The sequence below is a fragment of the Pseudomonas sp. GW821-FHT01C01 genome (assembly GCF_059422645.1).
On the sequence record NZ_JBWKXF010000038.1, the window covers coordinates 1 to 55,906 of the forward strand.

Here is a 55,906-nt window from a genome sequence, read left to right on the forward strand (position 1 = left end):
CTGGCGATGGCCACCGGTGGCGGTGATCGGACCTTCGCACGCATGGAGTCGGCCCGGAAAGTCTCGATGGAAACCTACCAGGTTGCCCAGAAACAGAAGGCTGAAGCCGCTGTCGCTGTAAGCAAAGCCAAGGCGACCGATCACATCAACGGCTGATCGCTGTAGCGCATTACCCGGCCGACAGAAGTGTGCGGCCTCAAGCCTCAAATGCAGCACCCAAGGTGCTGCTAGCGCCGGTTTGACCGAGATCCGGCTTACACAAAATCCAGTGTGTTGAATCCCATAGTCGTAAGCAGCCTTTCGCGAAGGGCTGCTTCACGCTCCGATGAAGTCAGTCAACCTAAATTCAAGGCCTCCAGCGGTGCATGTACGTGACTGCAATCAGTTGGGAGTGTATGCATCGTGCCCCGCAACTAAACATCACTCCACGTTCAGCGCATCGATGATAGGGCAAGCGGCTCCGCCGCCTGTATCGCATTGCCGCACCAGTCCGCCCAGCACCTGTTGCATTGCGGCAAGGTCGGCCATCTTTTGCTCGATCAGGGCCAGTTTACGCACGGCCAATGCCCGAGTCTCACTACAAGCGCAGGCCGAATCCAGTGTCAGCAGTGCGCCCACCTCATCCAGCGTGAATCCCAGTGCCTGTGCCCTCTTGATGAAGCGCAGCCGTTTGACTTGCTCCGGTAGATAGCGCCGATAACCGCTGAGCGGCTTTGGCGGCTCATCCAGCAAGCCGCGTCGCTGGTAATAGCGAATAGTCTCGATGTTCACCCCGGCAGCTTCCGCCAACTTGCCGATACTCAGCCCTGTCGCCATCACACACCCCTTGATTCTGTACCTGGGTACGGAGTGTAGAGTGACTCTAGGTTAGATCGTTTCAATGGTGAAGACGATGATTCAACAGATCGGCAAGGGCTCGCTGATCACAGGCGCATTGGCCGCTATGGTTGACCAGGGCGACGACGAATGCGGGTTTTCCCTCCACCGTGCACAAGTGAGGCAACCATGAGCGCCGTCATCCTCGAGTCCGTGTTGACCTGCCCACATTGCGGTTTCACCAAGCAGGAAGCCATGCCCACAGACGCCTGCCAGTTCTTCTACGAGTGTGGCAGTTGCAAAACTCTGCTACGCCCGAACCCCGGTGACTGCTGTGTGTTCTGTTCGTTTGGAACGGTGAAGTGCCCGCCGATCCAGGAGCAGCGCGGATGCTGTGGCATCCGGACGAATGCCCCCCCACATATGGGGAATCCCATTTTTTGGGGGGGAGACTCAGGGTCAGCTTTCGTCCGCAGCAAGTAGCCTGGAACGCAGGGCTAAAGGCCTAAGACTTGCGGCCAAGCGACTTTCACTCAAATGGCTTGATTATTGCGTTGCTGCTCATACGAGCTCCCAATTTACCAGGCAGCAATGTAAAAACAGCGGTTATGGGAGGTGTGTCATGTGGAATCAGCCTCTGATGCTTGTGGTGATCTACCTTACTATCACCCTCAGTATCGGCTGGTTATGTTCCATTGCCGTCCTGTATTGGCTTTGATCCAATGGAAAAAAGTGAATCAACCTCATGTGGGATTGACCGGCTCATGGAAGTGAATGCGCAGCTCGAATGAAGCTTAAGCAGGCTTGAAACAGTACGCAGCCAGTTTGTTACCGTCCAGATCCCGAGCATAGGCGGCATAAGCATCAGGTGCCCAGCCCCGTGGCCCGGGGGCGCCTTCGTCGGTGCCGCCACAGGCCAGAGCTGCCGCGTGGAAGGCGTCGATTGCGGCACGATTCGGTGCTTCAAAGCTGACAGTGACACCGTTGCCGACGCTGGCAGGAGCGCCGTTTGCCGGTTTCAGCACGAAGAAGGACGGGGCATTCTCACCCCAGATCGAGCCGTTTTCTTCCAGATCAGCGATGCGTTTCTGCCCGAGTGCGCCGAGCACATTGTCGTAAAAGCTGCGAGCCTTTTGCAGATCGTTGGTACCGACGGTGACATGAGTGAAGATGCTCATTTGATGCTCTCTCTATAAAAACAAGATGGGTGGGCATTGCAGTTTGCCTGTGCGCGAGACGTCTAATGCTCAACGCCAGGACGATTCAATCAGCGATCGAAATGGATGACGGTGCGAATGCTCTTGCCTTCATGCATCAACTCGAAAGCCTTGTTAATGTCTTCGAGCCCCATGGTGTGGGTGATGAAGGTGTTGAGCGGGATTTCGCCGGTCTGGGCCCTCTCGACATAAGTGGGTAATTCGCTGCGGCCTTTTACACCGCCGAAAGCGGAGCCGCGCCAGACGCGACCGGTCACCAGCTGGAACGGTCGGGTACTGATTTCCTGGCCGGCACCGGCGACTCCGATAATCACCGACTCGCCCCACCCCTTGTGACAGCACTCCAGGGCTGCGCGCATGAGATGGACGTTGCCAATGCATTCGAAGGAGTAATCCACGCCGCCCTGCGTCATCTCGACGATGACGTCCTGGATCGGTGTGTCGTAGTCCTTGGGGTTGATGAAGTCGGTAGCGCCCAATTGCCTGGCAATCTCGAACTTGGCCGGGTTGATATCGATCGCGATGATTCGACCGGCCTTGGCCATGGTGGCGCCGATTATGGCGGCCAGGCCGATACCGCCCAGACCGAAGATCGCCACGCTGGCGCCCTCCTCGACTTTGGCGGTGTTGAGCACCGCGCCAATGCCGGTCGTTACACCGCAACCGAGCAGGCAAACCTGCTCCAGCGGGGCCTCTTTCGGAATTTTGGCCAGCGAGATTTCCGGCAGCACCGTGTACTCGGAAAAGGTCGAGGTGCCCATGTAATGGAACAGGGGCTGGCCGTTGTAGGAGAAGCGGCTGGTGCCGTCTGGCATCAGGCCTTTGCCCTGAGTCGCACGAATTTTCTGGCAGAGGTTGGTCTTCCCGGATTTGCAGAACTTGCAGTCGCCACATTCCGGGGTGTAGAGCGGGATCACATGATCGCCCACCACCAGTGAAGTGACCCCCTCGCCAACCGCTTCGACGATGCCACCGCCTTCGTGGCCAAGAATGACGGGGAAGATTCCTTCGGGATCGGCACCGGACAAGGTAAACGCATCGGTGTGGCAGACACCTGTCGCAACGATGCGTACCAGCACCTCGCCGGCTTGCGGCGGTGCTACATCGATTTCAACAATTTGCAGAGGCTGGTTCGCCGCGAAGGCAACGGCCGCTCGTGATTTGATCATGTTCATGATTCCCGGACGCAAAGAGGCGCCGTTTCTGTGTAGAAGCAGTCAGGAGTTTGTGTTCAGCGGGGCGTTACAGAGGGTGGGCGTCCGTGCCCTGGAGGCCGATTAGAGCGATGCCTCGATCTTTTTTGCTGCGCCTTCATCGACCCAGGTATGCCAGACTTCCGGGTGTTCCTTGAGGAACATCCTGGCCAGCTTCGGCGATTCGATGCGTTCCCGGGTCATTCTCGCCAGGTTCTGATTCAGCAGACCGATGGGAATGTTGACCTTTTCAAGTACCGCGACCAGTTCGGGAGCCTGTTCATGAAAAGCCTTGGAGAGTCCAACCATGGTGACGACGTCCTTGTTGGCCCCGGTCTTTTCCTCCAGTCTTATCGCATCGATCTGCCCCATCAGCGGCGTCGGTGACCAGTAGTAGAACAGTACCGGCTCACCGCGTTTATAGCTGGACAGAACAGCCGCATCCAAGGCGGCACCGGTCCCGGGACGGAAGTTTGTGAAGGTGTCTTCCAGACCGTATTCCTTCAACATCTCGGTATTGTCCTGCTCACAGATCCAACCCGCAGGGCAGTTGTAGAAGCGACCTTTGGATGGCTCCTCCGAATCTCGAAAAATGCCCGGGTATTTGCTCAGGTCGGCGACTGTTTTGAGCTCAGGCGCTTGCGCGGGTCTATTGCGTTTTGCGTCCCCCTCCACGACATAGCGCGGCACATACCAGCCCTGGGTCGCCCCAATGATCGGAGCGCCAACCCCAACGACCTTTCCGGCTGCCGCAGCCTTTTTCCAGACTTCGCTGCGTTCCATCCATTCTTCGCCAAACACCTGGATGTCGTTGCCGGCCAGTGCGGTCTCAAGAATGATGGTGTTACCCACCAATTGATCCGTTGCACAGCCATAACCCTCCTTGAGCACGATCATCATGATGTCGGTAAGGAGCATCCCGCTCTCCCAGTTCAGACCGGCAAACTTCACCGGCTTGCCCGATTCACACCATCCTGACGCCTGGCTTGAAGCACTACCGACAAGCAAGCCAAGGGTGAGCAACGAGGCCAGCAATCTCTTCCTGTTTTTCATGATCAGACGCTCCGAATCATTATTATTGGGGGCAGCGAACTGTTGTGTGCGACACAGGAACAAACGAGCCCATCAGATTCAGCATGGACAGGTACGCGCGCAAACATTTGAAGCGAAGGCGTGAATCAATTGCTTTTGTTGTTATCGGCGACAGTTAAACCAATGGATCGACGCAAGTACGCCCGTAGAACAAATGACGGGCATAGGCACTGAATTCAACGTCAGGCTGGTCCACGTACGCGAACACCGCATTGAGCCTCAGCCGGTCCCCTTCCACCGGCGTCACCCGGTGCAATGAATAGCGGCCGCGGAACAATGTCAGGGTTCCGGGCACTTGAGGCAAAACCTCTATCTGCTGTGTTTTCGGGTCATCGAGGAATTGACTGACCGCGTCATAGCAATCGTCGTTTTCATTGCGCAGCATGCGCACGTACTCGAAATCCCCACCGGCGCTCGCAGCCTGGAGTGACAGCGTGACGCTGAAATCGGAACGATCGAAATGCCATCCCAATTGCTGTCCTGCGGTGAAGCCCTGCAAGTTAAGGGCGGCTAACGGATCGGCATGGCGATAGAGCGCGTCCAGAGCCAATACATCTTTGATGAAAGCAAGGACTTCGTCCGATTCATAGATCTGCCTGATCAAATGCCCGGCCGGAATATCGGCATAAGCAACGGTGTCTTTTGCCGTGTTCATCAACCGTCGTAGCGGATGTTCCGGATCAACGCTTTCATCTTGAGGTTTGAAGTAAACCGTGTGGTTTTCCCGAAAATGGAACATGCGCGAGTGCAGGGCAAGCGTCTGGTCAGCCATCGCGACAACCGATTGGTTGCGAACAAAACCCGGGAAGATTGCAACGCCTTCTTCTCCCAGCAACGACTGACTTTGAGCAACCAGTGCGAGGTAAGCGGAACTGGTGCGATCCGTAATGGGGTAACGCTCTAGGTCGATGATATCGCCCAGGGTTAGTGCAGGTGTGAAAAGCAGGGTAGTCATTTTTGTTGGTCTCCAGTGGCTCTGCTGGATTCAGATTGCATCGGCACCAAAAACAAGTCACGCTCATAATTTTACGCAAATTTGTGAATTATTTTCAGGTCGCTCGCCATGAGACTCACGCTGGATCACCTTGTGATGTTGCAAACCCTGTCGGAGGTCGACTCGGTAACGGCCGTTGCAGAGCGTTTATGGCTGACGCCCTCGGCAGTCAGTCACCGCCTGCGCGAAGCCGAGCGGCGACTGGGTGTGAGCCTGACCGAAAGATCTGGGGGAAAGCTCAGACTCAGCCCTGCTGGCGCACGCCTGGAACGAGCAGCCAAAGACATCATCGCAATACTCAATGAAGCCGAGTCTGAGGCCAGGTCCATGGCCGGTGGCGTCACAGCGTTTGTACGCATGGGTGTCACCTCTTACGGCCCGTTTCGCTGGATTCCAAAATTCATCAAGCATTACTCAAGTCTCCGGCCAGACATCGAAATCACATTGGTGACCGTGCCCCGAAATGACGTTTACGCGAGCCTGATGCAAGGAAGACTGGATGTATCCATTATCGATGACGGCATGGTGCCAAGCGGTGTCGCCAGGTTGCCGCTTTTTCGGGACGACTTGATTGCGATCATGGCAACCGATCATCCCCTTGCGGGAAGGAAAAATATCTATGCGGAAGACTTCAAGACTTACAACCTGGTGACGTATTCGACCGATCGCGCCAGTGGCTGGGAATATGACCGTTTCTTCGCCCCCGCCAGCCTATTGCCGCGACGCATGATCACAGTGGAGTTGATCGAAGCCATCGTCGAACTGGTCCGTTCAGGATACGGAATCAGCATATTGCAACGGGATTTGGTGACCCCCAGCCTTGAGCGTGGGGAGCTTGCGTGGGCAGCCCTGAATGACGGCCTGGACATCGCCTGGAACGCAATCATTCGCCCCTCGGAGCGGGAAGATAGTGAGGTCAATAAAATGGTTACAGAGCTTGATAGCTGGATTAAGAATGCAGGAAAACCTCAACACAGCTAATCGCTGGTTAGCGCGTGAAAATGGTTTTTTGGGTCGATTACAGCCCTTCGCGACAGGACGTAATCGGCTCTGGATTCAACCGGTCGATGCAACACACCAGATCCTGTGCAGGCCGGAGGAGTGTTGCAGATGAAGCAGAGGCTTCGGATCTATTACGCCAACTTCCAGCCTGCTTTGCTCCTTGGGATCTAAGGCAGATAAAGCCTTGCATGAGCGGTGAGCTTATCTAGAAACCGGCTTACCGTACTCTTTTGCTCTACCCCTTGACGGGTTATGCAATGAAAGGCGGAACGATAAGCCAACCGTTGCGGCATGATCGATCGAAGCCTGCCTCGCTCGACCCAGTTCGCGGCGTAGTGGGTAGGCAGGTAACCGATGTAGGTGTCGGAAAAGACCAGCAGCGCAATGGCCTCCATCGAAAACGCGCTGACCGCACTGGCGAACCTGAGCTCGCACGGTCGTTTGTTTTCGGCGACATAGCCTCTGTCGACGTAGTCCGCTGCGCCTAACTCTTCATACGTCAGGTCCTGATCAAGGCGCTGGAAAAACGGATGTCCGCTGCCGCAATACAGGTGCTGTTCCTCTTCGAACAGCGCCTGATAATGAAGCCCCGACAATCGGTGGTGGAAGGCACCGACGGCGACCTGGATGCGTTCTTCAAGGACCGCCTGTTCAAGTTCGTCGGGACGCATGACTTGCAAATCGATATGGACACCGGGTTGCGCAGCACGTAACTGGGCAATGGCCGCCGGTACAGGGCTGTGCTCAAGGGTGATCAGGCTGTCGACCGTGCCGATGCGCAACAACTCCCGATGGCGCCCGCTGAGCACCGCCGTGCGCTGGCGGAAGTGCCCGATGTTGGCGAACAGCTCCTGGGCTGCCGCGTAGGTTTCTTCTCCTTCTTCGGTCAACTGGAAACCGCTTTTTCCGCGTTTGCACAACGAGTAGCCGAGCCTGACTTCAAGGTCTCGAACGAGCACGCTGAGGCGCGACAGACTTGTGTTCAACGGGACCTGTGCAGCCGTAAAACCACCGGCGTCCACGATCGCACAGAAGATCCGCAGCATGCGCAGATCCACATCCGTCAAATTCACCAGCATGCCGCCCTCTCCTCGTTTGTTTGCTTGCGACCGCAGTCAGCCGTTCATTACACCGCCGCCATTGACGCCCAGAATCTGCCCGGTCATGAAACTGGCCTGCTCCGAGGCCAGGAAGATCACCGCGGCGGCAATTTCTTGCGCCGTTCCCAGGCGCAGCATCGGGTATCGCAGCGCTTCTTCGCGAATATAAGCCTCGCCCAGGCGTTCGACCATCGGCGTCAACGTGCCGCCGGGGGCAACCCCGTTTACCCGTATACCATGGGCCGCCAACTCTCGCGCCAACGACTTGGTCAGCGCAATGATTCCACCTTTTGCAGCCGAGTAATGGCAGAGATTGGCGCACCCGAGCTGCCCAAGGTCAGAGGCAATATTGACGATGGCGCCGCTGCCCTGGCGTGTCATCAGGGCCGCCGCCGGCTTGCAGAAAAGGAACGCCCCATAGAGATGAACACGGATCATCCGATCCCAGGCCTCGACACTGAGTTCGCTCAGCGGCGCCTCCTGCAAGAACCCCGCGTTGTTGACCAGCACATCCAGGCGTCGCAGCCCGGCAAATGCACGTTCAGCTGTTGCGGGGTCCGAGACATCACCCAGCGCAAGACGCACCTCCACGCCTCGCGCCTGCAGCTCATCGGCCAAGGCCAGCAGCGCCGGGCTTTCCTGCAAATCATTGAGAACGGCAAGACTGCCTTGCTCGCCAAGAGCAAGCGCGACCGCACGGCCGATGCCTTGGGCAGCACCGGTTACCAGATAGGTTTTCATGAATCACCCCGGCCTTCAGGCCATTAGTAAGGATGCTGTTCCAGCCACTGCGCATACATGGCAATGCCTTCATGCAGGTCGAACCGGGGGCGGTAGCCCAGTTGGTCGCCCGCCGCCGAAATGTCGAAGCGCGCATTTTCATCCAGCACGTTCAACGTACCGGGGCCGATGCTGAGTTGGGCATTGGGGTAGAACTTGCGAACCTGGGCCGCGACTGCCCGGTAGCTGTCCTGCTCGCCGGCCGTCACATTGAACACCCGTTGTTGCAACCGCTCTTCCTGAACAGTGGCCGCCAGTACACAAGCGTGGGCGACATCCACGACATGCACGTACTGAAAGCGGTAATCGCCGCCCTCCTCCTCATGCCACGGCTCGTTATCGATCGCGCTTCTGAGCATGCTCTTGAGGTAGCACTGCATGAACTGGCCAGGACCATAGATCCAACCCGGCCGCAAAGACACCACGCTGACCTGGTACAGGTCGCTGTAAACCTGACCGAGCTTTTCGGTGAACACTTTGGTACAGCCATACGGCGTGGTCGGTTCAAGGGGCGCGCGCTCATCGACCACATCCATTTCCCGGTTGGGACCGTAGGCGCATTCGGAACTGAGGTTGACCACCCGAGAAATACCGCTGAGCCGGGCGCACTCAAACACATGGGTGGTGCCCAGTGCATTGGTCAACACCGTTTGCAGGGGAATACGCCGAGAGTCCACCGGATGCGAGATCGCCGCGGTATGAACGATCGCGTTGACCGGACGGCTGCGGCAGCTCTCCAGCAAACTCGCCAGGTCAGCCAGATCACCTTGTACGTAACGATACGCAGCGTGTTCGATGGCGCACACCAGACTGCGGTCGTAGCCCACCACTTCGTTACCCTGAGCCAGTAACTGACGCACCACTTCCTGGCCAAGAAATCCGTTGGCCCCGGTTACCAGTATGTTCATGATCCGTCCTCAGTAAGGATGCAACGGCAGTGTCAAATCGCCCGCCTGCCAGCGTGAGTAGACATCGTCAGGCGTGCAGATCCAGACATCGTCATAGTGTTGAATCTGTTGGATCAGCCGCTCCAGCATCGCAATGCGTGACGCGCGGCCGATCAATTGCGGGTGCATGGTCAGGATGAAATGGCTGCCGTAGTGACGCATTCCTTCCAGTTCCGCCGACCAGAGTCGAAAGACCTTTTCCGGGTCTTCGATCACACTGCCCACCGCAGGCTCTGCCGAATAGGCGAACTGCTCCCAGTCGTCCAGCAACCAACTGACGGGCAGCTCCAGCAGGCTCTTTTCGGTGCTACCGACGCGGTACGGTCGGTCATCGCCCATCAAGCTGCTATCGCTGTGAAAGCCCAGGGCAATGAGTGAGTCAACGACGTCCGGTGTCAGCTCCCACAACGGTGCGCGGTAATGGTTGACCGGCCGATCGATGGTGGCTTCGAGCAGCGCCTTGGAGTCTTTGAGAATCTGCAGATTCTGCTCGGGCGTCTGTTCATCGGTACGCTCATGGAAGTAACCGTGGCAACCAATCCCGTGGCCGGCAGCGGCAATGCTGCGGACCACCTCGGGGTCGATCTCGACTACCCGAGCGGGAATATAGAACTGCGCCCGTACACCGTAGCGGGCCAGCAACTCCAACAGCCGCGGCACCCCGACACGACGTCCGTAGGCGCCCATCGACAGCAGTGAGAGCCGGCGCCCGTCGAGGCTGGAGGGTTCCCAGGCGCTTTCTGCATCTAGGTCAAAACTCAAGGTCACGGCAAAGCGTTTGTTTTCAGGCCAGGCAGTCATCCATTCGATTCCTTCTACGAGCGACGCTTGATTGAGTCGGCGAGAATGCACAGCAACTCAAACATCATGGTCGCGCCCACCAGCGCCGTGGCCCCGCCCACATCAAAGGGTGGCGACACTTCCACCACATCGGCACCGACCAGGTTCAGGCCCTGCAGGCCCCGTATAAGTTGCTGCGCCTGCAGCGTGGTGATGCCACCGATCTCGGGGGTGCCGGTGCCCGGGGCAAACGCCGGGTCCAGGACATCGACATCGAAGGTGACGTAGGTCGGTTCGTCGCCCACGATACGTCGCGCCTCGGCAATCGTCGCGGCAACGCCGATGTCGGCGAACTCCTCCATATGGATCACCCGGATACCGCAGTCCTTGGCGAAGTCTTCGTCTTCTGCCGAATAGATCGAACCGCGAATACCAATCTGTACTGTGCGCTTGGGGTCCAGCAGCCCCTCCTCGATCGCACGGCGAAAAGGTGTGCCATGGGTGTAGAGGTTGTCGCCGAAGTAACGGTCATTGGTGTCGGAGTGGGCATCGAAATGGACCATGCCGATAGGCCGGTCCCGGGCGATGGCGCGGAAAATCGGCAACGTCACCAGATGGTCGCCACCGACGGACAACGGCACCGTGCCGACCTCATGGACCTGCCGATAGAACGCTTCAATTCGCTTGAGGGAATCGAGCAGATCAATTGGGTTGACCGGCGCGTCACCCAGGTCGCCGACCCGCACCAGATCATAGGGTGCGATATGACTGACGTGGTGAACCTTGCGCATCATGCTCGACTGGTTGCGCACCTCCCGTGGACCATGCCGGGCGCCCGCGCGGTTGGTGGTGCCGCCATCCCAGGGGATACCCAGCAAGGCGATCTGGACGTCTGCAGGATCGGTGAATATCGGCAGGCGCATAAAGCTCGGCATGCCTGCAAAACGGGGGATGACGGCGGCGTCCAGAGGTTGCGGAAAGTCATTGGCCATCAAGATTACTCCTGGGTATCAGCAGATGAATTGACGATAAAAAAGGGATGTTCAGGACGTATCACGCCTTCGCCGACATCACACCGGCACCTCTGCGGCGGCGTTTACCCGAGAGCACGATCAGCGCGCCACTCACCAGGGACAGCGCGCCCAAATACCAGGCGGTATAGAGGTCGTCCGGGGAGACCGGGTTGGCGCCCGCGGTGTAACCGATGTAGGCGAGTACAAAGAGCGCCAGCAATGCGGGGATCGACAGCAGTGTTGCGGTGCGTGCCTTGTGTTGTTTCCAGGTCATGACCATGAAGGCTGCCAGCGCCGAGATGTAGGACATCACCAGGGTGATAGTGACCACGTCGTAATACCAAACGATCTTGTCCAGCGGTTTCCACCAGAGCAAGGCAATGCCGGCGAGCGACACCAGCCCCAGGGTGAACCACGGTGCCTTGAAACGGTTGACAGCGCTAAACGCACCCGGCAGATGCCCCTCCTCGCTCATCCGATACAGCGTGCGCGCCGATGAATTGGAAGAAATCTGCAAGCCGGCGCACGCCGAAGTAATCACTACGAACAGCGCCAGCCAGGCCATGGCCGGTGGCAGGTAGACATTGGCGACAGCGGCGATCGGCCCGCCGTTGCCGTTTTCAACAATGGCAGCCAACTGCTCCACCGGAACCGCGTATTGCCAGCCGATGGCCGCCAGGCTGTAAATCACGAAGGCCGAGGTCAGCACGATCAACAGTGAACGCTGCACGGTGCGAACCGGTACGCGTGCCTCTTCGATGTAGTTAATGGCCGAATCGAAGTTCGCCAGCATCCACACACCAAACAGCACGCCCGGGCCAATCGCCGCCAGACCACCGGCGCCTTGCAGCGAATACATCGAGGCAAACGACAGGTTCTCGACCTGGGGATGGATCAACCCCATGAAACCGAGCCCGGCGACCACGGCGATTTCGAAAACCAGAAAGGTACTGGCGAGCTTCGCTGTCACACCGACACCACGTACCGACACCGCAAAGAAGGTCACGATCAACAACGTACCGATGATCTTCGCGTTGAGTTCGCCAGCGAGAGAAGGAATCAGCGCCTGAATGTACTCGGAGCCAATCAACGCACACATCGGCGTGACGGCGATGCAGGCAACGGCATAGGTCCAGCCCAGGACGCAGCCAATATCCGGATGCAGGAAACGCGAACAAAAGGTAAAGATGCCCCCTGCCGATGGTGCCTGACGTGTCAGCGAAACCATGCACACGGCCAGCACCAACATGGGAAAGAAAAACGCAATCAGGATCGCCAGCGGTGCCTGGTGACCAGAGATCGAATAGAGGATCGACATCGAAGAAGCGGCCACCCAGGCCGGCGCGTTGAACCCCAACGCGGAAAAACTGACGTCCTTGGTGTTGAGCTTTCCTTTGTTGAGCGCAGTGTCGAGCTCGCTGATTGCACCGTGACGGTCGTAACCGAAAAGTTCGTAGAGTTTCATGATTGTTCCCAGGCTCGTTTTTTATTGGCAGGTAGCGAAAACGCTTCTTGTAGGACAGAGCTCTTGAGCAACACCCGATCATTGCCGGGTGTTATCGCCCACTCAAGATAGGGGGATGGCTGCGAGGCACCAATTACCAAAGACGAAAGCTGACTTGCACAAAACCGCACGGATGCCGGACGCCGGCAGGATTTATGGACAAAAAAAAGCCGAAGACCTTAAAAGGCTTCGGCTATTTTTATCGGTCTATTGTGATTTCAAGGGTTCGAAGGTACTCGGGCACTACTCGCCACTCCGTCCAGCGGAGCTTGATTGACCTGCAGTTGCCCCTTTGGCGCGCGCAATGTCCACAGCAGGCAAACACCCACCAACCCCGCTGCCGACAGCGACAACATTCCAGCCCGTGGATCGGTGAACCAGACCTCCATATTGGCCTTGAGCATTGGTGCGACAAAGCCGCCGATGTTGCCCATGGAGCCAATCAGGGCAATACCACCGGCCGCGGCAACCCCGCCGAGGTAGCCGGTCGGCAGTGTCCAGAACAGCGGTTGAACGGTCACGAAACCGGCGGCTGCGAAACAGAAAGCCAGCAGTACCGGTGCAAAACTGTTGAGCAAGGCTGAGGCCGCAATGCCCAGCGCAGCCATGCCCAGCATGCACATGGCCATCTTGAGATGAGCCCCATGCCGGTCGGCATAACGCGTCACAAAGTACATGGCGATGGCAGCGCACAGCCATGGTAATGAAATGAACATGCCCACCTCCAAGCCGACCTTGGTCCCCAGCAGCTCCGCGATGCGCGTCGGCAAGTAGAAGATGACCCCGTACACACTGACCTGAACGCTGAAGTAGATCAGGATGAACTTCAACACCCGCTTGTTGCGCATCAGACCCAGCAGGTTGGTCGGGCCATGGGCCAGCTTGAGCTTGTCTTCAACCTCGATCTCCTGGCTCAGGGCCGCTTTCTCTTCGCGGGTGAGCCAAGGGGCGTCCTGTGGTTTGCTCTTGAGGTAGAACAGCGCAATGATCCCCACGACGACCGCCGCCAGGCCTTCCACCAGGAACATCCACTGCCAGTTGGTCAGGTTGAATATCCCATGCATTTCCAACAACCAGCCCGACAACGGGCTGCCTAACATCAAGGCCATTGGCAGGCCAAAATAGTAGATACCGATGGCCTGGCCGCGACGCTGGGCCGGGAACCAGTAGGTCAGGTACAGGATGACACCCGGTGAAAAGCCCGCTTCGGCCACGCCGAGCAAAAAGCGCAGCACGTAAAACGTTGTTTCATCCCGGGTGAACATCATGGCGGCGGACACCAGCCCCCAGGTGATCATGATCCGGCTGAGCCAGACTCTCGCACCGACGCGGTGCAACATCAGATTACTCGGCACTTCGAAGATGGCATAACCGATAAAGAAAATACCCGCACCCAGGGCGAAGGCCGCATTGCTCAAGCCGATATCGGTCTGCAGTGCCGCCTTGGCGAAACCGACGTTGGAGCGATCGATCATTGCCAGGGCAAACATTAAAGCGAGGAACGGCAACAGCTTCCATCGACACTTGGCAATGGCGCTCTCGATGGCTGCCGCATGATCCGGTCTTGTCGTGTTTTTGGTCATCATTTGTGTGCCTTATTATTATTGTCCAGCGACCACTGTTTTTATCCGCCAGGAACCTCTGGCAGGCAAATCAGTGGAGTGATTTACCTGCCACCAGACCGCGAGCGGCCAGGTTGCCCATCAATGCACGCAGGCCAAACGTCCAGGGTGTGGCTTCATTGCTGTAGGTGACGCGATTGTGAAGCGTGCCCAACAACGGGCTCCCGATGCTAACGCTATCGCCCGGCTTGTGAGTGAAGCCACTGCCCGGCTCTTCACGGTCTTGTGTCGGGGCGAACAGCGTGCCTAGGAACAGCATGAAGCCGTCCGGGTACTGGTGATCGCTGCCCACAGTCTGCGCGACCAACTCAAGCGGGTCGCGACTGATCTGCTCCATCGAACTGCTGCCGCGCATGATAAAACCGTCTTCACCCTCAACGACCAGGTCGACCACGCAGCGGCGCACATCATCCAGAGAAAAGCCTTCGTCGAACAGGCGAATAAACGGGCCGATCGCACATGACGCATTGTTGTCCTTGGCTTTGCTCAACAGCAAAGCGCTGCGGCCTTCGAAGTCGCGCAGATTGACGTCGTTGCCCAAGGTTACGCCTTGTATCCGGCCACGGCTGTTTACCGCCAGGACTATTTCCGGCTCAGGGTTGTTCCATTTCGATTTGGGATGAATACCCACCTCATTACCACTGCCGACGGAAGCGAGAACGGGGGCCTTGGTGAATATCTCGGCATCAGGGCCGATGCCGACTTCCAGGTATTGTGACCAAAGCCCCTGCTCGATCAACAAGGCCTTTAGCCGGGCGGCTTCGGTTGAACCCGGTTTGATCGAACTCAGGTTGTCGCCAATAGCCGCTTTGACGAGGCTGCGTACACTTTCGGCCTTGACTGCATCACCACCCGCCTGCTCTTCAATCACGCGTTCAATCATGCTGGCAGCGAATGTCACACCGGCAGCCTTGATCACCTGCAGGTCAGCCGGCGGCAACAGAAACGCCTTGGCGGGATCGGACCCGGGGCCCGTATTGGCCAACAATGCCTCAAGACTCCCGATGTATTCACCGCGGGTGCTGCGAACAGCCTCAAGCGGTGAAGCGCTTTCCAGTAGATCACTCAATGTCGGGAACACCTGCGACAAATCAAACACACCGTCGGCGCGCAGCACTACTGGCGAGGGGCCGGCGGCCTCCCCCGGCACCCAGGCACGACCGATCAGAGTGCCTTCCAGCCCATCGATCGGCAGGGTGTTTTTACAGGTCAATTTCAGATGCGGCATATATAGGTCCAGGTCAATTCGATGACGACCCGGCAAAACTAGTGGACTTGTCTGATAAATCCCAATGACATATTTTCAGTGTTTGATATCGTTTCGTTATCAACCAGATCGAGCCCCTTTATGGAAAACGACGAGATTTCATTCGCCAGCGTGAGCAAATGGCTGAAGATCAAGCATTTGATATTGGTCGACACTTTGGCCAAGACCCGCAACATGCACACCACTGCCGAACTGATGAATCTGACACAGCCAGCCATCAGCAAGATGTTGCGCGACGTCGAGCTGTTACTCGGTTTTGCGTTGTTCGAACGGCAAACCCGCAGCATGGCCCTGACCGAACTTGGCGAGTTCGTGGTCCGTTATGCCCGGATGACGCTCGACGACACGCAGTCATTCGTCGATCAACTCAATAAATTGCGCAAAGGTGGACATGGTCATTTGAAGGTCGGCGCGATTTTCGCCGCGACCTCGATCGTGCTGCCCGAGGCGATCACCCGGATCAAATTGGACCGCCCCATGCTGTCCATCGAAGTGATCGAGCAAACCAGCAATCAACTGCTGGAAATGCTTGAACACAAAAAGCTCGATTTGATCATTGCCCGCTTCACGGATGAGCGTTATCAGCAACCGTTCGACTTCCGTGCACTCGGACCTGAACCCTTTTGTCTGGTGGTCAACAGTCGCCATCCCCTCGCGCAGTTCGACGAAGTGGCTACCGAGCAACTGAGCGACTGGCCCTGGGTGATGTACCCCTTCAATGCCCCCATACGGCGCCGGATGGAAAGCGCCTTCACCGAATTCAACATGCGCACGCCCACCAACACCGTCGAAACCATCTCGATGCCCACCTTCCTGCAACTCCTGCAATCAGGACCGATGCTCGCGATGTTGCCCGAATCCATGGTGCAGTCGCAGGTTCAAAGTGGCTTGCTTAAAGTGCTCAACACGCCGTTCAAGGTCGAACCTCAGGACTACGGCATCATCACGCGCAAGGACGAACCACTGACCGAAGCGGCCCGCGAATTCGCCGACACCTTGCTGGAATTCGCCAGGCTGCGACGGGAAACTGCCGATCACTGAGGAGTTTTTTTGTCATTAACGGCAAATAAGATGAGAAAAAGTTATCGATCAATCCAAAGGTCTCATTAGGCAGCAGCATCCGGGGGCTCTTATAGTGCAGCAACAAAGGTATGGCGCGGCCTGTTGGCCAGCGACCTCCCACGCTTGATAGCCAGAGAGTTTCCGATGGAATTGATCATGAAAACCGGTGCAGCCGCCGTCCTGCGCCTCAATCCTCTGGACGATGTATTGATCGCCCGTCGGCCGTTGATACCGGGTGAAGTCCTTGAACAGGAAGGCGTGACCGTACGCCAGCCTGTACCCGCCGGTCACAAGATCGCCGCACGTCGCATTGATGCAGGCCAGGCCCTGCGTCGCTATGGGCAGATCATCGGTTTTTCCACCGAGATTATCGAGACTGGTGACCACGTGCATGTGCACAACCTGACCATGGGCGATTTTGCCCGTGATTATGCGTTCAGCCTCGATGTGAAACCCGACAAGCCGTTGAACAGCGAGCCTGTGTTCATGGGGATCGTACGCCCGGACGGTCGCGTGGCTACCCGAAACTACATTGGTATCCTGACCTCTGTGAATTGCTCGGCCACCGTCGCCCGCGCCATAGCCGACCACTTCCGACGGGACATTAACCCTGGCGCATTGCTGGCATACCCCAACGTCGATGGCGTGGTCGCCCTGACCCACTCCGCCGGTTGCGCCGTAGACCCCACCGGCGAAGGCCTGGCGTTGCTGCGCCGTACATTGGCGGGCTACGCGACCCACGCCAACTTCGCCGCTGTGCTGGTGATCGGGCTGGGCTGCGAAACCAACCAGATCGAAGGGCTGCTCAGCACCCAGGGTCTGAGCCGCAGCGATACGCTGCGCACTTTCAGCATCCAGGACAGCGGCGGTACATCCAAAGCAGTCGCCAGCGGCATCGCTCAGGTCAAGGCGTTGCTTGAGGAAGCTAACCAGGTCAAACGTGAACCCGTCAGTGCCAGGCACCTGATCATTGGCCTGCAATGCGGTGGCTCGGATGGTTATTCCGGCATCACCGCCAACCCCGCGCTGGGTAATGCAGTGGACCGACTGGTCGCCTGTGGCGGCACGGCAATCCTTTCTGAAACGCCGGAAATCTATGGCGCCGAACACTTGCTGACCCGCCGGGCAGTCAACCGCGCAGTGGGCGAAAAACTCATTGCACGGATTCAATGGTGGGAGGCGTATTGCGAGCGCATGGGTGCAGAACTGAACAACAACCCTTCGGCCGGCAACAAGGTTGGAGGTTTGACCACCATCCTGGAGAAGTCACTGGGTGCTGTCGCTAAAGCAGGGTCGAGCAACCTGGTCGATGTTTATGAATATGCCCAGACAGTCAGCGCCAAAGGCCTGGTGTTCATGGATACCCCCGGCTATGACCCGGTATCGGCCACAGGCCAGGTCGCCGGTGGCGCCAATCTGATTGCCTTCACCACCGGACGTGGCTCGGCCTACGGTTGCGCCCCTTCCCCATCGATCAAACTGGCAACCAATACCGCGTTGTGGAACCGCCAACGCGAAGACATGGACATCAACTGCGGCGAGATCGCTGAAGACACCATGACCATCGAAGAATGCGGTGAAGCCATCTTCAAACTCATGCTGCGCATCGCTTCGGGTGAACGCAGCATGAGCGAGCAGCACGGTTACGGGCAGAACGAATTCGTGCCCTGGCAGATCGGCGCCGTTACCTGAATCCCTGCCCTCCTCCCCTCTAGCCTTGAAATCCCCGCAAGGGGGATTCGAACATCCTTTTCTGGAGCCAGAAATGTCCACGATTATCGGCCACAACTACATCGGCGGTCAGCGCAGCGCTGCTGGCACTGTCATCGTCAACAGCGTTGATGCCAACACCGGCGATAACCTGCCATACAGTTTCCACCAGGCCACCCTTGAAGAAGTCGACGCCGCTGCCAATTTCGCGGCTGCCGCTTACCCGGTGTATCGCAGCCTGAGCGCCGAACGTCGCGCGCAGTTTCTCGATGCCATTGCCGATGAGCTGGATGCATTGGGCGATGATTTTGTGGCACTGGTCAGCCGCGAAACCGCGCTGCCCGCCGCACGTATTCAAGGCGAGCGCGGTCGCACCAGCGGCCAGATGCGCCTGTTCGCCAAGGTCCTGCGTCGCGGGGATTTCTACGGTGCGCGGATCGATCGGGCGTTACCTGATCGTTTACCGTTGCCGCGTCCGGACCTGCGCCAGTACCGCATCGGCCTTGGCCCGGTTGCGGTATTTGGTGCGAGCAACTTTCCGTTGGCCTTTTCCACGGCGGGGGGCGACACCGCATCGGCATTGGCCGCCGGTTGCCCGGTGGTGTTCAAGGCCCACAGTGGTCACATGGCCACTGCCGAGCTGGTCGCGGACGCGATCATCCGCGCTGCGGAAAAAACGGCGATGCCAGCCGGTGTATTCAACATGATCTACGGCGGCGGGGTCGGCGAAGCGCTGGTCAAGCATCCGGCGATTCAGGCGGTGGGATTCACCGGCTCGCTCAAGGGCGGTCGTGCGTTATGCGACATGGCTGCTGCGCGTCCACAACCCATCCCGGTGTTCGCCGAGATGTCGAGCATCAACCCGGTGATCGTGCTGCCGCAGGCGTTGCAAGCGCGGTCAGAGTCGGTCGCCCGTGACCTGACCGCTTCAGTGGTTCAGGGCTGCGGCCAGTTCTGCACCAACCCAGGTTTGGTGATCGGTATTCGCTCGCCGCAGTTCAGTGCGTTCATGCAGCAGGTCGCGGTTTTCATCGGCGATCAGCCGGCGCAAACCATGCTCAATGCCGGGACCTTGAGCAGCTATGGTAACGGCTTGCAGAAGCTCCTCGCGCATCCCGGCATCGAGCACCTGGCTGGCACTGCGCAACAGGGCAATCAGGCCCAGCCGCAACTGTTCAAGGCCGATGTCAGCTTGTTGATCAATGGCGATGAAGTGCTGCAGGAAGAAGTGTTCGGACCGACCACAGTGTTCGTCGAGGTCGCAGATCAGGCGCAACTCCGTGCTGCGTTGAACGGCCTGCACGGGCAACTGACGGCGACCATCATTGGCGAGCCGGAGGACTTCGAACAGTTCGGCGAACTCTCGCCGCTGCTGGAGCAAAAGGTCGGACGGATCCTGCTCAACGGCTATCCGACCGGCGTCGAAGTCTGCGATTCGATGGTGCATGGCGGGCCGTATCCGGCGACGTCAGATGCGCGCGGTACATCGGTGGGCACGCTGGCTATCGATCGGTTCTTGCGCCCGGTATGCTTCCAGAACTTCCCGGATACATTGCTACCCGATGCCTTGAAAGATGCCAACCCTCTCGGAATCTCACGCCTGGTTAATGGGCAATCCGTCCGCGATAGCCTGTAAGGTTCCCGGTTCATTCACGAAGAGCCTGTCATGGGCTCTTCACTCAGATGCACATCGTCGCTCAACGCTGGATGCTGGAAACCACGCCTACACTGACTCTCATATCGATTAAGCGAACATGGAGTGCAAGGCATGTGGCCAATAGCTACCGTGATACTTTTGCTCGCTTACGCTCCGCTGATGGTGGTTTTCTTTCGCCTGAATGCTCGAAACAACCGTCGCCGCAGAGAAGAACTTTACGAAGCCTTTGAAGCCACAATGCAACAGCATGGGGTCAGATCCTTCGAGATCTTTAAAGAAAGCATTTGGATTGGAAACAACTTCCGACAATCGGAGCTGTATCGGATATTGCTGGATGATTGCGGCCACTACTTTCTTTATTTCCACGCCAGTGGTACGCAGCCAATTTTCACGCCGCTGACCGAGGAGCGAGCGCTGCAAGCGGCACAGGGTGAGGCAGGAATTCAGGCATAGACACATCACTGCCTGACCGAGCGCAATACTCGGCACGTCTCGAACTATCTGATTGTGAGCCGGCACGGCAAACGTATGACCGCGATAATGCTGAGAAAACACTGGGACGTGGCCAACGAGAAAGCAAGATTCGGGGGGGCTTCAGTGCACTGGCGTGCAGCATTCTGCGAAAGGCAATTAGAGCGCTGCTACTTAGTAGTGTTTATAGGCGAACCAAGCGCCCGCCAGGGCTGCTAACCAAATCAGAACGATGAGCACCGCCGCCACGTTACTCACTGGGCGCTTCACATGGTTTTCCTCCCACTTGCCAGCCTTTAGCCGACATTCCTCAAGCACAAGAGGTGGCATCAAGCGGATGGCGAGCAGAATGCCCAGAGGCAGAATGATTACGTCGTCCAGATAGCCTATTACGGGAATGAAATCAGGAATGAGATCGATTGGACTCAGTGCGTAAGCCACCACAAAAACTGAAATCCACTTGGGCAGCCATGGGGTTTGTGGATGCTGATAACAAAACCAGAGCACCATGGTTTGACGCTTGAGATTTTTAGCCCAGCACCGCAGGTGTTCGAGAATGCCTTTCATTCGGTGCCCTTGCTTATGCATCGCCTTGACCGTTACGTCCTCACTGGCAATAAGTCTGAGCTCCGCCACTGTCCTGTTCGACGAGCCCCTAAGGTGCCGGTGCCGAACTCCAGTTCACCAAAACGCAGTATCTGATCAGTGGCTGATGCGCCAGTTCGTCTGAACGGCTACATGTCCCGATCCGCCGCTTTCACCTTAGGGCCCAGAGTCTGACCATGATGGGTGACACGTTGTAGCCGCTCCACGTTAAGCCGCTGGCACTCACTCTCGGCTTCTGCCCGGGCCTGATAGGTAGTTTTCAGCCGCAGCTTCTCCTGATTGTCGTAGAGGTTGAAGCCTATAGGCGCCGTCTGGCAGTAGAAGCGTGATCCGCTACGCATGGGTCCCGTTTCAGTTGGGATTGCAGGCACGACAACAAATCTCGAAATCATCTTCACACCCTCTCCATACACCTCCTAACGTTTAGCGGCTATAGGCCACTACAGCAAGCGACCACCGAGACTTTCCGATGAAACGCGCGAGCGCCCCACCACCGATAACGCGAGTCATTCGAGAAGGTAAATCAGTCGTGGCTCAATTGAAGCCTCAAATACTTCAAGCAGAGCCAGCGTCACCGGCAGCTTGAAACGCCGCCGTCCCGCACTACCGGGATTGAGATAAAGCTGTTTGCCGCGCCATTCAATGCAAGGCTTATGGGAGTGGCCGGTGATGACCAGCTGTATATCTGCATCAAGCTCTTCCGGGACATCGGCAATGTCATGCGCCAACAGTATCTGCCATCCGTTGAGGTTAAAACGCAGAAGCTCGGGAAGCTTCTCTGCCCAACGTGCCTCCCGGTCATTGTTGCCACGTACGACGTGCAGAGGCGCGATAGATGCCAGTCGATCAAGAATCTCCTGGCTACCGATGTCACCTGCGTGAATGATCTGCTCGCATCCCTCCAGGGCAGCAAGGGCTTCGGGGCGGAGCAATCCATGGGTATCGGAAATCACACCAACTTTCATGCTTTCTCCAGAACTGTGTCGAAGCGGCCAAGGCTATTGTGCGCCGTCGGTGCTGTGCGTTGAAAAGGTCATGACTACGGTTTCGATTCATGGGTCATCCGGCAACAGTGTTTATCCCGCGGGCCGATATTTGCGCCCCTGACAAACGCCTAACATCGGCTCTACCAAAGTGAGTAAACCCACTGAGCCGCAACTCACTCACGAGGTAAAAAACGCTTGCCGGACAACATTTGAACCACAAGGTGAACATCATGAAACTGCTAAAAATCGCGCTCCTCGTAGCGCTTGGCGCCGCCGGCGCCCAGGCATTTGCAGACGATAGCCCTAAAATCCCGAGCAGAGCTGACGGAACTCGCACGCCAGGCGATCAGAGTGATCTGCGGTGAGTGAACGACTTGAAGATATTCTTGCCGGGCAGTTGGCCGTGATCTTTTGCGGGATCAATCCCGGAATGACTGCCGCCGCCCAGGGGCACCATTTTGCGGGGCGCGGCAATCGCTTCTGGCGCACACTCCATCTCGCCGGGTTTACTCCCGAGCAAGTGCAACCGGAAAACGATCGGACGATCTTGCGCTACCAATGTGGATTAACCGCAGTGGTCGAACGGCCAACGGCCAGTGCGGATCAGTTGTCCTTGCACGAATTCACCGCCGCCGCCGCGGACTTCGAACAGAAAATCGCACGCCATGCGCCGCGCTTCGTGGCCTTTCTGGGCAAGGCTGCGTATTGCGCGCTGTCCGGTCAGCGCGACATTGCCTGGGGCCTGCAAGCGAAAACCTTCGGCAATGCCTCGGTCTGGGTCCTGCCTAACCCCAGCGGAAGAAATCGTGCGTTCAGCCTTGAGCAACTGGTCACGGCCTACCGTGAATTGCGTCTGGCAGTCGACGAGAATCGACAGGGGTAATCACGTCGGAGGAATCGTCGCGAGCACACCAATCAGGATGGTCAACAGCAGAAAACCGCCGAGAAAAATCGTCATCTTGGCCATGCGGCCTCCCACACTATGAATTGGCGGTACAGGGGCGCCGAGCGTTGCCGTACCGGAGATTTATTGTGGGCTGGCGGCTGCATCCGTTACAGAGGCAGATTGCGCTGAAAAATACGGATCAGATCCGCTTTCAGGCTGTACTTTTGGGCGCTTTCCAGAGAAGAGCTTGCGGGCGATGTCCACAAACGGCGTGACGATCAACCCCCACAGCGACAGGTAACGCTCGTGATCCTGCTCACCGGTGCCGAAGCGAATGGACTCGGGTCTGGACTGTGTGACGTATAGCGTGCCGAACATCCAGTCCCACAGTGACAGATTGATGCCGAAATTCTTGTTGAAGTGTCGCGTTGCATCGCTGTGATGAATCTGGTGTTGCGCCGGACTGCTCAGCACCCGCTCAAGCACCGGGCCGAAAGAGAACCACACATGGCTGTGACGCAGGTTGGCCGCCAGGGCATTGAAGATGAACACCATGTAGGTCACGCCAAACAAGGTATAGCGGCTGATCTCCCCACCGCAGGCATACCAGAAGACCCCGGCAAACGCGCCGACGCAGACGGTATCCGTCAGTTTCTCGACTACCTCTTCCAGAAAATGCACACGGCTGGCCGTCGCCGGCACCAGCACGGGCGCCGAATGATGGACTTTGTGGAAGGCCCACAGATACCGCGAGTGAAAGGCGCGATGGCCCCAGTAATGGCTGAAATCCTTGACCAGGAAGACACCGAGCCCATAGAGCAGGGTCAGCGCCAGGTGCTCCTCCACTTGCGTGCGCGCCCCCCACAGGTGGGTGAAAAACGCGATGTAGTCCGCTGAACGAAAGACATACGGATCGACCAGGCCGACGATGGGCAGCACCAGGGCAACCTTGAGAATGGCGAGTACGAAGTAATAGCGGTAGTCGAGCAACGCCGAGCGGTGCAGGTAAACCCGGCGACCGCCAATGAACTGTACGAAGGAGCGCGCGTCGGTCAAACCGCGGGATTTGCGGTACAGGAACAGGCAATAAGCGACGCTGTAAGACATGCAGAGAAAGGATAGACCGAGTCTGCCGTTGAAGTCGAAAATGCCCAGGAACTGCCGGGTGACCGGCTCGATCACCCACTGGGATAAATAAAGATGGATAGCGGCAAGAACATCCATACCAGGCTGCCCGACGTAAATGGAAGGGCAATAGTAAATGAGAATGAGTCTTTAGTGTGTTGAATTATGCCCAGTTGTTATCCACCCAGCGCAATGATTGCAAGGATCAGCACGGCCCCCACGACGGCCATGATCACCCCACCCTGCCATTGCGTGGCACCAGCGTACTTGGCGAGCATCCAGCCGGCGATGAACAGCACCACGAGTCCGACCAGGTTGGACAGCCGGATGGCGAGTGCGGTCTGATCGAGCAGTATGAACGGCACCACCAGCGGAAATGTCGAGCACACGACCAACAGGAAAACACCGAGTGCACCCTTGAAGTCGTTCCAGCCGAGGCCGGCCCTGGTTGGCAAAGGGGGCTGCTCGAGCAGCCGGCGGCGCAACAATTCCAGGCCCTCGCTGCCGGCCGCCACCGCGAATTGCAACGGCAACACTTGCGCAATGAGCGCCTGACCGGCCGCGGCGTCCGTGCCATTGCGCAGAGCGAGGTACAGCTTGATCCTGCGTGTGCGTTCGACCAGTGCGCGCAGCAGGTACATGACCGCGTCGGCCAGTCCCCAGGCGAGATTGCAACCGAGTGCGGCAATCATCATCGTGCGTTCGGCGGCCTGGTCTGCCGTGGCCACACTGATGGTGCCGGTGAACGTCATGGCCATCAGCAGGCCGAAGATCACCTCGGTAATGCGCTCGACAGGGTCAAGTACAGGCACCCTTTCGAATTGACCATTGCCTGGCATGATTTCACCTCGTCGGGGTCTGCCTGCACGATACCGGTCGACGCTTTGGCCAAGCACCGGTCGCTCAGGCTGGATATCCGTGTTCCCGTCAAGTGTAGATTGAACGGCTACACTCATGCGCACACGTCACCTGTTTCAAGAGGAGTGATTCATGCTTGATTACTTCGCGCTGGGCATACTGATATTTGTCGGGCTCGTCTTGTTCTACGGGATCATCCTGCTCCACGACATCCCCTATGAAATTGCCGTCCACCGCAACCACCCTCACCAGGATGCGATTCACGCCACCGGCTGGGTCAGCCTGTTCACCTTGCACGCACTCTGGCCGTTCCTGTGGATCTGGGCGATGGCCTATCGGGAGGACCGGGGCTGGGGTTTCAGTGACGGACATTCAGCAAAAAGTCATGTGGTTCACCTCGAACAACAGGTCGCCGAACTGCAAGGCCGGATCGAGCGCCTCGAGGCAGCAACCGGCACGGCACAGAGCCGGCTGCCAACGGACAATCTCGGCGAGGGCCTCTGAGCCATGGATCTTTTACTCATTCTGACGTATGCGGCTCTCTGCGTAGCCATCTTCAAGATCTTCCGCATCCCCCTGAACAAATGGACCGTGCCTACGGCGGTGCTGGGCGGGATCGTGATTATTGGCGCGCTGATTTTCACAATGAACTACAACCACCCCTACTCCGAGGTGGCGCGCTCCTATTTCGTATCGGTTCCGGTAATACCCGTGGTCAGCGGCCAGGTGATCGACGTGCCGGTGCAGGCCAACCAGCCCCTGGAAAAAGGCGATGTACTGTTTCGCATAGACCCCGCACCCTTCGAGTACCGGGTGAAATCCCTCAAGGCACAACTGATTGCTGCCCAGGCCGATCGTGTGCGGATCACCGAGTTGATCAAGCGTAATTTCAGCACCCAACGGGAACTGGATATGGTGGTCGCCCGGACCGATGACCTGAAGGCACAACTGGACAATGCGCAGTACGAACTCGACAACACCACGGTCCGCGCACCGAGCAAAGGCTTCGTCACCCACGTTTCGTTGCGTCCGGGCATGATGGCGACCAAGTTGCCGCTGCGCCCTTCGATGGTCTTCATTCCCGCCGAAGGGCATTACTTCGCCGCATGGATGCGGCAGAACAGCCTGTTGCGCCTGACTGAGGGCGACGAGGCCGAAGTCGCTTTCGACGGCATTCCCGGGAAGGTGTTCGAAGGCAAGGTCAAAACCGTCGTTTCGGTCATCGCCGAAGGCCAGGTTCAACCGTCGGGCACACTGATCGGTTTCACCGGTTCACCACCGGCCGGCCGGGTTCCGGTGATCATTGAGATCACCGATCCCGACTATGCCCAGTACACCGACCAAATGCCCGGCGGGGCCTACGGCCAGGCGGCGCTGTACAGCCAGCATTTTCATCACATCGCGATGATGCGCAAAATCCTGCTGCGCATGGCTGCGTGGATGAACTACATCTTTCCATTCCACTAACCCGGCAGCGCTGGCAACTGGCTCAATCCTTGAATTGGGTCAGTTGCTGGTTCAGCGAACCGGCCTGATCGCGCAGTTGCAGCGACTGATTTCCCCGGTTGAACGGCTGGTGCGCTCCGGACCGGCAGAGAACAACCCACGCTGTGTAAAAAACGCGTGCGCTGTTTCGAAGTGCGCGTTGCTACGTGAAATCTGCCAGCGCTTGGTTAACCAGCAGACTGGAAATATGCGTAGGAACGCGCTTTTCGTTCCAGTCCTGACTGTCAAACCTGCTCCAAAACGTTTGCACACAGCCTGGACCCAAAGCAGCCCGTCAGTAGTCCTGGAGGTTCTTTCCTTTGACCTGTTCATCTGCCCACCCCGGCTGCCGCTCGAATTCCTCGAACAACTCGAAAATGGTCGACTTGACCTTCTGCACGGCATTGCTCTCTACAACCGTGTCATGCCAGCACAGCGAAAGATCCCGCTTGAACAGCCGATGATCGATCCTGGCCAGCTTGAGCCTGTGTTGCACAAGCTCAACATGGGCCGCAGCCCACGGCAGGATCGTGACACCGAGCTGCGCCTTGACGGCTGAGAACAACAGGTCGGTGGAATTGGCTTCGAATTCAACCTCGCATTTCAGGCCGGCCTCCTGCAATGCAAACTCGACCCGACTGCGTATGGTGTTCGGAGCACAGGGCAGCACCAGCGGCATCTTCGCCAATGCCTCAATCGACACTGGCTCATCCGATAATGAAAATTCCGGCCACGCCACCAAGTACAGCGTTTCGGTTAACAGCCGCCGGAAAGCCATGCCTTTGGTTTCGACCGCATCGACATTCACCGCCAGTGCCACTCGCCCTACCGTGATCAGCCGTCCGAGTTCGGCGCTCGGAGAATCGATCAATTCCAACTTGATGCCCGGATAACGGCTGCGAATCGTGCGCGCGAGCGGAATTGCCAGCATGCGCGCCGTACTCGACGGCATGCCGACCGAGACTTTGCCTTGCGGGAATTCGGCGTCCTGGCGCAGCAGTTCGTGGGTGCCGTCGGCCTGGCGCAGCAGTTCGATGGCATGCCGATAAAGCGTTTGCCCAGCCGCCGTGGGAATGACGCCATGCACGCTGCGCTCGAGCAGTTGCATGCCCATGTCCTGTTCCAGGTTGCGCATCTGCTGGCTGATGGCTGGCTGCGCGATATGCAGTGTTTCACTGGCGCGGGTGATGTTCCCGCACTCGACCACCTTGATGAAATACCGCAACTGGCGCAGGTCCATGTGTACCCTCCCAAGTCATAGGATTTTCCGATGAGTGTAGAGGAATATCATATTTGAAGGATATGAGATACGGCGCCTAGACTCGTCTCACAACACGAAGCGCTCACGGTCGTCAAAGGCGAGTAGCGCTTCAAAGGCCTTGGCGCAATGGCCCGTATTCAACCCTTCAATGGAGAGTCCTATGCAAGCTTTGCAAGGCGTGAAAATCGTCGACCTGAGTCGCGCACTGTCGGGGCCATTCTGCACCATGGTGCTGGCAGACCTCGGTGCCGATGTGATCAAGATCGAGCCCGGCCCGACTGGCGATATGAGCCGCACCTGGGGCCCCTTCGACCGGGGCGTGAGCACCTACTATTTATCGTGTAACCGCAACAAGCGCGGCATGTGCATTGACTTGCGCAATCCCGAAGGGCTGACCACCATCCAGCAGCTGATCGATGACGCCGACGTCGTCATCGAGAACTTCAAGCCTGGCACGCTGGAAAGCATGGGCCTCGGTTATGAGGTACTCAGCGCCCGCAATCCACGACTGGTAATGGGCAGCATTAACGCCTTTGGCGCCGACGGGCCGATGAGCAGTTGGCCAGGCTTCGACCAGATCGCCCAAGGCTACTCGGGGCTGATGAGCCTGACCGGTTTCGTCGATGGCGACCCGACACGCACCGGCACCGCCATCGGTGATTTGACTTCGGGCATGTGGTTGGTGACAGCGGTGCTGGCCGCGCTGCTCGAGCGCGAGCGCACCGGGCGCGGCCAACATGTCAGCACGTCGCTGCTGGCCAGTCTGGTCGGGTTGCTGAGTGTGCACGGCCAACGCTACCTCAGCCTGGGGGATGTGCCGCGCCGCACCGGCAACGCCCATTCGGTGATTGCACCTTACGGCGTGTTCCAGACAAAGGATGGCCCGCTCAATCTGGCGCCGATCACCTCGGCCATGTGGGGGCGTTTGTGCGCACTGCTCGATTTGCCCGAGCTGCCGGACGATCCACGCTTCGCCACCAATGAAGCGAGGGTCGAACGTCGTGATGAATTGAGAGAGATTCTGGAAAGTCGTTTGAAAACCCGCAGCAAACGCGAGTGGACCTCGCTGTTCGTCGACGCAGGATTACCCGCCGGCCCGATCAACACACTCGATGAGGTCTTCGACGACCCGCAGGTGCTGCACAGTCAACTGACCGAGACACTCACACACCCGACACTTGGTGCACTGCGTCAGGTAGTGACCCCGGTGTTCTGCGACACTGACAGCGTTGTCAGCCGCCCACCGCCACTGCTTGGCGAACACACCGTCGAAGTATTGCGCGAAGCCGGTTTCGACGCTGCATCAATCAACGCATTGCTCGCCGCGAAAATAGTGTTCCAGAACTCCGATGACATGACCGGCGCGCAATCGACAGGAGCCACACAATGAATCCAGCCTCTTCCACAACCGTGACCGTCAACCGGGTCGATGAACGCATCGCGCGGCTGGTCTTCAGCAATCCCACACAGCGCAATGCATTCAGCGCGCAGCTGCTGACGGCGATCGATGAAAGTCTCGTCGCCCTGGCGTCACAACGCATCCCGGTGGTGATCCTCGGCAGCGAAGTCGGCCAATCCGTGTGGAGTGCCGGCCACGATATCCGCGAACTGCAACACGACCGCGACCCGATTGCCTATGGCAAACCGCTCGAACAGGTTTTGCGCCGCATCCGCGCCTATCCCGGCGTGGTGATTGCCCTGGTGTCCGGCTCGGTGTGGGGCGGCGCGGTGGATCTGGTAATGAGCTGCGACATGGTCGTCGCGGACCGCAGCGCAAGCTTTGCCATGACTCCAGTGAACATTGGATTGCCGTATACCACCAGTGGATTGCTGCGCTTCTTCAACAATTTGCCGATTCATGTATTGAAGGAGATGTTTTTCACTGCACAGAAGCTCGACGCGGAGCGGGCGGAGCGGTTTGGTCTGGTCAACCGACTGGTCGACACTGATGTGCTGGAAGCGACCGCGCTGGAACTGGCACACGGCATCGCCAGCAAAGCACCGCTGGCCGTTGCTGCGGTCAAGGAACAGCTGCGTATCCTCGAAGACCTGCAACCGATTCCGGTGCAGGCGATGGAGCAGATTGCCGAACTGCGCCGACAAGCCTGCGAAAGTGCTGACTTTGGCGAAGGACTGGCAGCCTTTGCCGAGCGCCGGCCAGCCGCATTCAATGGCAATTAGCACGACAGCTTTGAAAGCTTCTGTGTTTGCACGACCGACTTCGCAGGCAAGGCACGCTTCCTCGTTTCGGCGTACGCCCGGCCCGACGTGAGTCGGTTGCTAAACATCCCGAAAAAATAACAACAAGGACGGTACCTGCGGGACCGTCCGAATGCGGGGAGTCAGATTGAAATGAATAATGAAATTCTGTCAATTTTAGTGCTGGTGGTCATTTTCGGCATCGCTAGCGTGTTGCCCATCAACATGGGCGCGCTGGCGTTCGCAGCGGCCTTTATCGTCGGTTCGGTGATAATGGACATGACACCGGCGACCATCTTCGCCGGCTTTCCCAGTGACCTGTTCCTGACTTTGGTCGGTGTCACCTATTTGTTCGGCATCGCCCAGAACAACGGCACCATCGACTGGCTGATCGAACGGGCAGTGTTGATGGTGCGTGGCCATGTCGCCTGGATACCCTGGGTGATGTTCGTGGTGGCGGCGCTGCTCACCGGTTTCGGTGCGCTGAGCCCTGCGGTGGCAGCGATCCTCGCGCCTATTGCTCTCAACTTCGCCGTGCAGTACCGCATCAACCCGGTGCTCATGGGACTGATGGTGATTCACGGCGCTCAAGGCGGCAGCTTCTCCCCTGTAAGTATTTTCGGTGGCATAACCAATCAGATCGTTGCGTCCTCCGGGCTGCCTTATGCACCGTTCACTCTGTTCATCGCCAGCCTGCTGTTCAACCTGGGGATTGCCATGGTGGTATTCGTAGTCTTCGGTGGTTTACGTAGCGCTCGCCTGTCATTGGTGGCGGTCCTGCCCGGTCCCGAGTTGCATGCTGCTGGTGCATCGCTGGCCATTCTTGGTCACGGCGGTACGCCCGCGTCCCCTGCTTATCATCGTACTGACCTGACGGGTGCCGGTGCGCCGCTACAGACCCTCAGCGGCCTGGACGGGGCCAAGTTGTCGACGCTGGTCGGGCTGTTGGCCCTGGCGATCTCGGCATTAGTGTTCAAGTTCAATATCGGGTTGGTGGCCATGACGGTCGCGGTAGTCCTGGCCATGTTCGCGCCTAAGGCGCAGAAGGCGGCCATTGACAAGGTCAGCTGGTCGACTGTTCTGCTGATCACCGGGATCATCACTTACATCGGAGTGATGCAGACCATCGGTACCATCGACTATGTCGCCCTTGGCATCTCCGGCTTGGGTGAACCGCTGCTGGTCGCATTGCTGCTGTGCTTCACTGCCGCAATTATCTCGTCCTTCGCTTCGTCCACGGCGTTGCTAGGGGTGATCATTCCCCTGGCCGTGCCATTCTTGAGCCAGGGCCACATCAGTGCAGTCGGCGTGGTCGCGGCTATCGCCATTTCCACCACTATCGTCGACACCAGCCCGTTCTCCACCAATGGTGCGCTGGTGGTTGCCAATACCCCCCCGCAGGAGCGAGAAAAAGTGTTGCGCAGCCTGCTGATCTACAGCGCGGTGGTTGCCTTGGTGGGCCCCTGTGTTGCCTGGTTGACCCTGGTCGTGCCCGGGGTGCTCTGAGCTATCGGGACAGGCCCTGATCAACCTGACGGACTCCATTTTTCCGCCCCCCGCCCTGGATAATTCAGCACAAACTGGACATGCGCCCTCCCCCCTGTAGCCAGGGTCGCATCGTCCGCGGTGAATGGTGGGTTTGGGTCGGCTTCGCCGTCCAGCGGGAGCAAGCTCCCTCGCCACGAGGGGTAAATTCCTACACGGTTTTCGAATGGAAGATTCAATTTAGTGGCTTCCAATAGCTCTGTGCGGAACGGGATGGCTACAAACGACAAAGCCCCGAATCATCGGGGCTTTGTCGTTTTTGAAATTGTGCAGCTTCCAGGCGGTGGGGTTCAAGGGAACCAGGGAAAACATCACGCCTGCGCTTCGCCTGGGAGCGCCGGCAGCCCGTACGTCAACGCAAGTTCCAAGGCCGGTTACAAGGGGTATAACTATCAGAACAAAAGGCGGGTCACCCACAATAGGCCCTCCAAGGGCAGCGCCCGGGCCAGGCGCCCCAGGCCTGATCGGCGCCTGCGGCGCGGAGCGATGTGATGAGTTCCAGAGCATGGCGATGGGCTCGCAAGAGCCTTCTTGGCTGCATCGAGCTGGCCTTGCTGGTCGCTCCACTGTGCGCCAGCGCCATGTTCAAGTGCCAAGCCAGGGACGGAGCCATCAGCTACACCAGCCAAGCCATCGCCAGCGCCCGCTGCGCCCGCCTGAATGGCATGGCGGGCGCCGGTGTCGGCGCCCAGACAATGACCCTGCCACGGCTTGTGCGGGACGACGACTCAGGCGCGATGCGGATTCGGGTGTTCACCTTCATCCACAGGGGTATTCGTCAATATGTGAGCCGGCGCCCCGTCGGGATCTCCGCACGGGTCGATGTCCTTGAGCTCTATTACATCAAGGGCTGCTATCTGTGCATGGCGCCGAAGGATTTCAAGGTTACCTCACTGCGCCTGGACACCCATTCCTATCGGCGGGAGATCGAAGCCGCTTCGGGTCATTATGGTGTCGACAGGGCGCTGGTCCGCGCAGTGATACATGCCGAATCGGCGTTTCGCCCCAACGCCATTTCCGAAGCCGGCGCCCAGGGGCTGATGCAGTTGATGCCCGCCACCGCCGAGCGCTTCGCCGTGGACAATCCGTTCGATGCACGACAGAACATTCGTGGCGGCGTGCGCTACCTGGCCTGGCTGCTCAAGCGCTTCAACGGCAACCAGATGCTGGCGTTGGCAGGTTACAACGCCGGCGAAGCATCCGTGGTCGAGTACAACGGGGTGCCTCCCTACGCTGAGACGCAATCCTACGTCACCCTCGTGCAGTCCTTGACCGAACGCTATCGCAACCATCGCTAGTACCGTAGGACGTATAACCCGGAATAGTTAATACGCCGGGCGGGAAATGGCTCAAGCGAACTTCCACGCTCACCGGTAGCTATCCACCCATAGCGGCCCTCCGTACAGTGCTGGTGGCAGTGGTAAATGCCAAACCAATGCAGATGCGCTACAACAATGCATAGAACTCTGGGGCCCTCACAGGAAGCGAGCGAATGTGGATGAAACACAAACTCTGCGTCGTCAGGCTGGTTCGGTACGCATCCGTTTCGCTGATCCTGGTAGCCCCCGGTGCAGTCGCAGAGGATCTCGAACCGAGGTCCTACGCCAATACACCGGTCGGTATCAATTTCCTGCTTATGGGCTACAGCGACCTCCATGGCAGTGTGACGGCCAATCCCTCGGTCCCGCTCCAGGATGCCAAGCTCAACATCAAGACTGTCGTGTTTGCCTTTGCCAGATCTCTGGACGTCTGGGGCCGTTCCGGGAAGTTCGATATTGTCGTGCCTGAGGCAAGACTGACGGGCTCTGCCCTGTTCGCCGGTGAACCCAAGGAGCGCAATGTTACGGGGTTGATCGATCCAAGATTCCGGTTCTCGGTCAATTTGTATGGCGCCCCGGCGATGTCCCTGGCTGAATTCCCCAGCTATCGACAGGATGTGATTATCGGCACCAGCCTGGCGATCACGGCGCCAATAGGCCAATACGACGCGAGTAAGCTGGTAAATCTCGGCAACAACCGCTGGTCATTCAAGCCCGAACTTGGGATTTCCAAGCGTCTGGGGCCAGTGACCCTGGAATTATCCGGCGCAGGAACCTTTTACACCGACAATGACGAGTTCCTCGGCGACCACACACTTTCCCAGAACCCGATCTACCAGGTACAGGGGCATCTTATCTATGCCTTTACCAGCGGTGTTTGGGCGTCGCTGGATACGACCTACTTCGCTGGGGGGAGTAGCTCAGTCGATGGGGTCGGTAACCACGATTTTCAGGAGAACACACGCTATGGATGCACCCTCACGCTGCCGTTGAACCGGAACCATTCGCTAAAGCTGAATGCGAGTAAGGGCGGCCATACCCGCACGGGCAGCGAATACGATGCCATTGGCATGGTCTGGCAGTATCGCTTCGGCGCAGGGCTTTGAAACACAGGGTTTACGCGGCTCAGGTAAATCGAGAGTCACCTGACCTGATTCGACGGATACAGACCCGCAAGCCGCGCGATCACAACACCAACGTAAAAGACGCCTGAAAATTCTTCGACCATCACAAGTGAGCGGGCGTGGTTGGTCAACGGGATAACATCACCGTAACCGGTGGTTGTGAGCGTCGTGAGGCTGAAATAGATCAGTTCGAAGAAAGTGCCGGGCTGTCTGAAGTCGAGTTGGCCAGGGCCGAATGAGCCAGCGGCGGATATCTCGACCAGGGCATAGATGAAGGACCAAACGAAGGCCAGCATGATGTAACCCGCAAGCGCGCCATGCAGCTTGTCGGCTGTAATTGGCCCGCGCTTGAGGATGTAGCGAAGCACTCCGCTAAACGAAACTGCAAGAGAGGCCACATAGGACATCCCGGCAAGCTCAAGAATCGTGATACTCCCAGCCCACAAGGCCGCCCATTGAAGGCCAATCCCAAGCAGCGCCAGGCACAGTTTGAGGATGAACCCCCACCGAGTCTGCCTGGTGGCGAAAGCGCCCACGAGCAGCACCGTTGAAAACAGAATGCCGAGCGACATGCGAGCCATTAAACCCTCCTCAAGGAAGGGAAACAGGAGGATCAATCCAAGTAAGAGCAGCAACAGACAAGTGCAGGGCCCCAGCCCTATAACCATCTGAGCTAAATCCGCATCGGACTCGGCTTTATCTTGCGGATTTGTCATACCGGTTTCCCTGAGGACGAAGTAACGCTCGATACCTGACGTTGCACGGGTGAATTCTGATCTCGCTTCAGAATAGTTGGCAGTGAAACTCTAGTCGCGAATACCTGTAAGAGGATTCAACCTGACAGGCAGCCATGGATCGACTTCTGCCTTCCACGACCGGTTGAAACCGGCCAATAGCGGACGCTCGATTTCGTCTGCTAACGACCAATGGAGGACATTATCCAATGACCGCTATGGGGCAAATTTGAGATGGATAACCGTTAGCGCTACCCATAAGTACAACGAGCCGATTGACCTCAGTTACTTACACGAGCATTGAGCGTAATAACGGGGCCGAAAGTGAGCAGTGGACGTAGCTCTTCCATAACGCTGGCGACATGCTGGTTGCCGGCGTGCTCTTCGACCGCCTGCTGGTTTGTCCAGCCATCGATTATGTAAAACGTATTGGGTGCTTCGAAACTCTGATAGAGATCGTAATACAGGCAACCGGGTTCCGCTCTTGCCGGCTCAACAAATTGCAAAATCAAGGCCTTAACCCGCTCGGTGTTGCAATCATCGCAGCGAAGCTCGCAGATGATGTGCCGCTCTTCGAATTTGGTGCTTTGCATGTTTTTACCCTGGATTTAGAGGAACCCTTAGCTGGTGCGAAATGACCGATTCACGGCCGGTCATTCAACGTACCGCACCAGATTTGCCAAGCGCTTTACTCGGAGCGCTTTTCGAATATTTCTTTGGCGATGGCTGCCGCCGACATTGCGTTCGGCCAACCGGCGTAGAAGGCCAGATGCGTAATGATTTCAGCAGCCTGAATTTGGGTCAGGCCGTTATCCATGGCTTTGTTCACATGAAAAGGGATTTGAGCGGCTTGCCCCACTGCAACCAGAGCTGCAACCGTGACCAGGCTGCGATCACGGGGAGTCAGTGCCGGGCGCAGCCACAGGTCATGGAAAAGCACCGAAGTGGTGTAGCCTGCAAGCGCGTCGAATGCAGGGCCGATCATCTGTTCTACCGCCGTCACGCGCATCTGCTCAAAGGCGTCGTCAACTGGAAGCAAGTTGTCCTGTACATCCGCCAATGCGGTTGGCGCGATATCGCGAGTCTCAAATACGTCTTTGGCGATGGATGCCGCCAATGTCGCATTCCCCCAGCCTGAATAGAATGCCAAATGAGTGATGACTTCACTCAGTTCGGTAGGCGTAACACCATTGTTCAACGCCAAATCGAATTGGCGAGCCATTTCGGCTGGCTGATGCCGCGCAATCAAGGCGGCAACAGTCACGATACTGCGATCCCGGGGCAGCAATTGCGGACGCTGCCATATCTCTTCCAGAAGCACGTCCTGGGTGTAGCGTGCAAATGCCGGTACGGCGAAGTTCGCTTCGTCTGACTTCATAGTGATTGATCGCTCGTGCGTGGAAAGTGGGAAAACGAGCACTTAGCGGCGCTCCCCAAAAGGATTGCCATCAGGCGCTGGAGAACGCTTATCGGTTGATGGTCTTCATCATCTGGGCGTTGTAGCGCTCACCTTGTACAGGCACCTTGGCCAGAACCTCACCGAGTTCACGAAGGTCTTCTGCGGTCAATTGCACGGTTGCTCCGCCTACGTTCTCTTCAAGGCGATGCAGCTTGGTTGTACCGGGGATAGGCGCAATCCACGGCTTTTGTGCCAGCAGCCAGGCCAATGCAATCTGGGCCGGGGTTGCTTGCTTGCGCTGGGCGATTTCACCGATCAGGGCGACGAGATGGTGGTTGGCCTCGCGGGCACCATCAGCAAATCGAGGCAGATTATTCCGTACATCACCGCTAGAGAACGTCGTACCGGCATCTATTTTCCCGGTCAGGAACCCTTTGCCCAACGGACTGAAGGGAATGAATCCAATCCCGAGCGCTTCGAGAGTTGGGATTATTTCCAGTTCAGGCTCACGGGTGAACATCGAATACTCACTTTGAAGTGCCGACAGCGGCTGCACCGCATGGGCGCGACGGATAGCGTCTACGCCAGCTTCACACATGCCAAAGTATTTGACCTTGCCTTCGGTGATGAGGTCGCGCACGGCCCCGGCAACATCTTCCATAGGGACATTGGGATCGACGCGATGTTGGTAAAACAGGTCAATGCAGTCGGTCTTCAGGCGCTTGAGTGATTCTTCCGCCACCTGACGGATGCGCTCAGGTCGACTGTCCAGCCCAGCGGCGGGATTGCCGTCCTTAAATCCGAATTTTGTCGCGATGACGATCTGCTCGCGAAATGGTTGAACGGCTTCGCCCACCATTTCTTCGTTGACTTGCCCATAGGCTTCTGCCGAATCGAAGAGGGTGACTCCACGCTCAAAGGCCGCCCTGATGAGTTTGATTGCGTCCGCTTTGTCAGTGGCGGGGCCATAGCCGAATGTCAGGCCCATGCAGCCCAGGCCAATGGCTGAAACTTCGAGGCCGTTGCTGCCGATTTTGCGCTTTTGCATCATCCATCTCCTTTGAGGGTATTGGAAACCAACCCACAAACTGTTTGGTTATTGGGGATGCAGCTACTTTAAAAAGATCTGATCCATTCAAGAAGTGGCATACTGAGATAACCGGTATGAGATAAATTCATCATGGCGCAGAGCGATTTCAACAGCCTTGCGGTGTTCATCACCGTTGCGCGCGAGCGCAGTTTCACCAGGGCCGCTGCCCATCTGGGTGTGTCCCAATCCGCTATCAGCCATAGCATCCGTAGTCTTGAAGAGCGTCTCGGAATCCGCTTGTTGACCCGCACCACACGCGGGGCGTCGCCGACCGAAGCCGGCGAGCGTTTGCTCGCCAGCCTTGTGCCTTACTACGAGGGAATAGAAGCAGAAGTCGCCGCGTTGGGAGAGTTGCGCGACAAGCCATCAGGGACTATTCGGATAACGTCCCACGACCATCCCGCATCCACCATTCTCTGGCCGAAACTCTCCAGGTTGCTGCCGGAATATCCCGACCTCACCCTGGAGATCAATATCGGCTACGGGTTGATCGATATCGTCGCTGAACGTTATGACGCGGGGGTGCGGATAGGCGATCAGGTGGCAAAAGACATGATCGCAGTCAGAATTTCCCCTGACTTTCGCATGGCTGTCGTGGGCGCGCCAAGTTACTTTGCCCATCGTGAAAAGCCACAAGTTCCCCAGGATCTGACCACCCATAACTGCGCGAACCTGCGGTTGCCCACTCATGGTGGCCTGTATGCCTGGGAGTTTTCCAAGGCCGGTAAAGCGCTGCATGTTCAGGTGCCCGGGCAGATGATCTTCAATACCTCACCCCAGACAATGTCCGCCGCATTAGAAGGGTACGGGCTGGCTTATGCGCCGGAGGATGTTGTCCAGGCCTATGTCCAGGATGGCCGGTTGATCCGTGTTCTTGAGGACTGGTCGCCGACTTTTCCCGGATATCACCTTTACTACCCGAGCCGGAGGCAATCCTTGCCAGCCTTCGCACTTGTTGCCAATGCTCTCCGCTACAAGGCTTAGGGGGCTTCGCGGCAAATCCTGTATTGGTTGCGATTTTCTCGTTGGTGAGCGACAACCTCCAGCAGTTGATCCCCAACATCATCAATGTCTGCTTTTGGCCGTTTTCTGCCTGTCACGAAGGGCAGAAATCGGCTATCAGCGGCAGTACCGTGTTTGCCCTGCGCTCGCTGGACGCTGCCAACCTCGCCACCCGCGAAGAACATCTGGCGAGCAAGGCGCGGTTACTGGCCGATCAACTGAGCACTTTTCACGGCACGTTGCGTGAAAGTACCCAGCGCCTTAGCGGCCGGCTCGCGATGGCATCGACTCAATTTTCCGGTTTGTCCCAAATCTTTCTTGGCATTTGCCGGCGTTGTGTCGCTTTTTAAGCTTGCTGAAACGTTTCATCAAGTCTATAAAAATGGCACAACTCCAAGAAAGGCTGCTGCCATGACCCCACTCAAACTCTTTGTTGCCCTCAGCGCACTGTCCGCTGCCTCCCACGCCGTGGCCTGGGATTACGTTCTGCTCGACACCGACAAAGCCGCCCGGAACTGGCAGATCACCAGCCAGCAACTCGGCATAAAAACCGACAAACCCTTCAGCGTTGCCCTGCGCACCTTGCACGGTGGTCGGCAGGAGGGCGTCAGCATCGTCGACATCGATAACGGCACGATGAAACTCTCGGTAGTGCCGACTCGCGGAATGAACGTCTTGCAGGCCTCGGTCGGCAATGTGCGCATGGGCTGGGATTCGCCGGTCAAGGAAGTGGTCAATCCGTCCTTCATCGAACTCAATGGCCGCGGTGGTCTGGGCTGGTTGGAAGGTTTCAATGAGCTGGTCACCCGCTGCGGATACGAATGGGTCGGCCACCCCGGCGTCGACAATGGCGAACTGCTGACCCTGCACGGTCGGGCCGCCAACATTCCTGCGAACAAAGTCACCCTGCACATCGATGAAAAACCACCGTACGCCATCACCCTGCGCGGCGAACTGAAAGAGCAGGCGTTCAAGAAGGTCGACTTCTCCGTCGCGACCGAACTGGTCACCGAACCCGGCAGCGTAGTGTTCGCCCTCAACGACACCCTGACCAACAACGGCGACTATCCGAAGGAATACCAGGCGCTGTATCACAGTAACTTCAGCACCCCGTTCCTGGAGCAGGGCGCTCGTTTCGCCGCGCCGGTGAAACAGGTGTCGCCGTTCAACGACAAGGCCAAGGGCGATCTACCCGACTGGCAAACCTACCGCGCACCGACCAAAGACTACGACGAAACGGTTTACAACGTGGTGCCGTATGCCGATGCCAAGGGCGATACGTTGACCGTATTGCATAACAAGGCCGGCAGCCTGGGCGTTTCGGTCGGCTTCAACACTCAGACACTGCCCGTGTTTTCCCTGTGGAAAAACACCGATACCCAAGGCCAGGGCTATGTCACGGGGCTGGAGCCGGGGACAAGTTTTTCCTACAACCGCCGTTATCAGCGGCCACTGAATCTGGTACCGACAATTGGGCCGAAGGAGCACAAGCAGTTCCGCATCAGCTACAGCTTGTTGGCGGATAAGGCGGCTGTGGATAAGGCCTTGAAGCAGGTGAGCGAGATTCAGGGTGGGCGGGAGACTGAGGTGCGGCAGACGCCGTTGGTTGACCTGACCAAGGGGTGACACCGGCTAGAGCATTGTCGACCGATATTGCAGCGCCTCGGCCAAATGTTCGCGTCTGGTCCCGTCGACTTGTTCAAGGTCCGCCAGCGTGCGCGCGACCTTGAGCAGTCGATGGGCTGCTCGCAACGACAGAGTTAAACGCTCGCAGACGGGTGGTCAATTCGACGCAATTACACACATAGGCACACAGATCGGGAATAAATGACCTGCCCCTGTTCTGAGGCAGGCCGGTTTGCGTTCAATTCACTGCAGATACCACCCCCAGGGTTCGCCGTTGTAGCGGGTGATCTGCTTGGTTTCCAGGTAGTTGTTGTAGCCCCACTCGCCCAATTCGCGACCAATGCCGCTCTGCTTGTAACCGCCCCAGGGTGCCTCGACGAAGGTTGGTTGCGAGCAGTTGACCCACACGATGCCTGCGCGAAAACCGCGAGCGACCCGTTCGCAGCGCGGGATGTCCCGGGACATGACCGCTGCCGCCAGGCCGAACGGCGAGTCATTGGCCAGGCGGATCGCTTCGGCTTCCGTGTCGAATGCGCGCAAGCACACCACCGGGCCGAAAATTTCCTCACGCCACACCGTGCTGTCTTCGGGAACATCGGCGAAAATCGCTGGCGTCAGGTAATAACCCTTTTCCGGATAATCCGGCCGCACACCGCCCGAAACCAGCCGCGCGCCCTCTTGCTCACCGGCTGCAATCGCCGCCAGCACCTTGTCCAGTTGCCCCTGACTGACCAGCGGCCCGAGCTTCACCCCATCCTCGAAGCCCTGGCCAATCTGAATCTGCTCGGTAGCGGCAATCAGGCGCTCCAGCAGTGCCGGGTATAGCGCGCGCTCCACCAACACCCGCGAAGTGGCTGAACAGACCTGGCCCTGGTTCCAGAAAATCCCGAACAGAATCCACTCCACGGCGGCTTCAATGTCGCTGTCGGCAAAGATCACGAAGGGTGATTTGCCGCCCAGTTCCAGGCTGATGTTTTTGATATCGTTCGCAGCCGCCTGCATGATCTTGCGCCCGGTCGGCACACTCCCGGTGAAGGCGACTTTGTCGACATACGGGTGTTTGGCCAGCGGCGCTCCCGCTTCGCGTCCCAGGCCAGTGATCACGTTCAGTACCCCGGCCGGCAGGCCCGCCCTGTCGGCGATACCCGCCAGTTCGAGAGCAGTCAACGGCGTCAGTTCGGAAGGTTTGAGCACCACGGTGCAACCTGCCGCCAGTGCCGGGGCGACTTTCCAGGAGGCCATCAGCATCGGGAAATTCCACGGGATGATCGCCGCAACCACACCGAGCGGTTCCTTGATCACTGAAGACGTGAAGCGCGCATCCGGCAGATCGATCGACTGTTCACTCTGTTGATCCGACTGCTCGGCCAGCCCGGCATAGAAGTCGAAGCAACCGGCGGTGTCGGCGATGTCCCACAATGCTTCCGGCAACGGCTTACCGTTGTCGCGCACTTCGATGGCCGCCAGCTCATCCTGACGGTTGCGGATACCCTCGGCGATTCGGCGCAGGACCTCGGCCCGTTGCGCGCCCGACCAGCGTGGCCAGTCACCTTCATCAAACGCCGAACGCGCGGCCGCAACCGCCCGGTCGACGTCCTCGAACGTGGCAGAAGCAACCTGCGCCAGCACCGACTCGTCACTCGGATCGAGCGTATCGAAAACACCGCGTTGAACCGGGGCGACCCATTCACCGCCGATGTACAACCGTTGATAGTCAGCCATGGGACACTCCTTGATCCGCCGGTGTCGACGCTGTTGGTACAGCTGTTCGGCGACCTGCAATTGCTCGCGGTCATTGACCCCGAGTACGTCGATTTCATCCACTTCCACGGCAGTGACCGTCAGCCCCGCCTCGTTGGCCACCGCCACCGCATCGGTGAGGTAGAACTCGCCCTGGGCGTTTTGATTGCCGATACGCTCCAGCAGCCACAGGCAGGTATCGGCGCGCAGGCCCATGACACCGCCATTGCAGAAGTTGATGTCCAGCTCCTGTGGGCTTGCATCTTTGGCTTCGCGGATTGCGCGCAAACGCCCCTGCTCCACCAGCAACCGCCCGTAAGGCCCCGGTCGTTGGGTGTGGAAACCCGCCACCGCCACGGCTGCACCATCGATCAATGCCCTGCGTAAACGGGCCAGGGTCTGCGAGGTAATCAACGGTGAGTCGCCAAACAGCACCAACACGCAGCCCTGTTGCTGTTCCTGGACCTGCAAGGCCGGCCGGGCGGCGAGTACCGCGTGGGCCGTGCCCAGTTGTTCGTGTTGGGTAAAGACCTGCGCCGTCGGTGCGACCTGTTGCAGGTACTCGGCTACCTGCCCGCCGCCAGCGCCCACCACCACCGCCCGTTGCTCGATACCCGCCGCCTCCACCGCCGCCAGCACATGGCCGAGCAGCGGCCGATTGCCCACCGGATGCAAGACCTTGGGCAGCGGCGAACGCATCCGCGTGCCCTGCCCGGCCGCCAGAATCACCGCCAGCGTCGGCCAGCCAAAGTTGTCGCTCATCACGATCCTCCTGTGTGCATCCCGGCTTCAGGCCGGATCGCGAAAGAACACGTCGTCGGCATACGGGTACCACCAGTCCTGAATCTTCGGCTGATGATCGATGATGACCATTTTCGAGCGACGGAACGCTTCCAGCCCCTGACGTCCGAGTTCACGCCCAAGACCCGACATCTTCCAGCCACCGAACGGCAGCGCATCGTTGTCAATCAGCGGATTGTTGACCCAGACCATCCCCGCCTCCAGACGCTCGGCGGCTTCCATGGCTTCGGCCAGGTCAGTGGAAAACAGCGAGGCACCGAGGCCGAATGGCGAATCATTGGCCAGCCGCACCGCCTCGTCGAAATCGCTGACACGACAGATCGCCGCCACCGGGCCGAAGCACTCTTCCTGAAGTATGGACATGTCGCCAGTCACCCCGGTGAGGATGGTCGGCTCGTAGAACCAACCCACGTTGTGCTCGGGCGGAATCCGCCCGCCACAGACCACTTTCGCACCCTTGGCCACGGCGTCATCGACCAGGCGCATGACTTTACTGCGCGCCGCTTCGCTGACCATCGGCCCGATCTCCGAGCGTTCCAGGCCATGGCCAATGCGCAAGGCCTGGGTGCGCGCGGCGAACTTCGCGACAAACTCGTCATGGATCTCGTCAACGACATAAAAACGTTCGGCCGAGGTACAAATCTGCCCGCTGAGGTGGAACGCAGCCGTCACCGCTCCCGCCGCCGCGACGTCCAGCGGTGCGTGCCTGGAGATAATCAGCGGATCGCTGCCACCGGCCTCGATCACGCAAGGCTTCATCCGTTCGGCACAGGCCACGGCCACGGCTTTACCCGCCGCGACACTGCCGGTGAAGGCCACGGCGTGGGTTTGCGCCGACTGCACCAGCAACTGCGCGGTCACGGCATCACCCGGCACACAAGACACCAGTCCCGACAACAACGCGGTGAAATGCTCCATGAACTTGAGGGTGCACAGGGTCGTGGCTTCCGCCGGTTTGATGATGCAGGCGTTACCCGCCGCCAGCGACGCAGCGACCGTCCAGCACATCAACAGGATCGGAAAGTTGAACGGCATGATGTGGACGCTGACGCCATACGGCTCATAACGCACATGCTGGAAGGAGCCGATCTGCGTGGTGCCGGCGACCTTGCCGGCATCGTCCCGGGCCATTTCCGCGTAGTAGCGAAAGATCGGCGCACAGTTGGCCAACTCGCCCATGGCCTCGGGAAACGGCTTGCCCATTTCCAGGGTCATCAAGCGTGCGACTTCGCGGTTGCAGGCGACGTTCTGCTCAATGGCGTTGGCCAACTGATGCAGGCGCGCCGCGCGGCTTTTCGCATCGACCAGGCGCCATTGGCGTTGTGCGGCAGTGGCGGCATCGATGGCGGCTTGTACGTCCGCTTCGCCACACAAACCAACCTGCCCGACCGGTTGCAGGGTCGCGGGGTCGAGCACTTCGCGCACGCGGCCATCGGTCAGCGGCAGGAACTCGGAATTGATGAAGCGCAAGGCGGAATCAGTGTTGAACGTGGCCATGGGATGATCCTTGAACCAATCGATAAGGGGTTTCACGCAAAGTCGCCAGGGTCTCGGCGGGCAACTCATCGCGCCAGCCCGGCACATGCCGGTCGAGCCATTGGCGCAGGGGCGTAAAAGCCTCGGCGTCCAGTGCCCGAACAAACAAACCAAGGGTGCGCGGCAGATGCGCCAGGTAACCGTGCTTGCCGTCGCGGCCGGCCAGGCGCACAAAAATCCCCAGCACCTTGGCGTGACGCTGGGCCGCCAGGCGCCGGTAATCTTCGAGAAAACGCAGCGCGTCCAACTCCGGGCGCTGCAACAGGTAATGACTGATCAGTGTCTTGCGCAGCGCTTCGGGCACATCGCGCCGGGCGTCTTCGAGCAGCGACATCACGTCATAGGCCGCCGCCCCGACCAAGGCGTCCTGAAAATCCAGCAAGCCACAGGCTGCGACGCCTTCCCGGCCCTGCAGGAGCATCAGGTTGTCGACATGGAAGTCGCGCAGTACGAGGGCCTCGCGACGTTCCGCAACATCGCGGCAGGCGTCGGCGAACAACGCCAGATACTCATCGCACAGGACCTGCGCCGCCTCTTTGCCGACAAGCAGAGGCACATACCAGTCGATAAACAACCTGTACTCGTCCGCCAGTCGATGCTCGTCGTAAGGCGTCAATTGCACGGCTGGTGATGCACGATGCAACGCCACCAGCGTATCGACGGCCAGGTGATACAGCTCCGACTCCGAATGCCCGGCCGCCAGCAACCGGGTGTAGGTGTCGTGACCGAAGTCCTCGATCAGCGCCAGCCCCGCCTCTTCATCCACTTGCAGCAAGGCCGGTGCCGACAGACCCAGCCCCTGCAACTGCCGGGCAATCCGTACAAACGGACCGATGGGTTCGCTGTTTGGCGGCGAATCCATCAACAGCAGTCCGGCGCCGTCCAGGCGGAAGTAACGCCGGGTCGAAGCATCCGCCGGCAAGGCGACCAGCAAGGCCCCGGCGAAACCGGCACGGGCCAAAAAGGCTGCGCGCTGGTCCTCTCGGGTTGGCAATGACGCCAGTGCATCTGTCATGGCGCTCACCGGATCATGTAGACCTTTTTGATGGTCTCGTGGACGGTGCACACACCCTTCCAGTCCTTGCGGAAGAAGGCGGCGGTGTCTGGCTTGATCTCGATCACTTCGCCGGACTCGTGGAAATACGTGCAGCGACCTTCGAGGAAGTGGCAGAACTCGTCGCTGGTGACATGGCAAAACCACTTGCCCGGGGTGCAGATCCAGATGCCGCATTCGGACTGGCCTTCGGGGCCTTTGTGCAGGACCACGCCGGAGACACGGGATTGACCTTCGAGCATGGTCGGGATCACGCCCCAATCCTTGACGTCGGTGATGCTCAGCGGGTCGTACAGAAACGGGGTAGTCATGTGTTGTTCTCCAGGTTGTGTGTGTAGGAGCGAGCTTGCTCGCGATGGACGTCAACGATGACGCGTGCTGTCTGGATGCCCGCGTTGCCCTGACGTTCTTCGCCAGCAAGCTGGCTCCTACAGGGATTGCAGTGTTTCTCACAGGTTCAGGCAAGCATGTACACGTTGCGCAAGGTTTCCCGGACGTCGCATTCACCGGTCCAGCCGGCCGGGAACAGCACCAGGGTGTTGGGGCGGACTTCAATCACTTCACCGTTGTCGTTACGGTAAGTGGCGTGGCCGGCGATGAAGTGGCACAACTCATCCCGGGGAATCGCCAGCCGCCAGCGACCGGGGGTGCAGAGCCACAATCCGCTTTCCGGACTGTTGTTCGGGCCTTTGAACAGCAGACGGCCGCTGGAATGCGAGACGCCTTCGACGGCGTCGCTCTGCACGCCCCAGTCCACCAGGTCGGTGCGGCTGCTGACGGCTTCGAGGTACGGCGTGATACCCGCCGTGGTGGATGAATCAGGCATTGTTAAGCACCTTGTCGAGAATCGCGGCCGCATCTTGCGGCCCTTTGCGTGATTGCATTTGCGCGCTGGTGCGCTGCAAGCGTTGGCGCATCGCCTCATCGTTGAGGCATGCCGCGAGCTTTTCCGCGAGCTGCACTTCGCTCCATTCGTAGCGGTCGAGTTTGAAGCCGTGACCGCTTTCTTCGGCGCGCATGGCGTTGTCGTGACCGTCCCAGACGTAGGACATGACGATGGCCGGTTTGCCGAAGAACAGGCACTCGGTGAAGCTGTTGTTGCCGCCGTGGTGGATCACTGCATCGACCTGGGCAATCACCGAAGGCTGCGGGAACCAGTTGGATATCTGCACGTTGTCCGGCAGGTCGGTGTATTCGTCGAGGTGCTCGCCGACGTTGAACAACGCCCGGTAAGGCAGCTTGCCCACCGCATCGATCAGGCGCTTGAGCAACTCGACATCGCCGGAACCCAGGCTGCCGAAACTGGCATACAGCAACGGCTTGTCGTTGTTCGCGCGAAACTGCGGAATCTCGTAGGGCGTGTCGTGGCGCACGCAGCCTTGCAGGTAATGGAAACGCTCGGCCGGCAAAGGATGGCGCCGGTCGAACTTGACCGCATCCGGGTACAGCAGCAGGTTCATGAACGGCGACGCTTCAAAGAACGTCCCCAACGGATAGGGCTCCTCACCGTGGGCCAGCAGGAACTGGTTGAAGTCCTCGTGGATCGGCCCGACCACTTCCTCGAAGCGCTGGCGGAATTGCGCGTGCCCCGCCTTGTCGTCAATGCTCATGCCCGACAGGTGCGGCGGGATATCCGGGTCTTCGATCTCGTTTTCCGAGCAGGAAATGATCCGCACCCACGGCTTGCCGTATTGCTTGATCGCCGGAAACAGGATCACGTTGTCGACGCAGATCAGGTCGGGTTTGACCTTGTCCAGCACCGCCGGCAGGTCCTTTTGCGCCCACTTGGCGGTTTCGACGATGGCGGCCCAGCATTCCTTGACGTAGTTGTCGATCTGCTCCAGCGGCGACTTGCGGAAATTCGGAATGTGGCCGTTGATGAAGTCGACCCAGTAACGGGCCATCTCTTCGGCCGGCATCGGTGCCGACATGTTGACCATGTGTTCTTCAAAACCATAACCGGCGTAGACACCGCTCATGCCCGGGTCGGTGAGGAACACCGCTTTATGGCCCAGGGCTTCACACGCCTGGGCGATACCGACTGAGTTCAGCGCCGGGCCGTAGGCGGCTTCCGGAAAGAATGCGATCACTTTCTGTTTCATCGAGTGCTGCTCCTGCCTGGTCTTTTTATTGTTCAGCGCGTCAATACGCGGGCATGCCGGGCTTGCCAGCCCAGCCGGATGGTCGTGTCGATTGCAAAATGGGCGAATTCAAACTGTGAAGACGGCACGCGCACGATTAGCGGTTTGTCGCTGAGCGGTGTCTGCACATGCAGGTTGGTGTCGAGGCCGTGGTAGGCGATTTCGACGATTTTTCCGCTGACCTGATTGGGGCAAATCCTGCCCTGCTCCGTCAGCACTTGCAGGCGTTCGGGGCGAACCACCACGGCGACGGATTGACCGTTCAGCAGCGGTGCGTCGGTTTCGACGCTCAGTTCCTGGCCATTGACGCGCACCGAGTGCTGGCCCGAGCGCACACCTTCGAGCAGGTTGCTGACGCCGATGAAGTTGGCGACAAAACGGCTATTGGGGTTTTCGTAGAGTTCGGTCGGACTGCCGCACTGGCACACTTTGCCGCCGTCGAGCACCGCCATGCGGTCGGACATCACCAGCGCTTCTTCCTGGTCGTGGGTGACGATGATGAAGGTGATGCCGCTCTCGTGTTGCAGGCGCTTGAGTTCCAGCTGCATCTTTTCCCGGAGCTTTTTGTCGAGGGCGCCCAAGGGCTCGTCGAGCAATAAAACCCGTGGGCGTTTGACCAATGCCCGCGCCAATGCCACGCGCTGACGCTGGCCGCCGGAGAGTTGATCGGGCTTGCGCTCAGCCAGCTCACCCAGCTGCGCGGTGCTCAGCACCTCATCGACCCGGCGACGGATTTCCGTTTCCGGCAGGCGCTCCATTTCCAGGCCGTAAGCGATGTTCTTGCGCACGGTCATGTTGGGGAACAGTGCATAGGACTGGAACATCAGGTTCAGTGGACGCTTGTTGGCCGGCAGCGGCGAGATGTCATTGCCGTCCAGGTAGATGCAGCCACCGCTGGGCGTCTCGAAACCGGCGAGCATGCGCAATAGCGTGGTCTTGCCGCAGCCGGACGGCCCGAGCAGCGCGAAGAACTCGTTCTCGCGGATGCTCAGCGACACCTCGTCGACCGCCAGACCGTTGCCATAAGACTTGCTGACCTTATCCAGGATCAGTACCGCAGATGAATTATTCATGGGTGCGAGGAGCCTTGTTGAGACGCTGCGAAGCCAGCAGCGCGGTGATGCTGACCAGCATCACCAGCGTCGCCAGAGCGTTGATTTCCGGGGTGACGCCGAAGCGGATCATGGCGTAGATCTGCATGGGCAACGTGGTCGAGGCCTGGCCGGAGCCGGAGTTGAAAAAGGCGATGATGAATTCGTCCACCGACAGGGTGAACGAGAGCAATCCACCGGCCAGCACACCGGGAAAAATCACCGGCAACAGCACCCGGCGGAACGTGGTGAACCAGCTCGCACCCAGGTCAATCGAGGCTTCGAGGATCGAATAGTCGAAGTGTTTGAGCCGCGTGCGCACCACCGCGCAGACGAAGGCGATGTTGAACACCGCGTGGCTGATGATGATCGAGTGCAAGCCCAGGCCAACCTTGAGCAGGTTGAAAAAACTCAGCAGCGCAATCGCCAGCACGATGTCGGGAATGATCATCGGCGCCATCAACAAAGTGTCGACCACCTGCCCTTTGTCGTTGCCCTTGCGGCGCAATTCGATGCCCAGCGCCAGGAACGTGCCGAGCACGCAGGCAATGAAGGTGGCCGACAAGGCGACGATCAAGGTGTTGAGCGCTGCCGACAGAATCGCCGTGTTGTGCGCCAGTGCCGCGTACCATTTCAGCGATACGCCGCCCCAGGCCGTGGGCAATCCGGACTTGTTGAACGACAGCAGGATCAACACCAGGATCGGTATATAAAGGAAGGCGTACACCAGCCCCAGGTGCGAACCCAGCACGGTGGCGCTGACAGAACGAGACTGACTCATGCGCGCGCCCCTTCTGCACGACGGGCCACCAGGGCCTGGATGAATAACAGGATCAGCATGATCGCGATCAGAAAGAAGCTCAGCGCCGCACCGAACGGCCAGTCCCGCGCCGTGAGGAATTGCGAATAGATCAGGTTGCCGACCATCTGCACCTGCTTGCCGCCGAGCAGGTCGGCGGTGATGAAGTTGCCGATGCTCAGCACGAAGACAAACACCGCACCGGCGGCGATACCCGGCACGCTCAACGGCAAAATGATCCGGCGAAAGGTCATCCAGCCCGAGGCGCCGAGGTCTTTCGAGGCGTCCCACAGTTCGTTGTTGATCCGCGACAGCGACGAGAAAATCGCCAGGATCACAAAGGGGATGTAGTTGTAGACCAGCCCCAGTACCACGGAAGACTCGGTGTACAGCAGGCTGATGGGTTCGCCGCTGTAGCCGAACACTTGCAGCAGGCGGTTGATCAGGCCTTCGCGGTTGAGCAGGACGATCCAGGCGTAGGTGCGGATCAGGTAGTTGCTCCAGAACGGCAGCATCACCAGAAACAGATACACCGCCTGGCGCCGCCGTGGCGCCCGGGCAATCGCATAGGCCGCCGGGTAGCCGATCAACACCGCAAACACCGTGGCCAGCCCGGCGATTTTCGCCGACTTGAGCAGGATGCCCAGGTACAGCGGATCGAACGCGCGCTGATAGTTTTCCCAGGTGAACAACCAGTCGATGCCACCGTAGGCACCGCGTTCGACGAAGCTGTAGACCAGCACCAACAGGCACGGAATCACCAGGAACATCAGCAGCCAGCCGAAGCCGGGCGCAAGAAGCCAGGCCGACAGACGCCTGTCAGCATGCAAAGCACTCATTAACCCTATCCTCCCGCCTCAGGACAGAGGCGGCTTGCGAGCGTGGCGAGGCATGCCGGGCATGCCTCGGATCGATGCGGCGTTAGTTCTGCGCTGCCATGATTTCGGTGACGGCGCGGGTGTAGGCCTTTTGCGTGGTGCCGCCCAGATCGCGCAATTGCTCCATTTTCAGCAGCTCGGCGGGGGCGATGGTCAGGTTGGGGTATTGCTTGAGCAGGTCAGCGGACAACCCGGCCATTGCAGCCTGGTTGGGGACTTTGTAGAGGATGTTTTCAGCGACCCAGGCATGGTTTTCCTTGGCCAGCATGAAGTTGATGAACTTGAAGGCTTCGTCCTGGTGCTTCGAACTCTTGAGCACCACCATGGTGTCCACCCACAGGTCGGAACCTTCCTTGGGCACGACGAACTTGATCGCCGCGTTGGCTTGCGTGCCGTAGTTGCACCAGCCGTCCCAGGCGTGGGCCATCAGCGATTCGCCGGAAGCGAGCTTGGAATAGAACGTGGTGTCGTCGAAGGACAGAATGCGTTTTTTGGTGGCGATCAGTTGGTCGCGAACCGCGGCGATCTGTGCAGGGTCACTGTCGTTGACCGACCACCCCTTGGCGAGGAAACCGGCACCGAGCATCCAGCGGTCGGTGGCCAGCATCGTGACTTTGCCCTTGAGGGCATCGCTCGGATTGAGCAGCTCGCTCCAGCTCTGCGGCGCCGGCGTCACCTTGTCGGAGCGATAGCAGATGCCGGTGGTGCCCCAGGTGTAAGGCACGGAAAACTGGTTGCCCTGGTCGTATTCCAGGTGAGTGGCTTCGGGGTAGAGGTTTTTCAGGTTGGGGACTTTGACCGGATCGATGTCCGCCAGCAGCCCCTGTTTGTGCAGGACTTCGGCGAAGGGCGAGGAGACGAACACCACGTCGTAGCCTTCACCGCCGGACGCCATCAGCTTGCCCATGATTTCTTCGTTGGTGGCGTGCAGCGCCTTGTCGACGTCGACACCGCTGGCAGCCTTGAACTTCTCCAGCGCATCCGGGGCCATGTAGCCGTCCCAGATGGAAATCACCATGTCTTTCGCACTTGCAGCCTGTGAAGCGATCGCCAGGGAAACGGCCAATCCCGCGCACAGAAGATCATTCAGCTTGCTCATAAATACTCACCCGACGATTGATTATTGTTGTGTTCGAAGGCAGTACGGCAAAACGAGAAACGATTGCTTGTGTTTTTTTTTAGAAATTAGGACCAGTATCAAAAGATGTCAACGCTTTTTTCCGGCCTGACGACCGGCCAGCGCATGACATAAGATGGGCAACTGAGTCCCACAGCGGATCACCACGAGAAAAGACGCTTGAGCACGACAGCCGAAAAAAAACCGCGCACCAATCACCTGGAACTGGCCCGGCGCATCCTCGATCACACTCAGGAAAGCGGACTGGTGGCTGGCGACCCGGTGGCCGAACAGGCCCTGGCCCGTACCTTCCAGGTGTCGCGCACGCTGATTCGCGGCGCGCTGAAAGTGCTGCTGGAAGAAAACCTGCTGAGCCATGAAGCCGGCAAGGGCTACCGATTGCTGGCCTCGCCGTCGGGTCAGGCGTTCAACGCCGCCCTGCCCCAGGCCGAGGAAGAAGAACTGGCCGCCTCGGTACTGCGCGACCGCATGGCCGGGCGCCTGGGCGACAGCATCAGCATCAGCGAACTGATGCGCCGCTACGACATCGGCCGGCCGGCGGCGCAAAAAGCCTTGCAGCAATTGAGCGAAAGCCAGGCCATCGAGCGCGGCCCCGGCCAGTCCTGGCTGTTCCGCCCGTCACTGAACAGCCTGGCCGCCCTCGAAGAAAGCCTGAAATTCCGCCTGATCCTTGAGCCCGAAGCCTTGCTCAGCCCCAGCTTCAACGCCGACCCGCAGCGCCTGGCGTTGTTGCGTAGCGCCATGCAAAGCCTGCTCGCCCTTTCCGTGGAAGACTTCGATATCCAACAGTTTCGCGAACTGGACATCAGCTTCCACGAACTGCTGGCCCAGAGCTGCGGCAACCGCTTCATCAGCGACGCCCTGCTCCAGCATCAAGGCCTGCGTCGCCTGCCGAACCTGCTGCCATCGGTCAGCGTGCACCGCCTGCAGGAAGCCCTGCGCGAACACCTGCAAATCATCGCGCAGATCGAGCGCGGGCAAATGGAGATCGCCGCCGACCTGCTGCGCCTGCACCTGCGCTTGAGCGCCGCGCAACGCCCGCAAACCGCCAACCGGGGCATCCCGCAGAGTCATCTGTTTGGGCGTCGTTAAGCGCCCTGCAAAAACATGATGATTTTTTTTTGAAAATAAGACAGCATCAAAAACACCTTCAGGAGCGGCGGGTCTGACCCGCCATGGACAGTCCCTCGCCATGCAAAAACAAAAACTGATCGCCCTGTTTCCGGAAGCCAGTTTCGGCGCGGCCTTGAACTGCATTGGTATCGCTCAGTCGTTGCGTGAGCTGGGCGCCAAACCGGTGTTCATTTGCCATGAGCATTTCCAGGGGTTGTTCGCCGAATATGGATTCGACGAGTACCCGATTCCGCAAGTGAGCCCGCTGTCGGCGGCGGAACACCAGCACTACTGGGAACGCTTCATCGAGCGCAGCATTCCCTACTTCGACCAGACCCCGCTGGCGCAGATCGACAGCTACGTGGCGCCGGCCTGGGAAGCCATCATCGACACCGCGATCGAAGCGGAAAAACCCTTGCAGCAGTTGCTCAGCCGCCTCAAACCGGATGTGATCGTGCTCGACAACGTGGTGATGTTCCCGGCCATCGCCAACGCCGGCTGCCCGTGGGTACGGGTGGTGTCCTGCGCCGAGACCGAACTGCCGGATGCTGCCGTTCCGCCGTACCTGTCCGGGTGTCTGGCCAATGACACGAAGGCCTGCGAGCGTTACTCCGAGCATTACCTCAAAGCTGTCGCACCGGCCCATGAACGCTTTTCGCAGTTTCTCCTTGGCAACAACACGGCACCGTGTCCTGCGGGGCAGTTCCTCACCGATTCACCCTGGCTCAACCTGCTGCTGTCGCCGACGCCTGTGCGTTATGAACGCCAGCAGCCGCTCGATCCGCAACGCTACGTCTACCTCGACGGCTGCGTGCGACGGGAAGCGCCGTACATCGTCCCGGACTTTCCACGGCACAACGACGCGCCGCTGATCTACCTCAGCTTCGGTAGCCTGGGTGCCGCTGACACCGGGATGATGAAGCGCCTGATCAGCACAATCGAAACCTTGCCGTACCGCTTCCTGGTCAATGTCGGCGCCTACCGCGACATGTACACCACCGTGCCGGACAACGTGTACCTCGACAGCTGGTTTGCCCAACCGGCGGTGCTCAAGGAGTGCCAGTTGTTCATCCATCACGGTGGCAATAACAGCTTCTGTGAAGCGCTGTACTTCGGCTTGCCGTCACTGATCATTCCCTATTGCTGGGACGGCCACGACAACGCCGCCCGCGCCGAGGAAGTCGGCGTCGGCCGTTACCTGCCGCGCTTTGCCGATCCCCTGGCCGACCTGCCCGCCGCCCTCGAACAATTGCTGGCCGATCAACCGATGAAACAACGCCTCAAATCGTTCAGCGAGCGCATGCAGGCGACCCGCGGCACCGACATTGCCGCACGCGCGATTCTCGCTCTACCCGATCTCTAGCCATAACAACAAAAACCGTCGGGCAACCGAACGCAATCGTCGCTGCCCGTCACACCGCCGGAGTTTCAGCATGAATGCCCCACCGCGTCTCGATTCGCCAGGCAACGTCCTGCCTCATCCCTTTTGGCAGGACACCGTCACCCCACCGCCCGCCGCACCGTCCGTGGCCGGAACTGTGCAATGCGACCTGGCCGTGGTCGGCGGCGGGTTCACCGGATTGTGGACGGCCCTGTTGGCTCGCCAGCGCCAACCAGGCTTGAGCATCGCGATCATCGAGGCCCGGCGCTGCGGTGGTGAGGCCAGCGGGCGCAATGGCGGTTTCTGTGCACCAAGCATTTCCCATGGTGTATCGAACGCCCTCAAGCGCTGGCCTGAAGAAGCAGAGCAACTGATCCGATTGGGCCGGCAGAACCTCGATGAGTTGGCCGCCGACCTGCAATGCTTCGGCATGCACGTCGAATTCGAACGCCAAGGCAAACTTAACGTGGCCAGCCAGCCGTGGCAGGTCGACGGCTTGCGCTCAATGCAGCGCAACTACGCCCGCTTCGGCATTGACTGCGAGTGGCTGGAAGGCAGCGATCTGGCCCGGAAGCTCGACTCCCCGGCATACGTGGCGGGCCTGTTCGAACCTAACTACGCACTGCTCAATCCGGCAAAAATGGCCAACGAACTGCGTCGTGTCTGCCTGGAGCAAGGGGTTCAACTGTTCGAAAACAGCCCTGTCTTGCAACTGGATGCGGACAAAGACAGCTTGCGACTGCGCACAGCCAACGGCGAAGTGATCGCCGGGAAAATCGCCCTCGCCACCAACATCGCCCCGCCATTGCTCGGGCACCTGAAGTCGAGCGTGATCCCGGTCTACGACTACAGCCTGGTCAGCGAGCCGCTGAGCAATGAGCAACTGGCGGCCATCGGCTGGATCGGGCGCTACGGCATCGCCGATTCCGGCAATCAGTTCCACTACCTGCGCAAGACCGCCGACAACCGCATTCTCTGGGCCGGCTACGACGCCATCTACCATTTCGGTGGACGCCGCGACGAAGCCCTGACCCAGCGCCCGCAAAGCTTCCAGCGTCTGGCCGAGCAGTTTCACCAGACTTTCCCGGCCCTGGGCAATGTGCGTTTCAGTCACGCCTGGGGCGGCATCATCGACACCTCCGCGCGCACCACGCTGTTCACCGGTTGCGAGCATCAGGGCCGCGTTGCCTATGCCTTGGGTTTCACCGGACAAGGGGTATCGGCCAGCCGCTTTGCCGCGCTGAACATGCTCGACCTGTTGGCCGGCGAGCGCACCGAACGCACCGAGCTGCTGATGACCTCCAAGGCACCGTTTCGCTTTCCGCCCGAACCGTTGCGTTATGTCGGCGTGAAACTGGCCCAGCGTTCACTGGCACGGGAAGACCGCGACGGTCACCGCGACTGGCTGCTCAAGACCTTCGATGCCTTTGGCATCGGTTTCGATTCCTGATCCGGAGACCACCATGTCCACAGCCCTGCCCCGGCACGTCATCGACTTCGCCAGCGACCTTGTACCCCGTGAACTTGAGATCAACGACCCGGCCGTGGTCGATGCGCCTTATCGCAGCAAGAGTTGGCGGCACTTCGTGCAGCCCGAGAGAAACGCCGTGGCCGGCATCTGGGAAGCCGGCCCGCACCGGGAACGTTGCCAGTGTGATTACGATGAGCTTTGCCACATTCTGGAAGGCACAGTGCGACTGACCGATGCTGAAGGAATCGCACGCACATTCGGTCCCGGTGAGTCCTTCGTGGTCGCCAGCGGATTCCAGGGCACCTGGGAAAACCTCACCACGGTGCGCAAGGTCTACTTCATCCTCGGCTAACCGGCGGATGGAATGAGCAACAAACAACCTGTGGCGAGGGAGCTTGCTCCCGCTGGGCCGCGCAGCGGCCCCAAAACCTGATCATTCAGGTAGCACCGAGCAAACAGGGTTTGCGACTGCTGCGCAGCCTAACGGGAGCAAGCTCCCTCGCCACAGGTGCTGGGGGTTCGTGCTTTAAGGGGTTACTGGCGTACCTGATTGCGCCCGTTGCGCTTTGCCTGGTACAGCGCATCGTCGGCGCGGGTCAGCAGGCTCTCCGGGGTGTCGCCGGGTTGAGCATGGGCCACGCCGAACGAAGCGGTGATGGTGTCGAGCACGGTGTCGGTGCCCCGGGCCTTGACCCGCAGCGACTGGATTTTCAGACGCAGCCGCTCGGCAAAAGCGCTCGCAGCAGCCAGATCCGGGCAATCCTTGAGCACGACACAGAATTCCTCACCACCGTAACGCGCCGCAAACGCCTCGGCGGGCAGCGAATCACGCAACACTTGGGCTACATGCTGAAGCACGCGGTCGCCCAATGGATGGCCGTACTGATCGTTGAATTGTTTGAAGTGGTCGATATCCAGCATGACCAGCGCCACGCCGGTCTCCGCGTTGTTCATCGCCTGTTCAAGCTTGCGGTTGAAGGTGGTGCGGTTGAGCAATTCGGTCAGGCCATCGAGGGTCGCGGCCAGTTGGGCGCGCTCCAGTTTGTCGCGCAGGCTTTTGATCTCGTGTTGCGCCGACTGCAACTGGGCGAGAAAGTGTTCTTGCTGCCCCTGCATCAGCCGGGTGCTCTGTTGCAGCTGAATCAGGATGCTTGGCAAGCGCTCGCTGGCCGGCTCTTCGAGCAATTTCAGGTATTGGCCGAGGCTGGCCTGGAAGTTCTGGTTACCTTTCACGCTGCGCGAAACATCGCGCTCCATGTCGTCGACCAAGTTGATCGCTTCCTGTTGCCCG

General features: G+C 58.9%; 55 protein-coding genes and 3 pseudogenes (1 of these 58 cut by a window edge). 22 read left to right on the plus strand and 36 right to left on the minus strand.

From position 1 onward, the window contains the following. Positions 1-156 (plus strand): co-regulatory protein PtrA N-terminal domain-containing protein (locus AC07XF_RS20470; RefSeq protein WP_495027938.1); only part of this gene is annotated, 156 nt, incomplete at its 5' end. A gap of 264 nt (positions 157-420) precedes the next feature. Here AC07XF_RS20470 and merR read toward each other — a convergent pair. After that, positions 421-816 carry a mercury resistance transcriptional regulator MerR gene (gene merR, locus AC07XF_RS20475; protein ID WP_495027888.1) on the minus strand — a complete coding sequence of 132 codons (396 nt, stop codon included), beginning with the start codon at positions 814-816 and terminating at the stop codon, positions 421-423. A gap of 189 nt (positions 817-1,005) precedes the next feature. Between merR and AC07XF_RS20480 the strand changes: the two genes are divergently transcribed. Next, entirely contained in the window at positions 1,006-1,299 is a 294-nt protein-coding gene (locus AC07XF_RS20480) for a GDCCVxC domain-containing (seleno)protein (RefSeq protein ID WP_495027889.1), read from the plus strand. A gap of 311 nt (positions 1,300-1,610) precedes the next feature. On the opposite strand, the gene AC07XF_RS20485 is transcribed toward AC07XF_RS20480, so the two are convergent. The 4 genes from AC07XF_RS20485 to AC07XF_RS20500 form a co-directional block, all read right to left on the minus strand. Beyond that, complete coding sequence (locus AC07XF_RS20485; RefSeq protein ID WP_495027890.1) at positions 1,611-1,994, minus strand: VOC family protein; 384 nt, start codon at positions 1,992-1,994, stop codon at positions 1,611-1,613. An 89-nt stretch (positions 1,995-2,083) separates the two neighbouring features. Next, a complete protein-coding gene (locus AC07XF_RS20490; RefSeq protein WP_495027891.1) occupies positions 2,084-3,202 on the minus strand; it encodes an S-(hydroxymethyl)glutathione dehydrogenase/class III alcohol dehydrogenase in 1,119 nt (372 codons plus the stop codon). A 108-nt stretch (positions 3,203-3,310) separates the two neighbouring features. Further along, a complete protein-coding gene (locus AC07XF_RS20495; RefSeq protein WP_495027892.1) occupies positions 3,311-4,279 on the minus strand; it encodes an ABC transporter substrate-binding protein in 969 nt (322 codons plus the stop codon). A gap of 154 nt (positions 4,280-4,433) precedes the next feature. After that, on the minus strand, positions 4,434-5,273 hold the full coding sequence (locus AC07XF_RS20500) for a HalD/BesD family halogenase (protein WP_495027893.1): 840 nt from the start codon (positions 5,271-5,273) through the stop codon (positions 4,434-4,436). Between the two features lie 108 nt (positions 5,274-5,381). Here AC07XF_RS20500 and AC07XF_RS20505 point away from each other — a divergent pair, with 108 nt between their 5' ends. Continuing rightward, positions 5,382-6,293 carry a LysR family transcriptional regulator gene (locus AC07XF_RS20505; protein ID WP_495027894.1) on the plus strand — a complete coding sequence of 304 codons (912 nt, stop codon included), beginning with the start codon at positions 5,382-5,384 and terminating at the stop codon, positions 6,291-6,293. A 188-nt stretch (positions 6,294-6,481) separates the two neighbouring features. On the opposite strand, the gene AC07XF_RS20510 is transcribed toward AC07XF_RS20505, so the two are convergent. The 8 genes from AC07XF_RS20510 to AC07XF_RS20545 all read right to left on the minus strand — a co-directional run bounded on the left by AC07XF_RS20510 (position 6,482) and on the right by AC07XF_RS20545 (position 15,288). Continuing rightward, positions 6,482-7,393 carry a LysR family transcriptional regulator gene (locus tag AC07XF_RS20510; protein ID WP_495027895.1) on the minus strand — a complete coding sequence of 304 codons (912 nt, stop codon included), beginning with the start codon at positions 7,391-7,393 and terminating at the stop codon, positions 6,482-6,484. A gap of 36 nt (positions 7,394-7,429) precedes the next feature. Next, a complete protein-coding gene (locus tag AC07XF_RS20515; protein ID WP_495027896.1) occupies positions 7,430-8,155 on the minus strand; it encodes an SDR family NAD(P)-dependent oxidoreductase in 726 nt (241 codons plus the stop codon). A gap of 23 nt (positions 8,156-8,178) precedes the next feature. Further along, complete coding sequence (locus tag AC07XF_RS20520) at positions 8,179-9,102, minus strand: NAD-dependent epimerase/dehydratase family protein (protein WP_102674098.1); 924 nt, start codon at positions 9,100-9,102, stop codon at positions 8,179-8,181. A 9-nt stretch (positions 9,103-9,111) separates the two neighbouring features. Further along, entirely contained in the window at positions 9,112-9,942 is an 831-nt protein-coding gene (locus AC07XF_RS20525; RefSeq protein WP_095966151.1) for a polysaccharide deacetylase family protein, read from the minus strand. A 14-nt stretch (positions 9,943-9,956) separates the two neighbouring features. Further along, positions 9,957-10,913, minus strand: a complete 957-nt coding sequence (gene speB / locus AC07XF_RS20530) for an agmatinase (protein WP_495027897.1) — start codon at positions 10,911-10,913, stop codon at positions 9,957-9,959. A 61-nt stretch (positions 10,914-10,974) separates the two neighbouring features. Next, positions 10,975-12,399 (minus strand): APC family permease, encoded by a 1,425-nt coding sequence (locus AC07XF_RS20535; protein WP_495027898.1) that lies wholly within the window; start codon positions 12,397-12,399, stop codon positions 10,975-10,977. A gap of 257 nt (positions 12,400-12,656) precedes the next feature. After that, on the minus strand, positions 12,657-14,024 hold the full coding sequence (locus AC07XF_RS20540; RefSeq protein WP_495027899.1) for an MFS transporter: 1,368 nt from the start codon (positions 14,022-14,024) through the stop codon (positions 12,657-12,659). Positions 14,025-14,091: 67 nt separating this feature from the next. Further along, a complete protein-coding gene (locus AC07XF_RS20545; RefSeq protein ID WP_095966154.1) occupies positions 14,092-15,288 on the minus strand; it encodes a fumarylacetoacetate hydrolase family protein in 1,197 nt (398 codons plus the stop codon). Between the two features lie 120 nt (positions 15,289-15,408). Here AC07XF_RS20545 and AC07XF_RS20550 point away from each other — a divergent pair, with 120 nt between their 5' ends. The 4 genes from AC07XF_RS20550 (at position 15,409) to AC07XF_RS20565 (ending at position 20,209) form a co-directional block, all read left to right on the plus strand. Beyond that, positions 15,409-16,368, plus strand: a complete 960-nt coding sequence (locus AC07XF_RS20550; protein ID WP_495027900.1) for a LysR family transcriptional regulator — start codon at positions 15,409-15,411, stop codon at positions 16,366-16,368. Positions 16,369-16,533: 165 nt separating this feature from the next. Next, complete coding sequence (locus AC07XF_RS20555; protein WP_495027901.1) at positions 16,534-18,081, plus strand: UxaA family hydrolase; 1,548 nt, start codon at positions 16,534-16,536, stop codon at positions 18,079-18,081. Between the two features lie 73 nt (positions 18,082-18,154). After that, positions 18,155-19,735, plus strand: coding sequence for an aldehyde dehydrogenase (NADP(+)) (locus AC07XF_RS20560; RefSeq protein ID WP_495027902.1), 1,581 nt, complete (start codon positions 18,155-18,157; stop codon positions 19,733-19,735). Positions 19,736-19,867: 132 nt separating this feature from the next. Further along, on the plus strand, positions 19,868-20,209 hold the full coding sequence (locus tag AC07XF_RS20565) for a hypothetical protein (RefSeq protein ID WP_495027903.1): 342 nt from the start codon (positions 19,868-19,870) through the stop codon (positions 20,207-20,209). A gap of 192 nt (positions 20,210-20,401) precedes the next feature. On the opposite strand, the gene AC07XF_RS20570 is transcribed toward AC07XF_RS20565, so the two are convergent. The 3 genes from AC07XF_RS20570 to AC07XF_RS20580 form a co-directional block, all read right to left on the minus strand. Continuing rightward, positions 20,402-20,794 carry a YkvA family protein gene (locus tag AC07XF_RS20570; protein WP_495027904.1) on the minus strand — a complete coding sequence of 131 codons (393 nt, stop codon included), beginning with the start codon at positions 20,792-20,794 and terminating at the stop codon, positions 20,402-20,404. A gap of 167 nt (positions 20,795-20,961) precedes the next feature. After that, entirely contained in the window at positions 20,962-21,174 is a 213-nt protein-coding gene (locus AC07XF_RS20575; RefSeq protein ID WP_495027905.1) for a hypothetical protein, read from the minus strand. 165 nt (positions 21,175-21,339) lie between these two features. After that, positions 21,340-21,798, minus strand: coding sequence for a metallophosphoesterase family protein (locus AC07XF_RS20580; RefSeq protein WP_495027906.1), 459 nt, complete (start codon positions 21,796-21,798; stop codon positions 21,340-21,342). Positions 21,799-22,180: 382 nt separating this feature from the next. Between AC07XF_RS20580 and mug the strand changes: the two genes are divergently transcribed. Beyond that, entirely contained in the window at positions 22,181-22,702 is a 522-nt protein-coding gene (gene mug / locus AC07XF_RS20585) for a G/U mismatch-specific DNA glycosylase (protein WP_495027907.1), read from the plus strand. Between the two features lie 144 nt (positions 22,703-22,846). On the opposite strand, the gene AC07XF_RS20590 is transcribed toward mug, so the two are convergent. Further along, on the minus strand, positions 22,847-23,929 hold the full coding sequence (locus AC07XF_RS20590) for a sterol desaturase family protein (RefSeq protein WP_495027908.1): 1,083 nt from the start codon (positions 23,927-23,929) through the stop codon (positions 22,847-22,849). A 77-nt stretch (positions 23,930-24,006) separates the two neighbouring features. Beyond that, positions 24,007-24,669 carry a hypothetical protein gene (locus AC07XF_RS20595; protein ID WP_495027909.1) on the minus strand — a complete coding sequence of 221 codons (663 nt, stop codon included), beginning with the start codon at positions 24,667-24,669 and terminating at the stop codon, positions 24,007-24,009. A gap of 151 nt (positions 24,670-24,820) precedes the next feature. Between AC07XF_RS20595 and AC07XF_RS20600 the strand changes: the two genes are divergently transcribed. Beyond that, positions 24,821-25,192 carry a DUF3302 domain-containing protein gene (locus tag AC07XF_RS20600; protein ID WP_007999042.1) on the plus strand — a complete coding sequence of 124 codons (372 nt, stop codon included), beginning with the start codon at positions 24,821-24,823 and terminating at the stop codon, positions 25,190-25,192. A gap of 3 nt (positions 25,193-25,195) precedes the next feature. After that, positions 25,196-26,155: an HlyD family secretion protein gene (locus AC07XF_RS20605; RefSeq protein WP_495027910.1), complete on the plus strand. Its 960-nt coding sequence runs from the start codon at positions 25,196-25,198 to the stop codon at positions 26,153-26,155. Positions 26,156-26,468: 313 nt separating this feature from the next. Here AC07XF_RS20605 and AC07XF_RS20610 read toward each other — a convergent pair whose 3' ends face one another. After that, the gene (locus AC07XF_RS20610; RefSeq protein ID WP_495027911.1) at positions 26,469-27,413 is read right to left on the minus strand and encodes a LysR substrate-binding domain-containing protein; all 945 of its coding nucleotides are present in this window, start codon (positions 27,411-27,413) and stop codon (positions 26,469-26,471) included. 181 nt (positions 27,414-27,594) lie between these two features. On the opposite strand from AC07XF_RS20610, the gene AC07XF_RS20615 reads away from it, so the two are divergent. From AC07XF_RS20615 to AC07XF_RS20635, 5 genes are all read left to right on the plus strand, one after another. Beyond that, complete coding sequence (locus AC07XF_RS20615) at positions 27,595-28,824, plus strand: CaiB/BaiF CoA transferase family protein (RefSeq protein ID WP_495027912.1); 1,230 nt, start codon at positions 27,595-27,597, stop codon at positions 28,822-28,824. Continuing rightward, positions 28,821-29,615 (plus strand): methylmalonyl-CoA decarboxylase, encoded by a 795-nt coding sequence (scpB, locus tag AC07XF_RS20620; RefSeq protein ID WP_495027913.1) that lies wholly within the window; start codon positions 28,821-28,823, stop codon positions 29,613-29,615. The genes AC07XF_RS20615 and scpB overlap by 4 nt, the downstream gene beginning before the upstream one ends. Positions 29,616-29,786: 171 nt before the next feature. Continuing rightward, positions 29,787-31,139 carry an SLC13 family permease gene (locus AC07XF_RS20625; RefSeq protein WP_495027914.1) on the plus strand — a complete coding sequence of 451 codons (1,353 nt, stop codon included), beginning with the start codon at positions 29,787-29,789 and terminating at the stop codon, positions 31,137-31,139. Between the two features lie 530 nt (positions 31,140-31,669). After that, complete coding sequence (locus tag AC07XF_RS20630; RefSeq protein ID WP_495027915.1) at positions 31,670-32,476, plus strand: lytic transglycosylase domain-containing protein; 807 nt, start codon at positions 31,670-31,672, stop codon at positions 32,474-32,476. Positions 32,477-32,676: 200 nt separating this feature from the next. After that, the gene (locus tag AC07XF_RS20635) at positions 32,677-33,603 is read left to right on the plus strand and encodes a transporter (RefSeq protein WP_495027916.1); all 927 of its coding nucleotides are present in this window, start codon (positions 32,677-32,679) and stop codon (positions 33,601-33,603) included. A 35-nt stretch (positions 33,604-33,638) separates the two neighbouring features. Here AC07XF_RS20635 and AC07XF_RS20640 read toward each other — a convergent pair whose 3' ends face one another. The 4 genes from AC07XF_RS20640 to AC07XF_RS20655 all read right to left on the minus strand — a co-directional run bounded on the left by AC07XF_RS20640 (position 33,639) and on the right by AC07XF_RS20655 (position 36,802). Continuing rightward, positions 33,639-34,337, minus strand: coding sequence for an ion channel (locus tag AC07XF_RS20640; RefSeq protein ID WP_495027917.1), 699 nt, complete (start codon positions 34,335-34,337; stop codon positions 33,639-33,641). Between the two features lie 299 nt (positions 34,338-34,636). Beyond that, a complete protein-coding gene (locus AC07XF_RS20645) occupies positions 34,637-34,948 on the minus strand; it encodes a putative quinol monooxygenase (RefSeq protein WP_495027918.1) in 312 nt (103 codons plus the stop codon). A 95-nt stretch (positions 34,949-35,043) separates the two neighbouring features. After that, positions 35,044-35,733, minus strand: a complete 690-nt coding sequence (locus tag AC07XF_RS20650) for a carboxymuconolactone decarboxylase family protein (RefSeq protein WP_495027919.1) — start codon at positions 35,731-35,733, stop codon at positions 35,044-35,046. 88 nt (positions 35,734-35,821) lie between these two features. Then, complete coding sequence (locus tag AC07XF_RS20655; RefSeq protein WP_495027920.1) at positions 35,822-36,802, minus strand: aldo/keto reductase; 981 nt, start codon at positions 36,800-36,802, stop codon at positions 35,822-35,824. A 132-nt stretch (positions 36,803-36,934) separates the two neighbouring features. Here AC07XF_RS20655 and AC07XF_RS20660 point away from each other — a divergent pair, with 132 nt between their 5' ends. The 3 genes and pseudogenes from AC07XF_RS20660 to AC07XF_RS20670 all read left to right on the plus strand — a co-directional run bounded on the left by AC07XF_RS20660 (position 36,935) and on the right by AC07XF_RS20670 (position 39,472). Beyond that, a complete protein-coding gene (locus tag AC07XF_RS20660; RefSeq protein WP_495027921.1) occupies positions 36,935-37,828 on the plus strand; it encodes a LysR family transcriptional regulator in 894 nt (297 codons plus the stop codon). Positions 37,829-37,905: 77 nt separating this feature from the next. Continuing rightward, positions 37,906-38,115, plus strand: a pseudogene (locus AC07XF_RS20665) (hypothetical protein); the annotation flags it as partial. A 142-nt stretch (positions 38,116-38,257) separates the two neighbouring features. After that, entirely contained in the window at positions 38,258-39,472 is a 1,215-nt protein-coding gene (locus tag AC07XF_RS20670) for an aldose 1-epimerase family protein (protein WP_495027922.1), read from the plus strand. A gap of 6 nt (positions 39,473-39,478) precedes the next feature. On the opposite strand, the pseudogene AC07XF_RS20675 reads toward AC07XF_RS20670, so the two are convergent. The 12 genes and pseudogenes from AC07XF_RS20675 to AC07XF_RS20730 all read right to left on the minus strand — a co-directional run. Further along, a pseudogene (locus tag AC07XF_RS20675) lies at positions 39,479-39,616 on the minus strand (magnesium chelatase subunit ChlI family protein); the annotation flags it as partial. A gap of 99 nt (positions 39,617-39,715) precedes the next feature. Next, positions 39,716-41,194 carry an aldehyde dehydrogenase family protein gene (locus AC07XF_RS20680; RefSeq protein WP_495027939.1) on the minus strand — a complete coding sequence of 493 codons (1,479 nt, stop codon included), beginning with the start codon at positions 41,192-41,194 and terminating at the stop codon, positions 39,716-39,718. Positions 41,195-41,488: 294 nt separating this feature from the next. Further along, a pseudogene (locus AC07XF_RS20685) lies at positions 41,489-41,974 on the minus strand (NTP transferase domain-containing protein); the annotation flags it as partial. Between the two features lie 27 nt (positions 41,975-42,001). Further along, positions 42,002-43,510, minus strand: coding sequence for an aldehyde dehydrogenase family protein (locus AC07XF_RS20690; protein ID WP_495027923.1), 1,509 nt, complete (start codon positions 43,508-43,510; stop codon positions 42,002-42,004). Further along, the gene (locus tag AC07XF_RS20695; protein ID WP_495027924.1) at positions 43,491-44,564 is read right to left on the minus strand and encodes an aminoglycoside phosphotransferase family protein; all 1,074 of its coding nucleotides are present in this window, start codon (positions 44,562-44,564) and stop codon (positions 43,491-43,493) included. The genes AC07XF_RS20690 and AC07XF_RS20695 overlap by 20 nt, the downstream gene beginning before the upstream one ends. Positions 44,565-44,569: 5 nt before the next feature. Further along, a complete protein-coding gene (locus AC07XF_RS20700; protein ID WP_495027925.1) occupies positions 44,570-44,914 on the minus strand; it encodes a cupin domain-containing protein in 345 nt (114 codons plus the stop codon). Positions 44,915-45,060: 146 nt separating this feature from the next. Then, positions 45,061-45,429 carry a cupin domain-containing protein gene (locus AC07XF_RS20705; RefSeq protein WP_495027926.1) on the minus strand — a complete coding sequence of 123 codons (369 nt, stop codon included), beginning with the start codon at positions 45,427-45,429 and terminating at the stop codon, positions 45,061-45,063. After that, positions 45,422-46,705 carry a nucleotide disphospho-sugar-binding domain-containing protein gene (locus AC07XF_RS20710; RefSeq protein WP_495027927.1) on the minus strand — a complete coding sequence of 428 codons (1,284 nt, stop codon included), beginning with the start codon at positions 46,703-46,705 and terminating at the stop codon, positions 45,422-45,424. Before AC07XF_RS20710 ends, AC07XF_RS20705 begins: the two co-directional genes overlap by 8 nt. Before the next feature lie 32 nt (positions 46,706-46,737). Further along, positions 46,738-47,817, minus strand: a complete 1,080-nt coding sequence (locus AC07XF_RS20715) for an ABC transporter ATP-binding protein (RefSeq protein WP_495027928.1) — start codon at positions 47,815-47,817, stop codon at positions 46,738-46,740. Beyond that, the gene (locus tag AC07XF_RS20720) at positions 47,810-48,616 is read right to left on the minus strand and encodes an ABC transporter permease (protein WP_495027929.1); all 807 of its coding nucleotides are present in this window, start codon (positions 48,614-48,616) and stop codon (positions 47,810-47,812) included. The genes AC07XF_RS20715 and AC07XF_RS20720 overlap by 8 nt, the downstream gene beginning before the upstream one ends. Continuing rightward, positions 48,613-49,473, minus strand: a complete 861-nt coding sequence (locus tag AC07XF_RS20725; RefSeq protein WP_495027930.1) for an ABC transporter permease — start codon at positions 49,471-49,473, stop codon at positions 48,613-48,615. Before AC07XF_RS20725 ends, AC07XF_RS20720 begins: the two co-directional genes overlap by 4 nt. 82 nt (positions 49,474-49,555) lie before the next feature. Then, entirely contained in the window at positions 49,556-50,611 is a 1,056-nt protein-coding gene (locus AC07XF_RS20730; protein WP_495027931.1) for a polyamine ABC transporter substrate-binding protein, read from the minus strand. 198 nt (positions 50,612-50,809) lie between these two features. Between AC07XF_RS20730 and AC07XF_RS20735 the strand changes: the two genes are divergently transcribed. The 4 genes from AC07XF_RS20735 to AC07XF_RS20750 all read left to right on the plus strand — a co-directional run bounded on the left by AC07XF_RS20735 (position 50,810) and on the right by AC07XF_RS20750 (position 54,967). Beyond that, on the plus strand, positions 50,810-51,742 hold the full coding sequence (locus tag AC07XF_RS20735; RefSeq protein WP_495027932.1) for a GntR family transcriptional regulator: 933 nt from the start codon (positions 50,810-50,812) through the stop codon (positions 51,740-51,742). Positions 51,743-51,842: 100 nt separating this feature from the next. Beyond that, positions 51,843-53,126: a nucleotide disphospho-sugar-binding domain-containing protein gene (locus AC07XF_RS20740; protein ID WP_495027933.1), complete on the plus strand. Its 1,284-nt coding sequence runs from the start codon at positions 51,843-51,845 to the stop codon at positions 53,124-53,126. A gap of 70 nt (positions 53,127-53,196) precedes the next feature. After that, positions 53,197-54,594, plus strand: coding sequence for an NAD(P)/FAD-dependent oxidoreductase (locus AC07XF_RS20745; protein ID WP_495027934.1), 1,398 nt, complete (start codon positions 53,197-53,199; stop codon positions 54,592-54,594). Between the two features lie 13 nt (positions 54,595-54,607). Continuing rightward, complete coding sequence (locus AC07XF_RS20750) at positions 54,608-54,967, plus strand: cupin domain-containing protein (protein WP_495027935.1); 360 nt, start codon at positions 54,608-54,610, stop codon at positions 54,965-54,967. Between the two features lie 182 nt (positions 54,968-55,149). Here AC07XF_RS20750 and AC07XF_RS20755 read toward each other — a convergent pair whose 3' ends face one another. Further along, positions 55,150-55,906: the 3' portion of a GGDEF domain-containing protein gene (locus AC07XF_RS20755; RefSeq protein ID WP_495027936.1), read on the minus strand. Its footprint extends 284 nt past the window's final position; only the last 757 of its 1,041 coding nucleotides appear in the window; the start codon falls outside the window, past its right edge; the stop codon is at positions 55,150-55,152.

Coding starts and splice junctions, on each gene's coding strand:
- merR (WP_495027888.1), bottom strand. CDS start 816: ATGGCGACAGGGCTGAGTATCGGCAAGTTGGCGGAAGCTGCCGGGGTG.
- AC07XF_RS20480 (WP_495027889.1), top strand. CDS start 1,006: ATGAGCGCCGTCATCCTCGAGTCCGTGTTGACCTGCCCACATTGCGGT.
- AC07XF_RS20485 (WP_495027890.1), bottom strand. CDS start 1,994: ATGAGCATCTTCACTCATGTCACCGTCGGTACCAACGATCTGCAAAAG.
- AC07XF_RS20490 (WP_495027891.1), bottom strand. CDS start 3,202: ATGATCAAATCACGAGCGGCCGTTGCCTTCGCGGCGAACCAGCCTCTG.
- AC07XF_RS20495 (WP_495027892.1), bottom strand. CDS start 4,279: ATGAAAAACAGGAAGAGATTGCTGGCCTCGTTGCTCACCCTTGGCTTG.
- AC07XF_RS20500 (WP_495027893.1), bottom strand. CDS start 5,273: ATGACTACCCTGCTTTTCACACCTGCACTAACCCTGGGCGATATCATC.
- AC07XF_RS20505 (WP_495027894.1), top strand. CDS start 5,382: ATGAGACTCACGCTGGATCACCTTGTGATGTTGCAAACCCTGTCGGAG.
- AC07XF_RS20510 (WP_495027895.1), bottom strand. CDS start 7,393: ATGCTGGTGAATTTGACGGATGTGGATCTGCGCATGCTGCGGATCTTC.
- AC07XF_RS20515 (WP_495027896.1), bottom strand. CDS start 8,155: ATGAAAACCTATCTGGTAACCGGTGCTGCCCAAGGCATCGGCCGTGCG.
- AC07XF_RS20520 (WP_102674098.1), bottom strand. CDS start 9,102: ATGAACATACTGGTAACCGGGGCCAACGGATTTCTTGGCCAGGAAGTG.
- AC07XF_RS20525 (WP_095966151.1), bottom strand. CDS start 9,942: ATGACTGCCTGGCCTGAAAACAAACGCTTTGCCGTGACCTTGAGTTTT.
- speB (WP_495027897.1), bottom strand. CDS start 10,913: ATGGCCAATGACTTTCCGCAACCTCTGGACGCCGCCGTCATCCCCCGT.
- AC07XF_RS20535 (WP_495027898.1), bottom strand. CDS start 12,399: ATGAAACTCTACGAACTTTTCGGTTACGACCGTCACGGTGCAATCAGC.
- AC07XF_RS20540 (WP_495027899.1), bottom strand. CDS start 14,024: ATGATGACCAAAAACACGACAAGACCGGATCATGCGGCAGCCATCGAG.
- AC07XF_RS20545 (WP_095966154.1), bottom strand. CDS start 15,288: ATGCCGCATCTGAAATTGACCTGTAAAAACACCCTGCCGATCGATGGG.
- AC07XF_RS20550 (WP_495027900.1), top strand. CDS start 15,409: ATGGAAAACGACGAGATTTCATTCGCCAGCGTGAGCAAATGGCTGAAG.
- AC07XF_RS20555 (WP_495027901.1), top strand. CDS start 16,534: ATGGAATTGATCATGAAAACCGGTGCAGCCGCCGTCCTGCGCCTCAAT.
- AC07XF_RS20560 (WP_495027902.1), top strand. CDS start 18,155: ATGTCCACGATTATCGGCCACAACTACATCGGCGGTCAGCGCAGCGCT.
- AC07XF_RS20565 (WP_495027903.1), top strand. CDS start 19,868: ATGTGGCCAATAGCTACCGTGATACTTTTGCTCGCTTACGCTCCGCTG.
- AC07XF_RS20570 (WP_495027904.1), bottom strand. CDS start 20,794: ATGAAAGGCATTCTCGAACACCTGCGGTGCTGGGCTAAAAATCTCAAG.
- AC07XF_RS20575 (WP_495027905.1), bottom strand. CDS start 21,174: ATGCGTAGCGGATCACGCTTCTACTGCCAGACGGCGCCTATAGGCTTC.
- AC07XF_RS20580 (WP_495027906.1), bottom strand. CDS start 21,798: ATGAAAGTTGGTGTGATTTCCGATACCCATGGATTGCTCCGCCCCGAA.
- AC07XF_RS20590 (WP_495027908.1), bottom strand. CDS start 23,929: ATGGATGTTCTTGCCGCTATCCATCTTTATTTATCCCAGTGGGTGATC.
- AC07XF_RS20595 (WP_495027909.1), bottom strand. CDS start 24,669: ATGCCAGGCAATGGTCAATTCGAAAGGGTGCCTGTACTTGACCCTGTC.
- AC07XF_RS20600 (WP_007999042.1), top strand. CDS start 24,821: ATGCTTGATTACTTCGCGCTGGGCATACTGATATTTGTCGGGCTCGTC.
- AC07XF_RS20605 (WP_495027910.1), top strand. CDS start 25,196: ATGGATCTTTTACTCATTCTGACGTATGCGGCTCTCTGCGTAGCCATC.
- AC07XF_RS20610 (WP_495027911.1), bottom strand. CDS start 27,413: ATGGACCTGCGCCAGTTGCGGTATTTCATCAAGGTGGTCGAGTGCGGG.
- AC07XF_RS20615 (WP_495027912.1), top strand. CDS start 27,595: ATGCAAGCTTTGCAAGGCGTGAAAATCGTCGACCTGAGTCGCGCACTG.
- scpB (WP_495027913.1), top strand. CDS start 28,821: ATGAATCCAGCCTCTTCCACAACCGTGACCGTCAACCGGGTCGATGAA.
- AC07XF_RS20625 (WP_495027914.1), top strand. CDS start 29,787: ATGAATAATGAAATTCTGTCAATTTTAGTGCTGGTGGTCATTTTCGGC.
- AC07XF_RS20630 (WP_495027915.1), top strand. CDS start 31,670: ATGAGTTCCAGAGCATGGCGATGGGCTCGCAAGAGCCTTCTTGGCTGC.
- AC07XF_RS20635 (WP_495027916.1), top strand. CDS start 32,677: ATGAAACACAAACTCTGCGTCGTCAGGCTGGTTCGGTACGCATCCGTT.
- AC07XF_RS20640 (WP_495027917.1), bottom strand. CDS start 34,337: ATGACAAATCCGCAAGATAAAGCCGAGTCCGATGCGGATTTAGCTCAG.
- AC07XF_RS20645 (WP_495027918.1), bottom strand. CDS start 34,948: ATGCAAAGCACCAAATTCGAAGAGCGGCACATCATCTGCGAGCTTCGC.
- AC07XF_RS20650 (WP_495027919.1), bottom strand. CDS start 35,733: ATGAAGTCAGACGAAGCGAACTTCGCCGTACCGGCATTTGCACGCTAC.
- AC07XF_RS20655 (WP_495027920.1), bottom strand. CDS start 36,802: ATGCAAAAGCGCAAAATCGGCAGCAACGGCCTCGAAGTTTCAGCCATT.
- AC07XF_RS20660 (WP_495027921.1), top strand. CDS start 36,935: ATGGCGCAGAGCGATTTCAACAGCCTTGCGGTGTTCATCACCGTTGCG.
- AC07XF_RS20670 (WP_495027922.1), top strand. CDS start 38,258: ATGACCCCACTCAAACTCTTTGTTGCCCTCAGCGCACTGTCCGCTGCC.
- AC07XF_RS20680 (WP_495027939.1), bottom strand. CDS start 41,194: ATGGCTGACTATCAACGGTTGTACATCGGCGGTGAATGGGTCGCCCCG.
- AC07XF_RS20690 (WP_495027923.1), bottom strand. CDS start 43,510: ATGGCCACGTTCAACACTGATTCCGCCTTGCGCTTCATCAATTCCGAG.
- AC07XF_RS20695 (WP_495027924.1), bottom strand. CDS start 44,564: ATGACAGATGCACTGGCGTCATTGCCAACCCGAGAGGACCAGCGCGCA.
- AC07XF_RS20700 (WP_495027925.1), bottom strand. CDS start 44,914: ATGACTACCCCGTTTCTGTACGACCCGCTGAGCATCACCGACGTCAAG.
- AC07XF_RS20705 (WP_495027926.1), bottom strand. CDS start 45,429: ATGCCTGATTCATCCACCACGGCGGGTATCACGCCGTACCTCGAAGCC.
- AC07XF_RS20710 (WP_495027927.1), bottom strand. CDS start 46,705: ATGAAACAGAAAGTGATCGCATTCTTTCCGGAAGCCGCCTACGGCCCG.
- AC07XF_RS20715 (WP_495027928.1), bottom strand. CDS start 47,817: ATGAATAATTCATCTGCGGTACTGATCCTGGATAAGGTCAGCAAGTCT.
- AC07XF_RS20720 (WP_495027929.1), bottom strand. CDS start 48,616: ATGAGTCAGTCTCGTTCTGTCAGCGCCACCGTGCTGGGTTCGCACCTG.
- AC07XF_RS20725 (WP_495027930.1), bottom strand. CDS start 49,473: ATGAGTGCTTTGCATGCTGACAGGCGTCTGTCGGCCTGGCTTCTTGCG.
- AC07XF_RS20730 (WP_495027931.1), bottom strand. CDS start 50,611: ATGAGCAAGCTGAATGATCTTCTGTGCGCGGGATTGGCCGTTTCCCTG.
- AC07XF_RS20740 (WP_495027933.1), top strand. CDS start 51,843: ATGCAAAAACAAAAACTGATCGCCCTGTTTCCGGAAGCCAGTTTCGGC.
- AC07XF_RS20745 (WP_495027934.1), top strand. CDS start 53,197: ATGAATGCCCCACCGCGTCTCGATTCGCCAGGCAACGTCCTGCCTCAT.
- AC07XF_RS20750 (WP_495027935.1), top strand. CDS start 54,608: ATGTCCACAGCCCTGCCCCGGCACGTCATCGACTTCGCCAGCGACCTT.